The organism is Pseudoalteromonas sp. 19-MNA-CIBAN-0066 (assembly GCF_040308705.1).
GTDB lineage: Bacteria > Pseudomonadota > Gammaproteobacteria > Enterobacterales > Alteromonadaceae > Pseudoalteromonas > Pseudoalteromonas nigrifaciens.
Window position 1 is genome coordinate 114,765 of sequence record NZ_JBEONZ010000006.1, and the last position, 44,847, is coordinate 159,611.

At 40.5% G+C, this 44,847-nt stretch carries 46 protein-coding genes and 2 tRNA genes (1 of these 48 cut by a window edge); 30 read left to right on the top strand and 18 right to left on the bottom strand.

Annotated elements, in window-relative coordinates; translation table 11 throughout:
• Positions 1–140 carry the 5' portion of a DUF6515 family protein gene (locus AAEZ18_RS05960; protein WP_350594685.1) on the bottom strand. It extends 472 nt beyond the left edge of the window, so the window shows 140 of its 612 coding nt (coding positions 1–140); the start codon lies at positions 138–140; its stop codon lies beyond the left edge, outside the window.
• A gap of 242 nt (positions 141–382) precedes the next feature.
• Positions 383–1,732, bottom strand: coding sequence for an L-cystine transporter (locus tag AAEZ18_RS05965; RefSeq protein ID WP_089368713.1), 1,350 nt, complete (start codon positions 1,730–1,732; stop codon positions 383–385).
• A gap of 229 nt (positions 1,733–1,961) precedes the next feature.
• Here AAEZ18_RS05965 and AAEZ18_RS05970 point away from each other — a divergent pair, with 229 nt between their 5' ends.
• Positions 1,962–3,086 (top strand): glycosyltransferase family 4 protein, encoded by a 1,125-nt coding sequence (locus AAEZ18_RS05970; RefSeq protein WP_350594683.1) that lies wholly within the window; start codon positions 1,962–1,964, stop codon positions 3,084–3,086.
• Positions 3,087–3,189: 103 nt separating this feature from the next.
• Here the strand turns inward: AAEZ18_RS05970 and AAEZ18_RS05975 are convergent, their stop codons facing one another.
• Together AAEZ18_RS05975 and AAEZ18_RS05980 are read right to left on the bottom strand one after the other, a co-directional pair.
• Positions 3,190–3,552 (bottom strand): TehB family protein, encoded by a 363-nt coding sequence (locus tag AAEZ18_RS05975; RefSeq protein ID WP_089368711.1) that lies wholly within the window; start codon positions 3,550–3,552, stop codon positions 3,190–3,192.
• Between the two features lie 40 nt (positions 3,553–3,592).
• On the bottom strand, positions 3,593–3,979 hold the full coding sequence (locus tag AAEZ18_RS05980) for a lipoprotein (protein WP_011329099.1): 387 nt from the start codon (positions 3,977–3,979) through the stop codon (positions 3,593–3,595).
• 186 nt (positions 3,980–4,165) lie between these two features.
• On the opposite strand from AAEZ18_RS05980, the gene AAEZ18_RS05985 reads away from it, so the two are divergent.
• Entirely contained in the window at positions 4,166–4,639 is a 474-nt protein-coding gene (locus AAEZ18_RS05985; RefSeq protein ID WP_089368710.1) for a VOC family protein, read from the top strand.
• Positions 4,640–4,671: 32 nt separating this feature from the next.
• Here the strand turns inward: AAEZ18_RS05985 and AAEZ18_RS05990 are convergent, their stop codons facing one another.
• Both AAEZ18_RS05990 and AAEZ18_RS05995 read right to left on the bottom strand, forming a co-directional pair.
• On the bottom strand, positions 4,672–5,547 hold the full coding sequence (locus tag AAEZ18_RS05990; RefSeq protein ID WP_350549843.1) for an endo alpha-1,4 polygalactosaminidase: 876 nt from the start codon (positions 5,545–5,547) through the stop codon (positions 4,672–4,674).
• Between the two features lie 110 nt (positions 5,548–5,657).
• Complete coding sequence (locus AAEZ18_RS05995; RefSeq protein WP_350549840.1) at positions 5,658–6,800, bottom strand: alkene reductase; 1,143 nt, start codon at positions 6,798–6,800, stop codon at positions 5,658–5,660.
• 118 nt (positions 6,801–6,918) lie between these two features.
• Here AAEZ18_RS05995 and AAEZ18_RS06000 point away from each other — a divergent pair, with 118 nt between their 5' ends.
• Positions 6,919–7,836, top strand: a complete 918-nt coding sequence (locus tag AAEZ18_RS06000) for a LysR family transcriptional regulator (protein WP_350549837.1) — start codon at positions 6,919–6,921, stop codon at positions 7,834–7,836.
• 83 nt (positions 7,837–7,919) lie between these two features.
• Here the strand turns inward: AAEZ18_RS06000 and AAEZ18_RS06005 are convergent, their stop codons facing one another.
• Positions 7,920–9,191 carry a mechanosensitive ion channel family protein gene (locus AAEZ18_RS06005; protein WP_350546536.1) on the bottom strand — a complete coding sequence of 424 codons (1,272 nt, stop codon included), beginning with the start codon at positions 9,189–9,191 and terminating at the stop codon, positions 7,920–7,922.
• Positions 9,192–9,308: 117 nt separating this feature from the next.
• The gene (locus AAEZ18_RS06010; protein ID WP_350546539.1) at positions 9,309–11,192 is read right to left on the bottom strand and encodes a propionyl-CoA synthetase; all 1,884 of its coding nucleotides are present in this window, start codon (positions 11,190–11,192) and stop codon (positions 9,309–9,311) included.
• 363 nt (positions 11,193–11,555) lie between these two features.
• On the opposite strand from AAEZ18_RS06010, the gene rpsF reads away from it, so the two are divergent.
• The 9 genes from rpsF to alr all read left to right on the top strand — a co-directional run bounded on the left by rpsF (position 11,556) and on the right by alr (position 17,760).
• Entirely contained in the window at positions 11,556–11,897 is a 342-nt protein-coding gene (rpsF, locus tag AAEZ18_RS06015; protein WP_011329092.1) for a 30S ribosomal protein S6, read from the top strand.
• A 44-nt stretch (positions 11,898–11,941) separates the two neighbouring features.
• Complete coding sequence (gene priB / locus AAEZ18_RS06020; protein ID WP_350546542.1) at positions 11,942–12,259, top strand: primosomal replication protein N; 318 nt, start codon at positions 11,942–11,944, stop codon at positions 12,257–12,259.
• A gap of 12 nt (positions 12,260–12,271) precedes the next feature.
• Complete coding sequence (gene rpsR, locus AAEZ18_RS06025) at positions 12,272–12,499, top strand: 30S ribosomal protein S18 (RefSeq protein ID WP_002962753.1); 228 nt, start codon at positions 12,272–12,274, stop codon at positions 12,497–12,499.
• 36 nt (positions 12,500–12,535) lie between these two features.
• Positions 12,536–12,988 carry a 50S ribosomal protein L9 gene (gene rplI, locus AAEZ18_RS06030; RefSeq protein WP_011329089.1) on the top strand — a complete coding sequence of 151 codons (453 nt, stop codon included), beginning with the start codon at positions 12,536–12,538 and terminating at the stop codon, positions 12,986–12,988.
• Between the two features lie 230 nt (positions 12,989–13,218).
• Positions 13,219–13,767 (top strand): RNA polymerase sigma factor, encoded by a 549-nt coding sequence (locus AAEZ18_RS06035; RefSeq protein ID WP_011329088.1) that lies wholly within the window; start codon positions 13,219–13,221, stop codon positions 13,765–13,767.
• Entirely contained in the window at positions 13,754–14,239 is a 486-nt protein-coding gene (locus AAEZ18_RS06040) for a hypothetical protein (RefSeq protein ID WP_089368705.1), read from the top strand. Before AAEZ18_RS06035 ends, AAEZ18_RS06040 begins: the two co-directional genes overlap by 14 nt.
• Before the next feature lie 9 nt (positions 14,240–14,248).
• Positions 14,249–15,187 carry a DUF4097 family beta strand repeat-containing protein gene (locus tag AAEZ18_RS06045; RefSeq protein ID WP_350546552.1) on the top strand — a complete coding sequence of 313 codons (939 nt, stop codon included), beginning with the start codon at positions 14,249–14,251 and terminating at the stop codon, positions 15,185–15,187.
• A 114-nt stretch (positions 15,188–15,301) separates the two neighbouring features.
• Complete coding sequence (dnaB, locus tag AAEZ18_RS06050; protein ID WP_041454554.1) at positions 15,302–16,681, top strand: replicative DNA helicase; 1,380 nt, start codon at positions 15,302–15,304, stop codon at positions 16,679–16,681.
• Positions 16,681–17,760, top strand: coding sequence for an alanine racemase (alr, locus tag AAEZ18_RS06055; protein ID WP_041454553.1), 1,080 nt, complete (start codon positions 16,681–16,683; stop codon positions 17,758–17,760). The genes dnaB and alr overlap by 1 nt, the downstream gene beginning before the upstream one ends.
• Positions 17,761–17,773: 13 nt before the next feature.
• Here alr and AAEZ18_RS06060 read toward each other — a convergent pair whose 3' ends face one another.
• Complete coding sequence (locus tag AAEZ18_RS06060; protein WP_011329083.1) at positions 17,774–18,013, bottom strand: DUF2960 domain-containing protein; 240 nt, start codon at positions 18,011–18,013, stop codon at positions 17,774–17,776.
• Positions 18,014–18,108: 95 nt separating this feature from the next.
• Here AAEZ18_RS06060 and AAEZ18_RS06065 point away from each other — a divergent pair, with 95 nt between their 5' ends.
• From AAEZ18_RS06065 to AAEZ18_RS06090, 6 genes are all read left to right on the top strand, one after another.
• Positions 18,109–18,360 carry a hypothetical protein gene (locus AAEZ18_RS06065; RefSeq protein ID WP_011329082.1) on the top strand — a complete coding sequence of 84 codons (252 nt, stop codon included), beginning with the start codon at positions 18,109–18,111 and terminating at the stop codon, positions 18,358–18,360.
• Positions 18,361–18,401: 41 nt separating this feature from the next.
• Positions 18,402–19,025: a nicotinamide riboside transporter PnuC gene (gene pnuC, locus AAEZ18_RS06070; protein WP_041454551.1), complete on the top strand. Its 624-nt coding sequence runs from the start codon at positions 18,402–18,404 to the stop codon at positions 19,023–19,025.
• A 7-nt stretch (positions 19,026–19,032) separates the two neighbouring features.
• On the top strand, positions 19,033–19,839 hold the full coding sequence (locus AAEZ18_RS06075) for a phosphotransferase (protein ID WP_350546558.1): 807 nt from the start codon (positions 19,033–19,035) through the stop codon (positions 19,837–19,839).
• Between the two features lie 210 nt (positions 19,840–20,049).
• Positions 20,050–20,124: transfer RNA gene (locus AAEZ18_RS06080), tRNA-Arg, on the top strand.
• Positions 20,125–20,183: 59 nt separating this feature from the next.
• Positions 20,184–20,405: a Rho-binding antiterminator gene (locus tag AAEZ18_RS06085; protein WP_350594680.1), complete on the top strand. Its 222-nt coding sequence runs from the start codon at positions 20,184–20,186 to the stop codon at positions 20,403–20,405.
• Positions 20,406–20,508: 103 nt separating this feature from the next.
• A complete protein-coding gene (locus AAEZ18_RS06090) occupies positions 20,509–21,723 on the top strand; it encodes an HD-GYP domain-containing protein (protein WP_350594678.1) in 1,215 nt (404 codons plus the stop codon).
• Here AAEZ18_RS06090 and AAEZ18_RS06095 read toward each other — a convergent pair.
• Positions 21,683–22,006: a hypothetical protein gene (locus AAEZ18_RS06095; RefSeq protein ID WP_350594676.1), complete on the bottom strand. Its 324-nt coding sequence runs from the start codon at positions 22,004–22,006 to the stop codon at positions 21,683–21,685. The genes AAEZ18_RS06090 and AAEZ18_RS06095 overlap by 41 nt on opposite strands.
• Positions 22,007–22,289: 283 nt before the next feature.
• Between AAEZ18_RS06095 and AAEZ18_RS06100 the strand changes: the two genes are divergently transcribed.
• Positions 22,290–23,534, top strand: coding sequence for an outer membrane protein transport protein (locus tag AAEZ18_RS06100; RefSeq protein WP_011329076.1), 1,245 nt, complete (start codon positions 22,290–22,292; stop codon positions 23,532–23,534).
• Positions 23,535–23,666: 132 nt separating this feature from the next.
• On the opposite strand, the gene AAEZ18_RS06105 is transcribed toward AAEZ18_RS06100, so the two are convergent.
• The 3 genes from AAEZ18_RS06105 to pepA form a co-directional block, all read right to left on the bottom strand.
• Complete coding sequence (locus tag AAEZ18_RS06105) at positions 23,667–26,522, bottom strand: valine--tRNA ligase (protein ID WP_192531629.1); 2,856 nt, start codon at positions 26,520–26,522, stop codon at positions 23,667–23,669.
• A gap of 60 nt (positions 26,523–26,582) precedes the next feature.
• Positions 26,583–27,029, bottom strand: coding sequence for a DNA polymerase III subunit chi (locus tag AAEZ18_RS06110; protein WP_011329074.1), 447 nt, complete (start codon positions 27,027–27,029; stop codon positions 26,583–26,585).
• Between the two features lie 151 nt (positions 27,030–27,180).
• A complete protein-coding gene (pepA, locus tag AAEZ18_RS06115) occupies positions 27,181–28,692 on the bottom strand; it encodes a leucyl aminopeptidase (protein ID WP_058374053.1) in 1,512 nt (503 codons plus the stop codon).
• 304 nt (positions 28,693–28,996) lie between these two features.
• On the opposite strand from pepA, the gene lptF reads away from it, so the two are divergent.
• Both lptF and lptG read left to right on the top strand, forming a co-directional pair.
• A complete protein-coding gene (gene lptF / locus AAEZ18_RS06120; protein ID WP_350594674.1) occupies positions 28,997–30,109 on the top strand; it encodes an LPS export ABC transporter permease LptF in 1,113 nt (370 codons plus the stop codon).
• Positions 30,106–31,173, top strand: coding sequence for an LPS export ABC transporter permease LptG (gene lptG / locus AAEZ18_RS06125; protein WP_089368699.1), 1,068 nt, complete (start codon positions 30,106–30,108; stop codon positions 31,171–31,173). The genes lptF and lptG overlap by 4 nt, the downstream gene beginning before the upstream one ends.
• A 111-nt stretch (positions 31,174–31,284) precedes the next feature.
• Here lptG and AAEZ18_RS06130 read toward each other — a convergent pair whose 3' ends face one another.
• A complete protein-coding gene (locus tag AAEZ18_RS06130) occupies positions 31,285–31,779 on the bottom strand; it encodes an RDD family protein (protein ID WP_011329070.1) in 495 nt (164 codons plus the stop codon).
• Positions 31,780–32,051: 272 nt separating this feature from the next.
• Here AAEZ18_RS06130 and AAEZ18_RS06135 point away from each other — a divergent pair.
• A tRNA-Leu gene (locus AAEZ18_RS06135) sits at positions 32,052–32,136 on the top strand.
• Positions 32,137–32,266: 130 nt separating this feature from the next.
• Here AAEZ18_RS06135 and AAEZ18_RS06140 read toward each other — a convergent pair.
• Positions 32,267–33,601, bottom strand: coding sequence for an IS4 family transposase (locus AAEZ18_RS06140; protein ID WP_350594672.1), 1,335 nt, complete (start codon positions 33,599–33,601; stop codon positions 32,267–32,269).
• Between the two features lie 300 nt (positions 33,602–33,901).
• Here AAEZ18_RS06140 and AAEZ18_RS06145 point away from each other — a divergent pair, with 300 nt between their 5' ends.
• The 7 genes from AAEZ18_RS06145 (at position 33,902) to AAEZ18_RS06175 (ending at position 39,969) form a co-directional block, all read left to right on the top strand.
• Complete coding sequence (locus AAEZ18_RS06145; RefSeq protein WP_182678299.1) at positions 33,902–35,203, top strand: M20 family metallopeptidase; 1,302 nt, start codon at positions 33,902–33,904, stop codon at positions 35,201–35,203.
• A 195-nt stretch (positions 35,204–35,398) separates the two neighbouring features.
• Positions 35,399–36,400: a fatty acid desaturase gene (locus AAEZ18_RS06150; protein WP_011329065.1), complete on the top strand. Its 1,002-nt coding sequence runs from the start codon at positions 35,399–35,401 to the stop codon at positions 36,398–36,400.
• A 32-nt stretch (positions 36,401–36,432) separates the two neighbouring features.
• Complete coding sequence (locus AAEZ18_RS06155; protein WP_179807499.1) at positions 36,433–37,227, top strand: LuxR C-terminal-related transcriptional regulator; 795 nt, start codon at positions 36,433–36,435, stop codon at positions 37,225–37,227.
• A gap of 180 nt (positions 37,228–37,407) precedes the next feature.
• Positions 37,408–38,670 carry a tyrosine--tRNA ligase gene (gene tyrS, locus AAEZ18_RS06160; protein ID WP_179807500.1) on the top strand — a complete coding sequence of 421 codons (1,263 nt, stop codon included), beginning with the start codon at positions 37,408–37,410 and terminating at the stop codon, positions 38,668–38,670.
• A gap of 107 nt (positions 38,671–38,777) precedes the next feature.
• On the top strand, positions 38,778–38,978 hold the full coding sequence (locus tag AAEZ18_RS06165; protein ID WP_232503352.1) for a hypothetical protein: 201 nt from the start codon (positions 38,778–38,780) through the stop codon (positions 38,976–38,978).
• Positions 38,979–39,110: 132 nt separating this feature from the next.
• Positions 39,111–39,524 (top strand): GFA family protein, encoded by a 414-nt coding sequence (locus AAEZ18_RS06170; RefSeq protein ID WP_350551560.1) that lies wholly within the window; start codon positions 39,111–39,113, stop codon positions 39,522–39,524.
• A 7-nt stretch (positions 39,525–39,531) separates the two neighbouring features.
• Positions 39,532–39,969, top strand: coding sequence for a Rid family detoxifying hydrolase (locus AAEZ18_RS06175; protein ID WP_086993227.1), 438 nt, complete (start codon positions 39,532–39,534; stop codon positions 39,967–39,969).
• A gap of 80 nt (positions 39,970–40,049) precedes the next feature.
• Here AAEZ18_RS06175 and AAEZ18_RS06180 read toward each other — a convergent pair whose 3' ends face one another.
• On the bottom strand, positions 40,050–41,243 hold the full coding sequence (locus AAEZ18_RS06180; RefSeq protein WP_350551563.1) for an MFS transporter: 1,194 nt from the start codon (positions 41,241–41,243) through the stop codon (positions 40,050–40,052).
• A 114-nt stretch (positions 41,244–41,357) separates the two neighbouring features.
• On the opposite strand from AAEZ18_RS06180, the gene AAEZ18_RS06185 reads away from it, so the two are divergent.
• On the top strand, positions 41,358–42,152 hold the full coding sequence (locus AAEZ18_RS06185; RefSeq protein ID WP_011329058.1) for an AraC family transcriptional regulator: 795 nt from the start codon (positions 41,358–41,360) through the stop codon (positions 42,150–42,152).
• Here AAEZ18_RS06185 and AAEZ18_RS06190 read toward each other — a convergent pair.
• Complete coding sequence (locus AAEZ18_RS06190; RefSeq protein WP_179807504.1) at positions 42,140–44,206, bottom strand: TonB-dependent receptor; 2,067 nt, start codon at positions 44,204–44,206, stop codon at positions 42,140–42,142. The genes AAEZ18_RS06185 and AAEZ18_RS06190 overlap by 13 nt on opposite strands.
• A gap of 73 nt (positions 44,207–44,279) precedes the next feature.
• Positions 44,280–44,780 carry a YoaK family protein gene (locus tag AAEZ18_RS06195; protein ID WP_352255139.1) on the bottom strand — a complete coding sequence of 167 codons (501 nt, stop codon included), beginning with the start codon at positions 44,778–44,780 and terminating at the stop codon, positions 44,280–44,282.
• Positions 44,781–44,847: the final 67 nt, after the last annotated feature.

Consider the following 44,847-nt stretch of genomic DNA (forward strand, 5'->3'; position numbering starts at 1 on the left):
ACATTTTGCGAGTTTGCAAAGGCGTTACTTGAGAGCATAGTAAGTGCTAAAAATACCGCTAACAAAACAGTTAAGTTAATAGTGTTTAGCTTTGTAGTTACTAGTTTCACAGCTATAGGTTTCACAGTTATTTTTTTCATAGTGATGTCTCGCTTATGTTTCTTTATACATAACCGATATTAGAGCCTGAAACTGAATAGCAACTGATAGCGGCTGTAATTGCACAAAGCTTTACATATGTTTACATAGCTATAATGCTTGCGGATAGGGTTTTGAGCATGCTAAATGAGCAGGGAAGTGGTTGATTAAGGGCTGTTTTACGGGGTTATATATAACTGTAGCGCAGTATAAAAAGCCCAGCAAAGCTGGGCTTAATTATTAATTAGTCTTGCTGTGGCGTTTTCATTATTTTACTGGTGATCACACCAGAAGTAATAGAGCCCGACACATTGAGCGCGGTACGCGCCATATCAATTAATGGTTCTATTGATATAAGTAGCGCAACAATTTCTATGGGCAATCCCATTGTTGGTAATACCACTAGCGCTGCAAAAGTTGCGCCGCCGCCTACACCGGCAATACCAAAAGAGCTAATTACTACAATACCTATTAAGGGTAGAATAAACTCAAAAGTCATCGGGTCTATTCCCACACTAGGTGCAACCATCATTGCTAGCATTGCAGGGTAAATACCTGCACAGCCATTTTGTCCAATCGTAGCACCAAAAGAGGCTGATAAATTAGCAATAGCTGGGGGAACTTTAAGTTGGTTTACTTGTGTATCTATGTTCATTGGAATTGATGCCGCTGAACTGCGCGAACTAAAAGCAAAGGTCATTACTGGCCAAATCTTAGTAAAATAATGTTTTGGACTAACCCCAACTAGGCTTAACAGTATGCCGTGCACAACAAACATTAATAAAATAGCGACATAAGAGGCGATAATAAACGCCAATAAATTAAGAATGTCGTTACCACTTGAGTTTGCGACTACATTCGCCATTAATCCTGCAACACCGTAAGGCGTTAAAGCTATAACCATTTTAACTAAGCTCATTACAGTGGCTTGTAAAGCGTTTACACCAGTACGAATAGGCGCTGTAAGTTCGCTGCGCTCAAGCATTACTTTACGTGCTGCAATGCCTATTAACACGCCAAAAATAACGACGGCAATAATAGAGGTTGAACGTGTATTACTTAAATCGGCAAATGGGTTTTCTGGAATAAAGCTAAGCAACATTTGTGGCACATTTAAGTTAGCAACATTAGCCGCTTTACTCTCTAAAGTAGTCATTTGTGCCGCTTCACGAGTGCCGGCCACTAATCCTTCTACGCTTAAGTTAAAGCCATAAGTAACCGCAATACCAACCAATGCAGCAAGGGCTGTGGTAACCAGTAAAATAGAAATACTTACAAATGAAATCTTACCTAAAGAGCCTTGGTTTTCAAGTTTGACTACCGCGGCAATCATAAACACTAATACCAAAGGCATAATGACCATTTTTAATAGCCCAACATAGCCTTTACCAACGACGGCAACCCAACTTAAAACATGGTTAATAACTTGGGGTTGTTCGGCAAATAAAAACTGTAAAGCCAAACCAAAAGCACTGCCCAGTACTAGGCCAAATAAAACGGTGCGTGATAACGTTTTACTTTTTTGCGAAAAAAGATAAATCGCGAATAACAGACCAACAAACAATGCCAGCATTAATAGTACAGCAAGCGACATAATATCCTCTTCATTAGCTGTGATTTAGCGGCGCACTTTAACGCTTTAAACTTATTTAAGAAAATACACTTTCGCTATGACTTAGAAGAAATTGTTATGCATTGCTAATATTTGGTTATAAGGGATGGCAAGCGTTTGTAAATATCTTCAAAGATGTATGGCTAAATGTTATATTACCAAAAGAGTAATCGCTGTAATTGCAGCAAACTAAACAAGTTTGTCAGGATATATGATGCCTAATATTTATATTATTTACCGTGCTATGTTTGATCATAACGGCACTATGCATACCATTGGTGGCATTGAAAACTATATCTTAAGTTTGTGCGATGTTTTTACTCGCCAAGGTTGGCCATGTCATATAGTACAACCGGCTAAAAAAGCGTTTACCTTAACTACTCCCCAGTACACTATTCATAGCGTTACTACCGGTTTATATCGGGGTAACTTAAAAAAAATCGCCCTTGCAAACTGGGTCAGTGAAAATGCAGACAAAAATAACGATATTATTATTTTTGCTACCGACTCTTATTCAGTAAAAATGCCTGATTATAAAACGCTAGCGATTCAGCATGGTATATCTTGGGATAAACCTCGCGCAGCAAAATCAGCCATATCACAATATTGCTCCTCGCTATTAAGTCAGTACAAATATTTATCCTATATAAAATCAGATTGCAGTTTGGTGTGTGTAGATCATAACTTTGTTAACTGGTATCGCACTTGGTTTAATATTAAGCAGCAACATATGAAGGTTATTTATAACTTTTATAGTGAAAAAATTAGCGAAAGTGAATTTGCCAAAAAATGGTCAGATGATAACGCAACACTAAATATTATTATTGCTCGTCGTTTTGTTGATTACCGTGGTATTAAATTAATAGCACCTATTATTAAGCAGCTTTTACCGCAATATAATATTCAAGTAAGCTTTGCCGGAGATGGGCCATTAAAACCATATTTAACAGAACTATTTGCTAATGAAGTAAAAGTGAAATTAATGCAGTACGGACCAAATGAAAGCTTTAGCGTACATAAATGCCAACACATTGCCATTATTCCAACACTAGGTTCAGAAGGTACTTCGTTATCTATGATAGAGGCAATGGCCGCAGGTTGTATGGTTATAAGTAGTAACGTTGGAGGCTTATCTAATCTTATAATTAATGGTTTTAATGGTCGATTAGTGATGCCTAATACTGCCGAGTTTACCCAAGCGCTAACAACTAGCTTGAATGACTATCAGCAAAGTAAAACGTTGGCATATAACGGGTTAACATCAATAGCGAAAGTGTGCTCTAAAGAAAATTGGGCGCAAGATTGGATTGATATGATCAAACATAAACAAGGCTAATATGCAGTGCATTTGGCATTAATTGCACCGTTATTTATGAAAGCACTTAACTAAATGTTAGGTGCTTTTTTGTTTGTACGTAAATTAGTTATTTTAAGTGGTATTAATCTAAAATAGGTTTGCTATGAATACGTGAACTTTTAAACAGGGCTTTATTACCTGTATCGGCTTCGGCCCAAAAGTTGATATTAAATTGCGCGTCGTCGCTTAGCTCTACTTTATGCCAGTATTGTGGCGGGCTGGTAGCAAATTGCCCCGCGTTAATTACAATAGTTTGCTCAGGCTCTGTGGCGGCTTCATTTGCAAATCCGTAAAAGGTAACAGTGCCTTGCATAACGCAAATTTGGCCAAACACACCCTCGGCTGTGTTGTGGTGAGTAAGTAACGCTTTTGGAATGTTATCTTTAGTAAAAAAGTGAGTGGAGCGTTTTATTTTCCAGTGACTTGGTATAGTTAAGTGACTCATAACAATTCCTTTTTTGTATTAGTGAAACAAATATAAAAGTTTAAATCATTTCAGCATCAATATGGCGCATTAAATTAGTTACCCAATTAATATACTGACGATGTATTTTACTACCGTTGTAATTAAGGTTAGTCGAATCTTGGTAATTGATAGAATAGGCTGTTTTGTCATAATTAATATTAACGATTAATTGATGAGTACGAATATTAAGAATTCCCTTTATTTTACCTTCACTAACAGGAGCACACTGCCAACCTAGTTGAATGCAGGCTTTTAAAATACCTGTTTCAACATCTGCTGTGTTATTAATTATTTTAGATGTTTGTGGAATAAGGTTTTGTTCAAAGTTTTTAATTGGCACTGAAGTTGAACAACCCGCGAGTGCGAATAACGCAGTGGCTATAAAAAGTGTTGTTTGTTTTTTCATGTTAGTCCTTTTGTTTAAATATGCAGCGTATCAGTAAATATTATTAAGTGGTAGATACTAGCAAAATTTACTAATAATTTTGCAAATAAGTGCCACTAATATTGATAAATAAATACGTGTTTATTTTATATTGTTTGCCACTTTAGACTAACCTTTGTAAGGAGAGCATATAACGAGGAGCACAACATGGCGGTATCAGCTATTCCAAAAGGGTATCATTCAATAACCCCTTATTTAATTATAAACGGTGCGCAACAAGCAATTGATTTTTATTGTGCCGCTTTTGATGCGCAGCTAGTTATGCAAATGCCTATGCCTGAAGGCGGCATTGCTCATGCAGAAATTAAAATTGGTAATTCACATATTATGATCTCAGATATGTGCCCAGATGTTCATTTTAAAAGCCCTACAGAGCTAGGCGGTACACCCGTAAGCATAATGTTGTATGTTGATGATGTAGATACGGTATTTGCAAAAACCATTGCGTTAGGAGCGAAAGAAATACGCCCCGTTCATGATCAGTTTTATGGTGATAGAGCAGGTACGCTGCAAGATCCTTTTGGCCACGTATGGACCATTGGCACTCATAAAGAAGACATTAATGAGCAAGAGCTCAGAAAAAGAATGGTAGATTTTATGAGTAAAGATCAAGATGCTTAGCTTTATAAAATAAAGGTAAGTAAACAAGGCTTTTACAAGCAGCTAATCCTGAATTCGTCATCTAGGTTTATTGGCAAAACCAGTGTATTAAATTGCCTATTAATAGCATCATCACACATATTGTTAAGCTCAGCGCTACCATTACTATACTTACTATTATATTCAACATGAAAAACAGCTTTATTGTTATTTATAAAAGGGGTGAGTAATTCGCACTCTTGATACTCGTAGCATTGCTCGTTTACTGCAAAATCAAAATAACTATGCAGCTCATTTACCTGATGAAGATTGTTTTTTAAGCCAACCGCCAAGCCACGAGTATGCGCCTGATTTGCTATAAAGCGAGTAAATACAAGCTGATCGTTTGCAGTTAAATTAAAGCCCGAATTATTCATATAGCCGTCAACGTTATCGGGCTCTACGCCATCACATCCTTTTTGTACTGCTAAATCTAGACGACTAGCCATTATTGCTTGCACATTAGGTGAGCGAATATCTAACCAACGCTCTCCTTGCCAATTAGCTAAAGAGTTACCTAATTCGTTGATTAAAAATTGGCTTTTATCACTTCGCCACGATTCATAAGAACCCGCTGAAAAATAGCAAATAACCCGCTTACCTTGAGCTTGTAATGTTTGTATTAACTGTACTGGGGAATCGAATAGGTCTATGTCGTAAATATTAACATTGTAGTTAGTATTTATTGTGCCAGTTAGCTGCCATTGCCAGGTGCTCCCCAATGCGGGTTTATACCAGTTACCGGTAGTAATAGGGGCAATTGCAGGCTCGATTTGGCTAGAGGGAGTTGTTGGTGTATTGTCATTTTCACCGCAGCTACTAATACTGATTAGCAGTAAAAATATAACACAGTGGCCTGCGGTTTGTTTATTAAATAAAGGCAAAAACATAACATACTCAAACGGTATTAGTAGTTATTAATTTAGCTGAAAACTATTGATATTGCATTAAGGATGTCGATTTTTATATTGAGTATTAGGCCTTCCGTGGCCTGCTTAAATTAAATGTTTTTATAGTATGAATAATCACTATAACCAACCTCTGTGCCGCCATACATAGTGGCTGCATCAGCTTCATTTAAAGGCCATTGTTGTTTAATACGCTCAGGTAAATCGGGGTTCGCAATAAAAGGCCGACCAAAAGCAAACAAGTCACCGTAGCCATTATTTAAAATACGCAGTGCTTTATCTACCGTGTATTTTCCTGCATATATAATTCGACCAGAGAACTGCGCTCTAGCTGCTTTATAAAACTGCTCAGGTAAATCAGGTGCGTTATTCCAATCGGCTTCAGCAATCGATAAGTAAGCAATACCAGCTTGTTCAAGTAACTTAATCGCTTCTATGTAGGTGTTTTGTGGATCAGACTCGACCAAACCCAAATAAACGCGGGTTTCATCTGTGCTGCTAAATAGTGGTGCAAAGCGAACGCCTAAACGATCAGCGCCTACAACTGCGCTCACAGCAGTAACAATTTCTTTTAAAAAACGCAGACGATTAGTAAGTGAGCCGCCATATTGATCGTCACGCATATTAGTGTGCTCTGAAATAAACTGATTAACTAAATAACCATTAGCACAATGTAGTTCAACGCCGTCAAAGCCGGCTTCTAATGCATTTTTTGCAGCTTGCGCATACATATTAACTAACTCGCTCACTTCATCAGTACTTAAAGCGCGCGGTGTACTTGGTTCACTTAAAGCACCTTGGCCTGGGCCGGTTTCAATAAATACTTTAACGTTGTCGGCTGTAATTGCCGAAGGAGCTATTGGGCTGGCTTCATTAGGTTGTAAACTGGTATGCGATACGCGGCCAACATGCCACAGTTGAGCAAATATAATGCCGCCTTTAGCATGCACTGCTTGAGTTACTTTTTTCCAACCTTCAATTTGTGCTGCAGAATGTATACCCGGAGTCCATGCATAGCCTTGGCCTCTAGGCTCTATTTGCGTACCTTCGGTAACCATAAAGCCAGCGCTGGCACGCTGCGCATAATAGGTTGCCATTAAGTCGTTTGGAATATTACCTGGCTGCGTGCTACGAGAGCGTGTAAGTGGTGGCATTACAATACGGTTCTTAAGTGTATAAGGGCCAAGTTCTACAGGTGAAAATAACGAGCTGGTATCAGAAATAGATTGATTCATTAAAACTCTCTCTTAAAGCAAACTTAGTGGCTTATTACCTCGTAATTAACAAGGCAAAGTATGTTGATGCTTAGCTGTTTAAGCAATGTTGGTAAGCGTAGAGCTTTATGGGTACAATTTGAAACAACACTTTATTGTTTTAGATACAATTATGAATGGTATTAATAGGCTCGATATTAAACAGCTCAGGGTACTAAATGCCTTGCTTGATTTAAAAAGCTTGTCGCAGGTTGCACGTAAAATGGGCCTAACCCAGCAAGCAATTAGCGAGCAGCTGCGTAAACTACGTGACTTATTTGACGATCGTTTGTTTATTCGTCAAGGAAATAGCATGGTGCCAACGCCCAAAGCGTTATCTATGCAGCAACCTATTTGCCATATTTTAAAGCAACTTGAAATGCTGTTAGAGCCCGAAGTATTTACACCGCAAACATATAAAGGTGTATTTACTATTAGCGCGACAGACTACGCAACGCAAGCCTTGTTACCGCAGCTTTTTAATATAACGAGACGAGAAGCACCCGGGTTAAAACTAATCGTGCGCGACTTTGCCTCAGATAATGTTAACCAGCTAATTACGGCGGGCGAGCTTGATTTACTGATTAGCTTCCCTGAATTTATTCCAGATAACTTAGCTTATGTTACTTTGCTTGAAGAGCAGCATTTATGCGTTACAGGTTGTGGCAACAAGCTAGCAAATGAGCCGTTAACACTGGCACAAATTGCAGCTTATCCGCAGCTAGTGGTATCACCTTCGCGTGCCAATTTACGTGGCTCTCACGATCAGTGGTTTGCAGCTAAGGGCCTTAAACGCAATATTGTTATGTCGGTACCTAGCTTTTCGGCGGTACCAAACATTCTTCATACAACCGATATGATCGCATTTTATCCGTCGCGATTATTACCAAACAATAAAGTACAAGAGCTAACCGTTGAAGCATTACCACCGTCTTTTAAAGTAATAGCCGCATGGCACCCACGTACCAGTGAAAGCCCAATTCATCGCTGGATACTGGAACAATTAAAAGTAATTTGAAGTATAAATAAGTTTTAGCGAGCAACACTCGTTTATAGTGTTACTCGCTAATATAGGAGCTAACGATAAAGTAAGCCGTAATTTTAGTGCTTACCTATCGACAAAGAGCGGACATCGTTACCTGTTGGCGACTCATGCGCTTTAAGATAAAACACCGGTAAAATAGCCAATATATGGTCAAAAATATCTGCCTGAATGCCTTCGTATTCTGCCCACACTGTGGTGTTGGTAAAGGTGTAAATTTCGATAGGTAAACCTTTATTCGTTGGCTCTAATTGCCTTACCATTAGGGTCATATTTTGATGGATTTTAGGGTGTTGTTTTAACAGCTCTATTAAATAATGCCTAAAGGTTCCTACGTTAGTTAAGCGGCGGCCATTAAGTAGGCAGCTCATGTCTTTAGTGGCGTTTTCGGCGCTAATAGATGATATTGTGGTATCTATATATTTGGTGAGTAAATTTGCTTTTCTAAGCTCACTGAGCTCTTGTTCATTTAAAAAGCGCACGCTGTTCATTTCTAAATGAATGCTACGTTTTATTCTTCGACCGCCCGATTCTGACATACCGCGCCAGTTTTTGAATGAATCAGAAATAAGCGCGTACGTAGGGATTGTAGTGATGGTTTTATCCCAGTTTCTTACCTTTACCGTGGTAAGTGCAATGTCAATTACATCGCCATCAGCGCCATACTTGGGCATTTCTAGCCAATCACCTACCGCTAACATATTATTAGCAGAGAGCTGAATACCTGCCACTAAACCTAAAATAGCATCCTTAAACACCAACAGCATAACGGCTGATAACGCACCTAAACCACTTAATAAAATTAATGGTGATTTATTCATTAATAACGACACAGCTAAAATACCGGTTAATACACTGGCAATTAACTTAATGGTTTGTAATAACCCTCGTATCGGGAAGTGGGCTCTGACTGCGCGCCTATCAGAAATAACCTGAAAAATATCGAGTAACGAAAACAGTGACAGTAAAGAAAAGAGAATGATCCATTGGTCGGTAACCATTTCAATAATATGTAATAAGCCACTCCCTTCGGGTAACCAAAGCCTTGCTTGGATAACGACAACCGCACCTTGAATTACAAAAGAGATATGTTTTGCAAGTTTAAATGCTAACTCGGCAGGAGTTTTTGCATCAGGCTGAACAATTCTTTCGCTAAAGCGACCTTTAAGAAAGTGCTTAGCTGAGTTTCTGATAATTAAATGTAAAATTATGGCAAAAATGGCGAGCCAGCAAAGTACTAAAATGTCGTACCATAAAAGAGGGTTGGCGGGTAAATATTGGCCAAACCACCCCAGTAAATACTCACGTAGTTCAGCTCTTATATCTGTCATTTAATCTCCGTTTACATCATAAAGTTATTTATTTATTCCAAGGTTATTTAAGCAGAAGGCGTAGTTAAAGTCTATCTTCACTCGGTGCCGATAGACTTTAACTATAAACAGTTAGTTTTATTTTTCAGCAAGTTGTTCACTTAACTCGGCAAAAATACTGGGGTCGTCTATCGTTGATGGAATTTGCAGTTCTTCGCCATCAATAAGCTGGCGCAAGTTTTTGCGTAAAATTTTCCCTGAGCGTGTTTTAGGTAAGCGCTCAACACACATAATATTTTTTAAACACGCGATAGCACCAATTTGGTTACGTACAGATTGCACAAGCTGTTGTTGTACTTCTTGATGAGAGCCGGTAAAGCTGTCTTTCAGTACTATCATCGCCATTGGGTTTTGCCCTTTAAGCGCATCGTTTACACCAAATACAGCACATTCTGCAACCGCAGGGTGGGCGGCAACAATTTCTTCCATTTCGCCGGTAGATAGCCTGTGGCCTGCAACGTTAATTACATCATCGGTACGACCCATAATAAATAAGTAGCCGTCTTCGTCTATGTAGCCACCGTCTCCCGACAGGTAATAGCCTTCATATTCGCTCAGGTAACCTTGTTTATAGCGCTCGGTATTTTGCCAAATTGTTGATAAACAACCCGGTGGTAAAGGCAGCTTTATTACTACAGCGCCACTTTCGTTAGGGGCACATTCTTCGCCATCCATATTTAAAATACGTACGTCAAAGCCCGGTGTAGGCACGGTTGAACTACCTGCTTTGGTTTCTAAATGTTCAATGCCAATAGGGTTGCAGGCAATAGCCCAGCCGGTTTCTGTTTGCCACCAATGATCGAGCACAGGTAGGCCGGTTTTTTCTTTTAACCAACCGTAAGTAGCGGCATCAAGGCGCTCACCGGCTAAAAATAACCGTTTTAAGCTAGATGTATCATATTTTTTAAAACCCTCAGCTTTAGGGTCTTCTTTTTTAATTGCTCTAAATGCAGTAGGCGCGCTAAACAAGGCTGTTACTTTATGCTCCTCTACTACTCGCCAAAATGCACTGGCATCTGGGGTGCGCACTGGTTTGCCTTCGTAAAGTACAGTTGCACAACGATACATTAACGGCGCATATACTATGTATGAGTGACCCACCACCCAGCCAATATCAGACGCAGCCCAAAAAACTTCGCCAGGCTCCATACCATATACGTTTTTCATGCTGTAATTAAGGGCAACAGCATGGCCGCCATTTTCACGTACTACACCTTTAGGTAATCCTGTGGTGCCTGAGGTATATAAAATATATAGCGGATCACTACCACTTACAGGTACAGGGTCAACAGCTTGTGCTGTTTGCATAGCCTTTGCCCAATCAATATCTTGGCCGCTATTGAGTGTTGCGGTTGCTTGTTCGCGTTGATAAATTACGCAGTGATCAACTTTATGCGTGGCGCGCTTAATGGCATCATCTAATAAGGGTTTGTATTCAATAATATTACTTACTTCTACACCACAAGAAGCACTTAATACTAATTTAGGTTTAGCATCATCAATACGCACCGCTAACTCATGAGCTGCAAAGCCACCAAAAACCACAGAGTGCACTGCACCTAAACGAGCACAAGCTAGCATGCCAATCACTGCTTGTGGGATCATGGGCATGTAAATAACCACACGGTCGCCTTTTTGCACACCTAGCGATTGCATTACACCGGCAAACTTAGCCACTTCTTGTTGTAGCTGTGAATAATTATAAGTTTGTTTAGTATTGGTAACAGGAGAGTCGTAAATAAGCGCAGTTTGCTCGCCAAAGCCGGCTTCAACATGTTGGTCAAGTGCTAAGTAGCTAGTATTAAGCTGGCCATCATCAAACCAATGGTATAAGTCATCGCTGTCTTGTGTATAGGCATTTTGGGGTGTTTTATACCAAGGAATACACTTACTTTGTGCTAACCAAAATTCAGCTGGGTTTTGTTTGAAGGCGTTATAATGCTGTTTATATTGACCTGACATAAATGATCCTAAAACTAAAAAAGAGTGTGAGAGATATTAAAAACTAAGCGTTTTTGCTTAATTATTATATTAGACCTTGGTCGGCTAAAAGCTGAGCAAGGTGGTTGTTTTTTAGTTTGTTTTGCAGAGCCTAATTACGACTTAATACATAGCAAGCTAATTGAAATTGTTATGTTTTTATAAAAAACGTCAATTAAACTCTATTTGTACGGCTTTTTCTTTATTTTCGATAGAAAACTGGCTTGCTTAATTATCAAACTAAGCGTAAAATGCGCGCTCATTTCGGCTTTTAAACTATTAATTCCTTGCCTTAAACCGACCGGCCGAAACGGTAGAAGGCTCTATTAACCGTAAGGAATATCCATGCGTCATTACGAAATCGTATTCATGGTTCACCCTGATCAGAGTGAGCAAGTAACTGGTATGATCGAACGCTATACTGGTTCTATCACTGAAGCTGGTGGTGTTATCCACCGTCTTGAAGACTGGGGCCGTCGTCAACTGGCTTACCCAATCAACAAGCTTCATAAAGCTCATTATGTTCTTATGAACGTTGAAGCACCAACTGAAGTAATCAGCGAGCTAGAAACTACTTTCCGCTACAACGATGCAGTGCTTCGTAACTTAGTTATGCGTACTAAAAACGCGGTAACTGAAGCGTCTCCTCTTGTAAGAGAAGAGAAGAAAGAAGCACCAGCTGCTTAATTGTTTTGAGTCCTAGCATGGCGTTTAACTGGTGATGAATATAAATGGTTAGCCCTTTTATGAATCAACTGGTTTTATCTGGGGTAGTTTGTAAAACTCCCAAGTTAAGCCAAAGTCCTGCTGGTATACCGCATTGTATTTTTGTTATTGAACATAAATCAATACAAACAGAAGCAGATCTTAACCGTAATAGTTACGTTCGGCTTCAAGTGGTTGCCAGTGGAAAGCAAATGCAACAACAGACTCAACATTTGCACGTTGGGCAGGCATTGCAAGTGAGTGGTTTTTTAAATCGCCACGAAGGTCGTAACGGCCTTAGCCAATTGGTTTTGCATGCTCAGCATATCGAAAGAATTATTTGAGGAATTAATCTCATGGCACGTTATTTCAGACGTCGTAAGTTTTGCCGCTTTAAAGCGGAAGGCGTACAACAAATCGATTACAAAGATCTAGCTACTCTTAGAAACTATGTTACAGAAAGTGGCAAAATCGTACCTAGCCGTATCACAGGTACTAGCGCTAAATACCAGCGCCAGCTAGCAACTGCTATTAAGCGTGCTCGCTACTTAGCCCTTCTTCCATACACTGACTTACATAAGTAAGCAGCGGATTAACACGTTTTTAAAAGGTGTAGAAACATGCAAGTTATTCTACTAGATAAGATCGCTAACCTAGGTGGCCTAGGTGACCAGGTTGTTGTTAAATCTGGCTTCGCACGTAACTTCCTTTTCCCGCAAGGTAAGGCAGTTCCTGCAACTAAAGCAAACATTGAAACATTTGATGCTCGTCGCGCAGAACTTGAAGCGAAAATCGCTGATCAGTTAGTTGCTGCACAAGCACGCGCTGACAAACTTGAAGCATTAGCAGAAGTTACATTAGTATCTAAAGCTGGTGACGAAGGTAAATTATTTGGTTCAATCGGTACTCGTGACATCGCTGACGCTATCTCAGCTGTTGGTGTTGAAGTTGCTAAGTCTGAAGTTCGTCTACCTCTAGGTACTATCCGTGAGACTGGCGAATTTGACGTATCAATCGCAGTACATTCAGAAGTAACGGCTACTATTAAAGTAATCGTTATTGCTGAAGCTTAATTTTTAATTAAGCAAAAAAAAGCCGTGCTATTTAGCGCGGCTTTTTTGTGCCTAAAATTTAACTAGCTGTAGATCTAAAAACACGCTTAATAAAACCTCTTCTAAATCATCTTTCCTTTTTGCAATTATTTTTTCATTTCATTTAAACCTTTTCAAACTGTCATTACGTCTAACTTATCAATACACTTAAATGCTAACCCAGTAATTATAATTTAAAGGCGACATTACGGATGTTACACGTTAAACCCGAACAGTCGCAATTGTGCGAAGCAGCACTCATTAAGCGTGTTAAGTCGGGGGATCAAGCTGCATACACACTACTTTATGAACTACACATAAAACGAGTATACGGGTTATGTTTACGTTTATTAGCTGATCAGTCGCATGCAGAGGATGCGGCCCAAGAAGTGTTTGTACAGGTGTGGCACAAAGTAGCGCAGTTTGATGGGCGCTCGCAGTTCTCTACTTGGCTTTACAGCGTAGCGAGTAATGTTGCGATTAATTACTTACGCAAACAAAAAAATTGGCTGCAAAAAGTGGTGAGTATTGAGCACAGCGGTATGGATGAGCAATCAGTTAACGACTGTAAAGGTTTAAATGGCCTAGATAAATTAATAGTAAGGCTTCCAGAGCGAGCACGTATGGTATTTGTGCTGTTTGCCATTGAAGGCTACAGACACGAGGAAATAGCCGAGCAACTAGGTATGGCTGTTGGCTCAAGTAAGTCGCAATATCATCGTGCTAGGCTGTTATTACAAGAGTGGTATGAAAATGAGTAAAGAAAATTTTGATGACTACTTAAACGAGTCACTCAATACACTTGATAAAGACATAACGCCACGCAAAAATTTATGGCCAGGGATTGAGCGAGCGATTATTAATGCTGAACGCTCTACACAAAAACACACTACTATTTGGCCAAAGTTAACGGCAGTAGCTGCATGCAGTGTTGCGGTTTTAATTGCAGTAAACATCGTTTTTATAACGCCTGAGCCAAAGCCTGCCGTGGCGATAAGTGATTACTTTTTAGCGCAAAAAAACAGTTTGTTAGTTGCGTATAAAAATCAAGACGCACTTACCAGCAATTGGCAAGTGCAATTGCAAGAACTCGAAGAAGCAGAGTTAGCCATAAAGCAGGTTCTTGAAAACGAACCACAAAACCAAGCGCTATTAACTATGTTAGCGCAAATATATCAACAACAACTTGATTTGATTAATAAGGTGCACGCACCTCGTTGGCAGCATATTTAGGAGCATAACATGAAAGCGATTTTACTAGGGTTGAGCTTATTTCCACTGGCGGTATTAGCGGGTGAAAAAATAGATAAGCAAATAGAGGTAGCCAATGGCGGCACTATTTATATTGAAAACCAACGTGGTGATATAAACATAACGGGCTGGGATAAAAGCGAATTTAAAGTGTCGGGCGAACTTGATGACAAAGCCGATGGCTATGAGCTTAAAACCAGTGGTGATAGAACCCAGTTTATTGTAAACATGCCACGTAATACGGATTGGGGTAACAGTGGTGATGGTTCAAAGTTAACTATATTTATGCCCAGAAGTAGTGCGCTTGAGTTTGCTGGTGTGAATGTATCTGTCAGTGCAAAAGAGCTACAAAACAGTGCAGAAATAGATGTGGTTAATGGTGAGATAAGCGCAAGTAATTTAGCGGGTAATATTAAACTTACCAGTGTTAATGGCGATGTAAAGGCGCAGAACTTAAGTGGTAATATTGCATTTGAAACCGTAAATGGCGAAATTAACGATAAAAACTCAAGCGGGAAGTTGCGCTTTAGCGCCGTAAATGGCGATGTTAAATCAAACTCAACGGCAAGCGATGTTCGCCTTGAAAACGTAAATGGTGATATAGACTTTACTTTGTCGAGCATTAAAAACTTACGAATTAATACCGTTAATGGTGAGGCCGAAGTGCATATTAAAGAGCTGTTAAAGGGCGCAGATGTTCGTTTTGAATCGGTAAGTGGCGATGGTGAATTTTACTTTGCGGCAGATGTATCGGCTAAGTTTGAAATTGAAGCGCATGCGAATGGCAAAATAATTAATAAAGTGACTAGCGATAAAGTCAGTAAAGCTAAATATGGCCCAGCCAGTAGTTTAAAATTTAGTATTAATGGTGGTAATGCTAACGTTGAAATGAATACAATTAGCGGGCGACTCGAACTTCATACTAAATAACATTCGCTACTGGCTATGATTACAAAAAGCAGGAAAAGATTTCCTGCTTTTCTATTTGCACAGCCCCTGCAAGTAGATAGAATAGGCACCATTGTATTTTAGTACTGTGAAGTCATGGCCAAACGAGATAAGCAAGTCGATACCCTTAAAGTTCCTCCCCATTCAATAGAAGCAGAACAATCTGTTTTAGGTGGCTTAATGCTTGATAACCAAGCATTTGACCGCGTAGCAGAGCTTGTTGTATCACAGGATTTTTATACCCGCACGCATAAGCTTATTTTTGAAGCGATGACAACGCTTGCTGAAATTGGCGATCCGATCGATTTAATTACTATTTCAGAGAGCCTAGAAAAAAATAATAAATTAGCAGGAATTGGTGGTTTTGCTTATTTAGCTGAAATAGCCAAAAACACCCCAAGTGCTGCTAATATTGACGCTTACGCAAGTATTGTGCGCGAACGTGCTGTGGTACGTGAAATGATTGGTGTAGCAAATGAAATTGCCGAAGCAGGTTTTAATACCGAAGGGCGCACCAGCCACGATTTGCTCGACTTTGCTGAGAGCAAAGTATTTAAAATTGCTGAGCAACGCACAAAAAATAATGAAGGCCCGCAAAGCATTCATAGCATACTTGAAAAAACAGTTGATAAAATAGAAGAGCTTTATCAATCACCGCAAGACGGTGTAACAGGTGTGAGTACCGGCTATGCCGACCTTGATAAAATGACCACAGGTTTGCAACCATCTGACTTAATTATAGTTGCGGCACGTCCATCTATGGGTAAAACCACTTTTGCGATGAACCTTGCAGAACATGCTGCAATGACCCAAGACAAGCCGGTATTAATTTACTCATTAGAAATGCCTTCAGAACAAATTATGATGAGGATGTTGGCGTCTCTTGGGCGTATTAACCAAACTAAAGTGCGTACTGGTCAGTTAGATGATGACGATTGGGCACGACTTTCATCAACCATGGGTTTGTTGATGGAAAAAGGCAAAATGTACGTTGATGATGCCTCGGGCTTAACACCTACTGATGTACGCTCTCGTGCACGACGTATTGCCCGCGATCATGGTGGTATTAGTATGATCATGGTCGATTACTTGCAATTAATGCGAGTACCTAGCCTTGCTGATAACCGAACGCTTGAAATTGCCGAAATTTCACGTTCACTTAAAGCATTAGCAAAAGAGCTAAAATGTCCGGTTGTTGCGCTTTCGCAGCTTAACCGTACGCTTGAGCAACGTGCCGATAAACGTCCAATTAACTCAGATTTACGTGAGTCGGGCTCTATTGAGCAAGATGCCGATTTAATCATGTTTATTTATCGTGATGAAGTGTACAACGAAGACAGTACCGATAAAGGTATTGCCGAAATAATCATAGGTAAGCAACGTAACGGTCCTATTGGTAAAGTACGTTTAACCTTCCAAGGTCAATTTTCTCGCTTTGATAATTATGCGGGGCCAGCAGTAGATGACGATTATTAATGCGCCTAGCTATAGCCGAAATTAACTTAACAGCACTTGCGCATAATCTTGCGCAAGTTAAGAGCTTTGCGCCTAATAGCAAAGTAATGGCAGTGCTAAAAGCCAATGCCTACGGGCATGGCTTAGTAACCATAGCGCAGCACTTAAACGATGCCGATGCATTTGCTGTGGCACGTATAGATGAAGCGCTGGCACTGCGTGCTGGCGGTTTAACTAAGCCAATTGTATTGTTAGAAGGCTTTTTTGATGAAGCCGATTTACCCATTTTATTAGCTAATAATTTTCAAACCATTATTCATGACGAAAACCAATTAGCGGCACTGGAAAATGCGCAGCTTGAGGCTCCTATAAACTGCTGGTTAAAAATAAATACCGGCATGCATCGATTAGGTATTGCACCTGAGCAATTTGATGAGTTTTATAATCGCTTACAAAAAACAGCCAATGCGAATAATACGGTTAATTTAATGACCCATTTTTCGTGCGCGGATGATGTTGATAGCAGTAAAACAATGCAACAAATAGCATTATTTAATCGCTTGGCAGAAAACGTTGAGCAGGCACATTGTTTATCAAATTCTGCCGGTATTTTAGCTTGGCCAAGTGGCCACGGTGATTGGGTACGCCCAGGGTTAATGCTTTATGGTGTATCGCCTATGGCAAATACCACAGGTAAAACGTATCAATTAGAGCCGGTTATGCGCTTAACCACAAAAGTAATTGCAGTGCGTAATGTAGCTGCCCATGAAGCGGTGGGTTACAGCGGGCGTTGGCAAAGTGATAAGCCGACCCAGTTAGCGGTTGTTGCTATGGGGTATGGTGATGGTTATCCGCGCCATGCGAGGGCGGGCACTCCGGTAATAATAAATAAGCAGCGTTATGGTATTGTAGGTAGCGTAGCTATGGATATGATCACCTTAGATATAGGCAATAATACACATAATATTAAAGTAGGTGACGAGGTAACTATGTGGGGGCCTGAGCTACCAGTAGAAGAAATAGCCCAGTGCGCCGATACTATACCTTACGAGTTATTGTGTAATATTACACCAAGGGTAAGCTATCAGTATCAGCGTTAAACTGCTGGTACTATTACTCTTTTATAAAGTAAATATCGCTAAAGCCCATACGGGCAAACTCTTGGTCGCGAAAATTACGCACCGACGCTGAGCCTTTCGAAGTCATTTCGATTTGCTGTACCATAGATAAGTAATTAGTAAGATCGATACCTTCAGCGGCGGCAATTGCCTGATACATGTCGTGGTATTTATCTTTAGCGAAATTAATTTCGCGCGGTTGGTTTTTAAATGTATAGGTTATTCTGCGTGCCATATTAAGCTCATTTCGATTGCGAATTAGGGTGATTTTACACTGTATTGAATCACCATTGAATGATTTTTTTAAAATGAAATAATAAAGAGATAAAAATGAAATTAACAGTAGAGATCAGCAAATACCCACTTCATCAAGACTATATTCCGTTTATAAAAGGCTTTATAGATCGCTTAAACGAGTACGATAATTTAAAAGTAATTACTAATACCTTATCAACGCAAATTTTTGGTGATTACGATTTAGTAATGCAAGTGTTAAGTACCGAAATTAAACGCTCGTATGAAGAGTTTGGTAAAGCTATTTTTGTCTGTAAATTTCTATCTGGCGATTTGTCTCCACAATAACGGCTAATATGCATATTAGTAGTAACACGGAACCACACAATATGGATTTTTTAACACAAACCTTAAGCGGTTTTACAGCAATGTCGCATTGGGAGTATATTGCAGTGGGGCTGTCTATGGCTTATTTATTATTAGCAATAAAAGAGAGTTTATGGTGTTGGCCAGCCGCATTTTTTAGCACTCTTATTTATACTATTATGTATTGGAATGGCGCGTTATTAATGGAGTCGTTACTGCATTTTTATTATATGTATATGGCGGTGTTTGGTTGGCTAGTATGGCGTAAAGGCAAAACTAACAACGATAGTTTAAGTATTACCTCATGGTCAATGAATCGTCATATAATATTGATAATAGTGACCAGCATAGTTGCTCTTGCCATTGGTTACTTTATGAAAAATTACACCCATGCAGACTTTGCTTACCTTGATAGCTTTACAACCTGTTTTGCGGTAGTTACTACTTATTTAGTGGCAAAAAAAGTACTCGAAAATTGGCTGTATTGGATTGTAATAGATGCCGCGTCTATGTATTTATATTACGAAAAAGGCTACTACCCAACGCTCGCGCTCTTTATTTTTTACACCATAGTGGCTGCGTGGGGGTTTAAAACTTGGTACGAAGAGTACGAGCAAAAACAAGCTAAACCTATAGCGCAGTTATAAGACATTCATGCAGTCAATTAGCGATATTATCAACGGGTTTAATGCACAATTAACACTACTTAGTAGTGAGCGAATACATAGTGGTTTAAGCAATGACAACTTTTTAGTGCGCGCTGCGCTAAATAACCAACAGTATGCTTATTTATTAAAAAGTTACCGCGATCACTGGCCTACATTAGGCTTAGCTGCACAAGCTCGATTTGCACAGCTGCAATTGTGCCCTAAACCACTTTGGTTAGACAAAGCTAACAGGCTCGCTATTTTTGAATACATAGAAGGCGACACAGCCCAAAGCAATTATACCCCTGAGCTAATTAAAAAGTTGGTTAGTTTACATTGTCATAATGTGGTTAGCGAGGCGATGAATATAAAGCAAGAGCTGGATTTTTATCAACATACAGCGTTATATCAACAATATAGCCAAACTGTAAGTGTGGCGGTAGCAGAAATAGAAAAGCTACCACGTGATGAAGGCTTTTGTCATAATGACTTAGTAAAAGAAAACATCATAGAGAACCCGCAAGGCATGTTTTTAATCGATTTTGAGTACGCCAAAACCAACGACGTTTACTTTGATTTAGCCGCAATAGCTGTAAGTTTTGAACTAGACAGGGAAGGTAAGCAGCAGTTACTTAAAACCTATCAACAGCAGTTACCGCTTTCGCAACGTTTTTACTGCTCTATTAATAAGCTAGAGTATTATCAAGTAGTGTTTTTAGTACTGTGTGTTTGCTGGTATAGCGATCGCTCAATAAATGAAAAAGTGATGCCTCTGTGCGCGCAATTAGACGCATTAATAGCGCTGGAACATTAACTTATCTCTTTAGTGGCTAATTTTAGCTAGTGACCCACTTGGTTTTTAGCAACAAATAGCTGATTTACCAGCTACCACTAAGTCTTTTATTTAAAAGCGTTTAAATAATAAGCATATGAGCGAATGGCGCTAGCATTTACCTTTAGATGTCTTTATCATTACGCATGCCAAAGCATTGATATCGCGAGTTGATGTGGCGGCAACAAATGTGCTCTCGTGGTGAAATGGATATCACGTGGCCCTCCGGAGGCTGAGTTGTAGGTTCGATCCCTACCGAGAGCGCCATTTGCATTCCTCTAATACACTTGCTAACTTTTAGTATTATCCTTTAAAAAATATTCAACATGATTTATCTACCAATTAAATGTGGCGACTACGATCAGCTAGAGCTTTATTGCATGCGTGCAAATAAAGTGACTATCACATTAGATACCCAAACCTTAGTGGGTGTTGCTAAAACCTTAGAGAACATTAAAGGCGAAGGCGAGTTTTTGGTGCTGCAAGAGCCAACAAACAAAATAATAAAAATACGGCTAGATAAAATTAAAACGATTTCACTCGCTTAGTTTGTAGCTATTTATTACTAGTAAAAACTTTAAAAGTAGACATTTAAGGTTGAAAAGTGCTATTTAAGAGACACACCTTATAATTGTAGAACCTCCCGCACTTATGCTTATCACTTTACCTATATCTGAGCTTGTCCCTGGCATGTTTGTTGACAATGTTACCAAGCAGCATGAAAGCATTAGTAGTATAAAAATCAAAACCAGTGGACTAGTGCGTGATAAGTCAATAATTAAGCGTTTAGTAACAGAAGGGGTGCTAGAGCTACTCATTGATTTTACTAAGAGTGATGTTGAGATACCCGCCAAATACAAACCACAAAATAAAGCTAAAGTAGCTAGCAGCCAAGAAAAGCCAGCTAAAGCTGCTGTCGCTATATCGGTAGAGCAAGAGTTTGCAAAAGCGAGCGTAAGCTATGAGCAGCATAATCGCAAAATACAGGCTTTATATGGTGACTTAACAGCAGGGCTCACGCTTAATTTAAATGTATTAGATGAAATTGCCGGTGAAATAGTGGCATCGGTATTTAGAAACCCCAATGCAATGACCATTCTTACCCGCCTTAAAGACAAACACAGCTATAATTGGCGTCATATGATCAACTGCGCCATTTTTGCAGCAGTATTTGCTAAATACTTAGGCTATGAAGAGCCTACTGTGCAGCAGCTTGCAATGGGGGCATTGCTGCATGATTTAGGACAGGCAAAGGTGCCGCAGGGTATATTATCAAAGCAGACTAAAGTCACTAATAATGAGTTTGTAGCAATAAAAAAACATGTTGTACAAAGTTTAGGTTTAGTTAAAGGCGAAAAAGGGATCACACCGTTAATGCTTGATATGATAGTGAATCATCATGAGCGATTAGATGGTTCGGGTTATCCACGAGGCCTTAATGCAGAAAAATTAAGTCGTCCTGCACGTATAATGGCTATTGTAGATGTGTATGACGCGATAACAGCAGATAGGCCTCACCAAGTCGGTGACGAGCCAATAAACGCACTGCGTTATTTGCTCGCTAACAAACAACTGTTTGACGCTGAATTAGTACAACACTTTATTAAATGTTTGGGTGTGCATCCGGTAGGTACTATTGTAAAGCTGACCAATGAACGTTTAGCACTGGTACTTGAGGGCAATAACCTTAATCCCATTAAACCTAAAGTTAAACTATTTTATAATGCGAAGCATGGCCACCATGTTACGCCAAAAGATATTGATTTGAGCGACCTGAACCAAGAGCTTAAAATTATTGCCAGTGTTAAGCCCCTTGATTATCAGATTAACTTGTCTCGTTTATTAAAAGAGCACTTACTTTTATAGCGTTAGTACATTTGCGTTTTTGGCTTTGTTTAGCCGAAATAAACGCACCTAAAAAGCAACTTGCCATTAATATTAACCACAATAAAGTACCAAGCTCTACATGCAGTGCTAAACAGCAAAATGTTAGCGAGATTAATGCACAAGTAATAGCCCCCAGCCAAAAGTGATTAACAGGATTGTCACACTGCCCAGCACGCGTGCATGCACAATAGTTTGCTTTATAAAAACAAAATACACTTGCGCCACAAAAAATAAGCCCAGCCAAAATAAGTAAAATGCTCACCGTTTCCCCTCATTATAGTTTTATAGAGAGTGTAGATTGCAGCGCATTTCAAGTCAATTCAAATGAGAATCAATTACAATTAGAGCTTATGCTCTAATAGCACACTTCTAGTCCGATGAGTTTTAATAAGTTGTTAAATGGTCGTTAAAAAACGTGTTTTTTACTGTTTTTTGACGTGTTTGTAGAGTTTTTTATAAAAAATTAATGTAGTGTGATCAGGTTTGAAATCCTAATAACAACACACATAGCTACCCAAACAATAAGTTTGGTTAAGGAAACAACAATGAAATTTACTAAAACTCTAATCGCAGCGTCGCTGGTACTTGTTTCAGCAGATAGTTTTGCTGCAGCATTTCAGTTATCTGAGCAAAATGCCTCAGGACTCGGTCGTGCCTATGCAGGTGAAGCTTCAATCGCAGACGATGCGTCTGTAGTAGCTCGTAACCCAGCATTAATGTCACTATTTAAAGAAAAACAAATATCAGTGGCGGGTATTGCTGTACTTCCTGATGTAAGCTTAAAAGGCACTGATACAAATAACGGTTTAGATCCAAGCGTGCTAAATAATGACAGCATCGCTCCTAATGCAATTGTACCTGCGGGTTACTTTACCATGCCAGTTAACGATAAAGTGTCAGTTGGCTTTGGTGCATTTTCTAACTTTGGCTTAGCCACAGAATTTAATGGTGACTATGCTGCAGGCCAAATAGCTGGTGAAACAGAAATTGTAACAGTTAACTTCAATGCCAGCGTTGCTTATAAAGTAACAGAGCAATTTAGTTTTGGTATTGGCTTAAACTATATTTATGCAGATGCAACGATAATTCGAAAAGTGGGTGCGAACCCTAATATTCCAGCTTCAACTGATGCGGTTCACTTAGAAGGTGACGATACTGGTTTAGGTTTAAATTTAGGCTTAATGTATCAACTTGATGAAAACAGCCGCTTTGGTTTTAACTACCGCAGCGAAACCGATATTACTTTTGAGGGGACTTTCTCAAGCGCAGCTAAATTATTACCTGAAATGCCAGGTTCTGTTGAAATTACACTACCAGCTATTGCTGAATTTTCTGGCTCTCATCAGTTAGATGAAAAGCTTGGTTTACACTACAGTGTAATGTGGACAGGTTGGAGCAGCTTTGACAAGTTAGAAGCAAAAGTAAACGGACCAGCAGGTGAGTTTACAGGATTTGAGAAAGAAGAAAATTTCTCAGATTCTATGCGCTACGCAATAGGTTCTGATTACCAGTACAGTGAAAACCTATTATTACGTGCCGGTGTTGCGTTTGATGAGTCACCAGCGGATAAAAACCATATGTCGATTTCTATCCCAGATACAGACCGCTTTTGGTTCTCGTTTGGTGGTAACTACGCAATTGATCAACATTCAGACTTTGATTTAGGTGTGAGTGTACTACGTGGTAAAACACAAAACTTCACTGAAAAAGATAATTCACAGCAAGAATGGTCTTTTGAATCAAAAGGTCATGCATTGCTAGTTGGTGCTCAGTACAACTATAAGTTTTAATGCTTGCCTAGAGCCTAGAGCCTAGAGCCTAGAGCCTAGAGCCTAGAGTCAAAAAAAGCCGCGCTATGTAATTACATAGCGCGGCTTTTTAATGCCTATATAAATGTTCCGGGCTAATGCCCGGAAACTAAATTATAAGCTTTCTATTTTTGCTTTTTGCTCAAGTAGCTTAGTTTTAGCATCGCTAAACTCAGCTAGTTTGGCATTTTCTTTAGCAAGTACAGCTTCTGGTGCGTTGTTAACAAACTTTTCGTTAGCGAGTTTATTTTGCACTTGTGCTAGGCCTTTTTCGGCTTTTTCGAGTTGTTTATTAATACGTGAAAGCTCGGCTTCTACGTCAATTAAACCCGCCATTGGGATCATAATTTCAAGATTACCAACATAAGACGCTGCACACGCAGGCGCATCATCTTTATTTTCGAGCATGGTGAACTCTTCAATTTTTGCAAGTGATGCTAAAAATGAGTTGTTCTCCTCAATGCGGCGCACGTCGTCGCTCGAAGCATTTGCAAGTAATACGCTAAGCGGCTTACTTGGGCTAATGTCCATTTCACCACGAATGTTACGAATTGCTAAAATGAATTGTTTAACCCACTCTAAATCGCCCATTGCTTTGGCATCAACGCTAGCTGCATTATAAACAGGGAATGCTTGTACCATAATACTGGTGTTCTCTGTTTCAAGGCCTGCAAGTGGTGCTACACGTTGCCAAATAGTTTCGGTGATGTATGGCATCATTGGGTGCATTAAACGCAACAAGCTTTCAAGTACGGTAATTAGTGTATTACGTGTACCGCGTTGCTGTGCTTCACTGCCTTTAAATAATACCGGTTTAGTTAGTTCTAAGTACCAATCGCAAAATTGGTGCCAAGTAAACTCGTACAGGGTGTTAGCAGCTAAGTCAAAGCGGTAATTATCTAAATGCTCAGTATAACTTTTAACAGTTGACTCAAATTGACCTAAAATCCAGCGATCGGCTAACGACAACTCTTTTTGTGCATCGGTTGCAAAACCACAGTCTTGCTCTTCTGTGTTCATTAATACGTAACGACTCGCGTTCCATAGTTTGTTACAGAAGTTACGGTAGCCTTCAAGGCGGTTCATATCCCAGTTAATATCGCGACCGGTAGAAGCCATTGCTGCAAGCGTAAAGCGAAGGGCATCGGTGCCGTGTGCTTCAATGCCGCCAGCGAATACTTTGCGGGTATCTTTTTCGATTTTAGCCGCTAATTTTGGCTGCATCATGTTACCAGTACGCTTTTGTACTAACTCTTCAAGTTCAATGCCGTCAATCATGTCCAGTGGGTCAAGTACGTTACCTTTTGACTTAGACATTTTATCGCCGTTGTCGTCACGTATTAAACCAGTTACATACACGGTTTTAAACGGCACTTGTGGTTTGCCATTTTCGTCTTTTATAAAGTGCAACGTCATCATGATCATGCGTGCAACCCAGAAGAAAATAATATCAAAACCAGTTACCAGCACGTCAGACGGGTGGAATGTTTTTAAATCATCAGTGTTTGCAGGCCAACCTTGAGTTGAGAACGTCCAAAGCGCTGATGAGAACCAGGTATCTAGTACGTCTTCATCTTGGCTAAGTGTTACGCTGTCTGCAATGTTGTTTTCGCGGCGTACTTCAGCTTCATCGCGACCCACAAATACGTTGCCTTCGCTGTCGTACCAAGCTGGAATGCGGTGGCCCCACCAAAGCTGGCGTGAAATACACCAATCTTGTACGTCGTTCATCCACGAAAAGTACATGTTTTCGTATTGCTTAGGTACAAATTGAATGTCGCCGTTTTTAACCGCTTCTTTAGCCGGCTCTGCAAGAGGTGCAACACGTACATACCATTGGTCGGTAAGCAGTGGCTCAATTACCACACCCGAGCGGTCGCCGTAAGGAACGGTTAAACCATGATCTTCAATTTTTTCAAGTAAGCCTAGTTCTTCAAATTCAGCTACAATCGCTTTACGCGCAGCAAAACGGTCAAGCCCGTGTAGGCGCTCAGGAATTGGTGCATCAAACTCAAGTTCTTTGCCATCAAAGCTGTAGGTTTCGCCTTGAGTAAGAATAGCGGCGTCTTTATCGAAAATGTTGATCATCGGCATTTTGTGACGCTTGCCTACTTCATTATCGTTAAAGTCGTGCGCTGGGGTTATTTTTACACAACCCGTGCCTTTATCTTTATCGGCATGTTCATCGGCGACAATTTTAATACGGCGATTAACAATGGGTAATAAAATCTCTTTACCGATTAAATCTATGTAGCGTTCGTCATCAGGGTTTACTGCAACGCCCGAGTCGCCCAGCATGGTTTCTGGACGAGTTGTTGCTACTACTATGTAGTCTTTACCATCTTGCGTTTTAACACCGTCGGCTAGTGGGTAACGTAAGTTCCACATGTGGCCTTGCTTGTCTTTGTTTTCAACTTCAAGATCAGAAATAGCAGTGTGTAATTTAGGATCCCAGTTTACTAGGCGTTTGCCACGGTAAATTAGGTTTTCTTTATGCAGGCGTACAAACACTTCTTTAACGGCTTCAGATAGGCCATCGTCCATGGTAAAACGTTCACGATCCCAATCAACTGATGCGCCAAGACGACGAAGTTGTTTAGTGATTGTGCCGCCAGATTCTTTTTTCCATTCCCAGATTTTATTAATAAAATCTTCGCGACCTAAATCGTGGCGTGTTTTGCCTTCCTCAGCATGCAGCTTACGCTCAACCAACATTTGCGTTGCAATACCTGCGTGGTCAGTACCTACTTGCCATAATGTGTTGTTACCTTGCATACGCTTAAAGCGCGTTAAGGTATCCATTATGGTGTCTTGGAAAGCGTGGCCCATGTGTAAGCTACCAGTGACATTTGGCGGCGGGATCATAATTGAATACGGGACGCCTTGGCCAGATGGTTTAAAGTAGCCTTTTTCTTCCCAGCCTTGGTATAGAGACTGTTCAATATCTTGCGGATTGTAGGTTTTATCCATTACACAGAACCTTAAATAAGTACTTAAATTAGTTGGTTAGCTATTTTACTAAAAGTGTTTTTAGTTATTAATATCTTGCGTGGTGATGTTAGCACCGAGTTGGCGTAGCTTTTTAAAACGCTCGCGAGCTGCTTGTTTAGCAACGGCTTCTACGGGTACAAAATCAAAAACTTGGTTAAAGCGGCGAATAAAATCCGGTAAGTTATTAGCCAAGTTAATTAAAACTTTACGATTGCCAACAGGGGGCGTAGTACCAATTTCTACCGGTGCGCCGCCTTTTGGGCCTTCACCTTGTAGGTTATGAGGTACAAAACTGTCGGGATCAAATGCCCAAAGTGTTTCATCAATGGCAAAGGCGGTATTTTCGTTATCTACACAAATAAATACACGTTGGCCAAGCCGATACTGATCTGCGGCAATTTGAGCCGCCAAAGCCAAATGATCATCAGGCTTAGCCAGCGACTCATCTTGTTGCTTTAGAACGAAAAATTGGGCGTTCATGTTCATTGTATCGGGGTTTCCCATGACATTGAATGTGTAGCTAGTTAATACACATAAATTAAGAGGCTGATTTTGCCATATAACGGGTTTTGCTTCAATTAATACCCAAATAAATAAGGCGCCAAACGGCGCCTTAATAAGTAGCTAAGCGGTATGCTTAATCTTGAGCGGCTTCGCTTACGCCGGCTCTGTTTAATAAATACTGAGTAAGCATAGGAACAGGACGGCCTGTTGCGCCTTTTTTAGCGCCACTGCGCCATGCTGTGCCTGCAATATCTAAATGTGCCCAGTTGTACTTTTTAGTAAACTTAGATAAAAAACACGCTGCGGTAATAGTACCAGCTGCACGGCCCCCTAAGTTAGTAAAGTCGGCAAATGGGCTCTCTAGTTGATCTTGATAGTCGTCCCATAGCGGTAGTTGCCATGCACGGTCGCCACTTTGCTCCGATGCTTTTAACAACTCATGCGCAAGCGGATTATGGTTAGAGAGTAAACCGGTTGCATGTGCGCCTAGTGCTACAATACAAGCACCTGTTAGTGTGGCTACATCAATAACGGTTTCTGGCTCAAAACGCTCTACATAGGTTAGTGCATCACATAATACTAAGCGCCCTTCGGCATCAGTATTTAATACTTCAACGGTTTGCCCCGACATAGTGGTTAAAATGTCACCTGGGCGATATGCATTTGGCCCCGGCATATTTTCGCAGCCGGCTAAAATACCAATCACGTTAATAGGTAACTGCATTTGTGCCAGTGCACGCATTGCACCAATAACACCTGCAGCACCGCCCATGTCGTATTTCATTTCGTCCATGCCTTCGCCAGGTTTTAATGAAATACCGCCCGAATCGAAGGTTAAGCCTTTACCAACTAATACGATAGGAGCTTGATCATCTGCGCCGCCTTTGTAGTTAATTACCGACATAACCGATTCGTTCACACTGCCGCGACCAACAGCTAAGTAAGAGTTCATACCTAGCTCAGCCATTTGCTCTTCGCCGATTAGATCAACAGTAATGTTGTCAAAATTAGTTGCTAGCTGTTGTGCTTGCTCGCCTAAATACGCAGGGTTACAAATATTAGGTGGCATATTTGCTACGTCTTTACATAGCTTACTACCGGCAGCAATAGCTAAACCATGCTCAATAGCGCTTTCGCCTATAGTTAGCTCGCGACGCGTTGGAACATTAAACACCATTTTACGCAGTGGACGACGTGGGTCTACTGTTTTACTTTTTAGTTGATTAAAGGTGTATAAACAATCTTGAGTGGTTTCTACTGCTTGGCGCACTTTCCAGTAGGTATCGCGACCTTTAACGTGTTGCTCTGTTAAAAAGCATACCGCTTCCATAGAGCCGGTGTCGTTTAAGGTATTAATTGTTTTAGAAATAATTTGTTTATATTGCTTATCGTCAAGCTCGCGCTCTTTACCACACCCTACAAGCAATATGCGCTCGCTTAAGATGTTTGGTACATGATGCAATAATAAAACTTGGCCCGGCTTTCCTTCTAGGTCACCTCGGCGAAGTAAATTTGAGATATAACCATCACTGATTTTATCGAGTTGTTCACCAATGGGGGATAACCGACGAGGCTCGTATACACCAACTACAATACATGCGCTACGTTGTTTTTCTGGGCTACCACTTTTTACGTTAAATTCCATTGTCACTCCTGATTTTGAGTCATCTTTAGAAGCTAAGCAGAAACTAAAAATATTTTTAGTCTTATATACCTAAATTATTTAGGTGTAGCTCTAATCTTAGCTGATTTTGCCCGACTCTTACTGTGTAATTGAACTTTATCTGCTTAAGGGTCACTAATGCAACATTATATCGTGTTGTTAGGTAGGATAATTAATTTTCATGGCTTATAATATTAGATCTATACTCGGCAACGCTGAGTAAAATCATGACTAACTATAAACTTTCACTATTGCAGTGACACACCATGTTTAACAGGGGCGACTATTGCTTATTTTTCGTTATTTGACTGCTGAGGTTTTAAAATCGCAGGTCGCCGTATTTTTAACTTTGATGACCATTTTTTTGTCGCAAAAGTTAGTTAGTATTTTAGGCGATGCCTCTGAGGGTAGTATTCCTGCTAAATTAGTGCTATCGATGATCGCACTTAAATTGCCGCAGTTAGCCTCGTTAATTTTACCGTTGAGTATATTTTTAGGCATAATTTTGGCCTACAGCCGTATCTACGCCGATAGCGAAATGACAGTACTTAAAGCCTGTGGTGTAAGTGAATGGTATGTGGTTAGAGTGACGCTTATATCAAGTGTGGGGTTGGCTATTTTAGCCGCCGCGCTCACCATGCATGTTGCCCCTTGGGCAAGCGAGCAAGAGTACCAATTAAAAGAGCAAGCTAAAGCCGATACGGGATTATCTGCATTAAGGGCAGGTCGCTTTCAGCAAACCGGTAACGAAAAAGCCGTGGTGTTTATTCATAACATTGAAAACGGTGGAAAAGAGCTTAATAAAGTATTTGTAGCGCAACTCCCCGATAGCGAAAAAGACAACCTTGCACGCCTAGTTTATGCAGAGCAAGGAGTTGTAATTGAAGCGCAAAATGGCGAACAACAACTCGTTCTTAGCGACGGCAAACGCTATGAAACTGATGGCTTAACGCCGGCGCTCAATTTAACCGAGTTTGACGGGTATAGTGTACAAATACGTGAGCAAGAAATAGAGCACCAACGCCGTAAGTTAGAAGCAATTCCTACTAATCAATTGTTGGCACTTAATACTCCAGAGGCAACCGCGCAGTGGCAATGGCGTATTGCTATACCGCTTTCTATTCCACTGCTGACACTATTAGCAGTACCGTTAAGTGTGGTTAATCCACGCCAAGGTAAATTTGCTAAGTTAGTGCCGGCAATTAGCTTGTACTTAGGTTATTTTATTTTACTTAACGCTGCTAAATTTGCTGTTGAAGATGGCAAAATACCTCCCTCTATTGGCCTTTGGTGGATTCACTTAAGTGCCTTATTTATTGGCGGACTATTAATAATTAAAGGGCGACCACTTGGCGCTTGGCTTAAAGCGGTAATTACTAAGCGGGAGTTGGGCGCATGATGAAAACCCTTGATTGGTATTTAGGTCGCAGCATTTTACAAACCACCGGCTTTGCATTATTGGTACTGGTAGGCATTAGCACCTTAATTAAATTTATCGACCAGTTAAAGTCAGTTGGCCGTGGTAGTTACGATTTAATGACCGCGATGCTCTACACGCTTTACACAATACCGGGCGATTTAGTGGTGTTTTTTCCGATGGCCGCGCTCATTGGTGGCTTAACGGGGTTAGGAGCGCTTGCCTCAAACAGCGAGCTGGTGGTAATGCACGCTGCAGGTATGTCGCGCTTACAAATTATAAGCTCGGTAATGAAAACCGCCGTATTTATGGCGCTATGTATGATGGCATTAGGCGAGTGGGGAGTACCCGAGGCGCAATTACAAGCTAAAGAAATGCGTAACCAGGCAATTCATGGTGGCGATGTTTTTAATGCGCAAAAAGGCGTATGGGCAAAAGACGGCAATAACTTTATAAATATAGAAGATGTAGATCAAAATGGTAAATTAAATGGTGTGCATATGTACCACTTTGATCAGTCGCTATCGCTTACACAAATAACGAAGGCAAAAGATGCGCTAAGTCGCGAAAACGGCTGGTTACTGCGCGGCGTCAATAAAGTAAAAATAAGTGATGAGCTTATTACTACAGAGCAAGTGCCTGAGGAGTTTTACCCATCACAACTTACTGCTGAAAAGCTGGGTGTGGTGTCGGTTAAACCTGAGTCGCTGTCGTTTACTGGGTTATGGTCTTACTTAGACTATTTAGAGCAAAACGATCAAGATACCAGCACCTATGAACTCGCGCTTTGGCGCAAGCTTATGCAGCCAATATCTATAGCCGTAATGTTGCTAGTTGCACTGTCGTTTATATTTGGCCCGTTGCGTACCGTCACTATGGGTGCACGTATTATAATGGGCGTAGTTACGGGTATAGTGTTTCATCTAACCAACGAAATATTTGGTCCTGTGGTTATGGTATATCAAATACCTGCGTTTATTGGCGCTGTAGTGCCTAGCATTATATTCACCGGCTTTGCTGCTTACTTAATGAATAAACGCGCATAAAACTAGTTATAAAAAGGTAGTTACAAAAATACCTTGAAACAAAAAAGCGTGGCTACTTTATAAAAGTGCCACGCTTTTTTGTGCTTATAAATTACAGTGTATTACTTTTAATTAATCAAGCTCACGGTAAATACGCTTGTTTTCTTCTTTGGTGAGTGCAATAACTTCGGTTTTAGAAAGGTAATCTTGCAAAGCTTTTTTATTTTTAAAATCAACCAATACCACTAAATTACCTAAACCAAGTAATGCACTAACGCTGCGAATTATTGCTTGCGGCCAGCTAATAAGTTGCCCATCTAGAGTTTGTACTTTTAAGCGCCATGCGCGCATGCCAATGGTTTGCCCGCTTTTAGTCCAAAAATAAGCAAAAAAGAATACGTTTACTCCAACAAACAACGCACTTCTAATACCAGAGAGTAACGTGGAGTCTTGTATTAAAGCAGCAGGATCGTCAGTTTTAACTATCATATCTAAAGACGTTAGTAGCTGAATGACTGCAAAGTAGAGTATGGCAGTAAGCATAGATAAAGAAATTACGACCAAGGCATCATAAATTAACGACGCCAAACGACGCCAAAAGCCAGCTCGTGGAAATTCATTCAACATAAATATACCCTCACTATTAATATGCGCGCTAGTTTAGCAAATAGGCTGGTAAATACTACCTCTTCAGTAAGGCATTAAAGCGCTGCGCAGAGTTAAATGTTAATGGTTGCTTAATTGTTAAGCGGTTGATTGTACTTATGTCATAAAACGCTTGCCGCTACCTTTATTGATTGTATAATGCTTAGCATAGAGACGAAGGCAGTTTTATAAACCTAAGCTCTAAAGTGGTTTTTCTTTATCTTCTGGTATTTAGAAGGTTAAAGAAAAATTATGCCAGCGTGATGAAATTGGTATACATGGGGGATTCAAAATCCCCTGCCGAAAGGCGTGCCGGTTCGAGTCCGGCCGCTGGTACCACTTTTTATAGCCCCGATCAAATTGGTCGGGGTTTTTTTATGCCTACGAAAAGTGCAAACGGACACAACCCGCCGGACTCGAGCGGCACGCGGGAGTGCCGCTGTTATAAGTTAAAGTCCGGCCGCTGGTACTAATGCCAGTCAGTTAACACTGACTGGCATTTTTTATAGGGATATTTAGATGGTTTCTTTTTCACACATCGTGGAAAGCTGCGCTCATGACGCCTTGTTGGTAACTGAAATAGCGTCAGCGTTTCTAATAAATGCTCATAGTGTTTTGGTAAATTTCCCGGACTTGTCAGTGGGATAGTTAACAGAAATACATTGATATGTCTTGAACAATGAGAAAAACTCAGTTGATTTGGCCATACATCCAGTAACTCTGCTGCCTCACGCATGGCTATTCTTATAATATTGTAGGCAATTAGTACCCCCCACAATTCTTGCCTTATCATATCCGGCCTTTTTGAGCGTAGGATATAGTTTGAGTGCAACATTGTTTGTTTTATTTCTCGATATCCTATTTCTATTTCCCAGCGATGCATGTACAAATCAGCTATTTCTTTTGATGGGTAACGCATTACATCAAGCATTGATGTAAGAATCTGATACTGCTTATTATTATGCGTGTAAGTAAGCAGCCTAGCTTCTATAAACTCTGGCAAGTCAGTAAACTTTTTTCGCGCTTGGGGCGATGTTTTAAGACGCACTAACTGGTCATTTTTACTCATTTTCTTTATGGTATCAACCGTTAAGCCTTTTCTGACAGGTATCATCCAGTGTCTTTCAGTCCCTGCTTGATGCCAACGATGCAAAAGCCCTAAAGAATAATAACCGCGATCAAATAAGGTTAATGAATTATCCGGTGTGCCTTCAATGAGCTCTTCAGCGAGTGTCATTTCCCCTTGATGCTGCCCGTTAAAAGAACAATTAATGAGTTGATGACTCGTTAGCTCCATGTGGCATACCATTCGAATTTGCGGATAGGTATTTTCACCATACTGGGTTGAGCCACACCCAAATACGTCTTTATTCTCTGGCGTATCATGTGTACGAAAGACAACCCCATCAACAGCTAATAGATTTAAGCCACAAAATGTATCGAAGTGGGCATGATTATAATGCCGTGACGCCATCATCTTGAAGACCTGCTCGACAGCATCTTCACCTAAGCGTTGTCTCGCTTGAACCATGGCACTAGGGGCAACTAGTTTCCCTTTACCTGGTAAGGCGATGTCCATTTTAGAGGCTATATCCCAAACAGATTCATGACGAAATAAACTCATACCAATCACAGACCAAACGACAGCATCGAGTGGTAAGCGACGTTTACGAACGGTGGCGACACCCGATTTTTCAAAAGCTTGGTTAAGTAATTCGGGATCTAAGATGCCAGATAAGTTATCAAGCGTTGTAAATTCATCAGCAGATGAGAAGGTGGTTGAAAGAGCTGTTTGAATATCCATAAAAAACCGTAATTAGCGAAACTAATTACGGATTATTCACGATCATTTAGATCGGTCAACCGATCAATTAACCTTAACTGATCGGCATTAGGCTAAACAGCGTCATTTTTATTGGTGTTTTTACTCTAGTGAGTTTTAGTTACTATGTAGTTTATTAAATGTTTTGCATAATAACTCAAAATAGCTGGGTAATTATTTGCATTGCTCAGTGCATTGCGCATTATCTACTTACTCACGTCAAAATTTTCTATAACAGCACTGCACAGTGTTGCTAAAGGCAGATAATAAAAAGGAACACAGATGAAACGCTCATTAATCTCATTAGCTATTGGCTTAGCAAGCCTAGGGGCATTTAATGCCAGTGCCAATATTAATATCGATAAACAGATAAATCAGGTTGAAGATAAGGTGATTGAATGGCGTCGCGATTTTCATCAGCACCCTGAGTTAAGTAACCGCGAAACACGTACCGCTGCGATTGTAGCACGCCATTTAAAAGCCTTAGGGATGCAGGTTGAAACTGACATTGCTTACACAGGTGTAGTGGGGATTTTAAAAGGCGGTAAGCCGGGGCCAACAGTAATGCTGCGTGCCGATATGGATGCACTGCCAGTAACCGAAAAAGCCGATGTGCCTTTTAAATCACTGGCAACTACCAAGTATAATGGGGTTGATGTTGGGGTTATGCATGCCTGTGGGCACGACACGCATGTGGCTATGCTAATGGGTGCAGCTGAAGTATTAGCCGCTGTAAAAAATGAATTACACGGCGATATTATGTTTGTGTTTCAGCCAGCAGAAGAAGGCGCGCCACAAGGCGAAGAGGGCGGAGCTGAGTTAATGTTAAAAGAGGGGATATTTAAAAAGTATCAACCCGATGTGGCGTTTGGCATTCATGTTATGGCAGGATTAAACAGCGGCCAAATTGGCTATCGTAGTGGCCCAATTATGGCCAGTGCCGATCGCTTCGAGATAACGGTAAAAGGTAAGCAAACGCATGGTTCATCGCCTTGGGGTGGGGTCGATCCTATTTCAGTTGCTGCACAAATTGTCTCAGGGGTTAATCATATTGTTAGTCGTCAAATAGATATAACTAAAGAGCCTGCCATTATCTCGTTTGGTAAAATAGCTGGTGGCGTACGTAATAATATTATTCCCGATAGTGTAGAAATGGTAGGCACTATTCGTAATTTTGATATGGATAACCGCCAACAAATTTTTGAAAAATTAACCACTACAGCTACGCATATTGCTAAAGCGTCGGGAGCCGAAGCACAGGTAAATATTTTTAAAGGTTACCCAGTAACGGTGAATAACCCAGAGCTTACCGCGCAAATGTTGCCAACACTCAAAAATATAGTAGGTAAAGATAACCTGTTTGATGTGCCAAAAGTAACCGGCGCAGAAGACTTTGCTTTTTATGCGCAGCAAGTACCGGGTTTATTTTTGTTTTTAGGCGGTACGCCAACAGGGCAAGATGTAAAAACAGCACCAACCAACCATTCGCCGTATTTTTATGTTGACGAGTCAACGCTTAAAGTGGGCACTAAAGCAATGAGCCAGCTGGCGATTGACTATTTAGCTGCACAGCAAAAAAACTAACATAAACTTAGCTCACGCTAGGATTAAATAAATTACGGGCGCTAATAGAAGAGGCGTCCGTGTTGTTTTTTGCAGTAATTAGCGTGTAAAAGCATTAGCAACTAGTATCAAAGAGCATAAGAAAGTACTCTCAAAGGTGTTTTTTTTACCAGTTCGGGTATTATCCGCCCCAACATAATTGATCGGTTGTAATTTATGACTCATTTAAGTGCAAAAGAAAATATTCAAGCCATTGTTAAAGCTATTAAGGCTGAAGAGGCGAAGCTACGCGCTAAGCATCCATTATTAACGCATCAAAATACCTTGGGATTGGTTATTTTACTGTTATCTCTTGGGGCATTAGTTGGGGTTGGCTTTTTATATTATTTAGCCATTATTCCTGCGTGGTTATGTATTATTTTAGCTGCTATGGCTGCATCTATTTCGCATGAGTTAGAGCATGATTTAATTCATAAACAGTATTTTAGTAATCAGCCATTTATGCATAATTTTATGATGCTAACCGTGTGGTTAATGCGCCCTAATACTATCAGCCCTTGGTATCGTCGTAAGTTACATTTACACCATCATAAAACTTCAGGCACACAACAAGACCTAGAAGAGCGCTTAGTGGGTAACGGTATTAAAAATCCTTTGTTACGCGCGTTGGTTATTGTGGATGGCTTATTAGGCTTATTAATTAACGCCAAACGTTTTTCTAAAGAAATTAAAGGCTTTCACTTTTTTAAGATATTTAATGCCGGTTTTCCTATTACCACCGCTTACTTTATTGTTTTATACAGCGTAATTATATTTCATGGTGTTAATTTATTTACTGGGCTTGCACAAAGCTCGCCGGCTTGGTTATTAAGCACTATGTCGCTATTTGAGTTTTTAATGGTGGTGTTAATTGTACCTAATATTGTGCGCTCGAGCTCGCTAAATTTTGTTACCTCGTGCATGCATTACTATGGCGGTGTAACCAATATGCTGGAGCAAACCCATGTGTTAACCAGTCGGGTATTTATGCCGTTTCACTTGTTTTGTTTTAACTTTGGTAAAACCCATAGTATTCATCACTTTGTGCCAAATCAGCCATTTTATTTACGCCAAATGCTAAGTAAAAAAGTGCTAAATGTAATGCGCGAACATGGCGTGCGTTTTAATGATTTTGCCAGTATTAAACAGGCAAATTTTTATAATGCTAACGCCAATTAAACTTTTAATTTAACTAAAACACCGTGGCAGTAATGATTGCAAAACCCACTGAAAATGAGCTAATTGCGCAATGTGTTGAAGCAATCAATTCAACTGGTTTTGCACAAAAAATAGTTAATTACATTGCTCATTTAGTGCAATTTGACTGCGCGGTGATTTTAGGCTGTAGAGCCCATAAACACCCCATTTATTTATACGACTCGATAGATACTCGACGCGAGTTATTGTTTCAGCGCTATTTAACCAATTCGTTTATTAACGATCCCTTTTATATTGAACTGTCAAAAAGTGGCCATGAAGGTGTGTATCGGTTAGTCGATATCAGTGCAAATAAAGATTTAGCAGCTTATACCCAATACCAGCAACAGTTTTATAACGAAACCGGTTGGGTAGATGAACTAAGTATAAGTGTGCGCACAGATGAGAGCCGCTGGATTGTTATTTATTTAGGCTTTTTAGAAAGCAAACAGCGCTTTAGCGCCGCACAAAAAAGCACCTTAATAGCTCATTTTAGCCTTATAAAAGCATTATGCCGCCAACATTGGGGCAATAACTTATTATTGCTTGGGCCTTTAACTACCACAGCTACAGGGCGATTAATTGAGCGTGGCTTAGCTACCTTTGCCAACGAGCAACTTACCACCCGCGAGCGACAAATAGCTATGCTATTAGTGCAAGGCTGCGACTCTAACGATATTGCTAAGCAATTAAATATCACCTTAGGTACAGTTAAAAACCACCGTAAACGTATTTACGCACAATTAAAAGTGTCTTCGTTGAGTGAGTTTTTTCAGCTGTTTTTAAACCACTTAATCACTAGCGAGTAAGATTAGTTAGCATAAATATTTGCCTTGCCTTAATACTACTTTCGCACCGTTAAACAGCGCTTCTACTTAAATTGATTAATATAAAGTACTTTCTATCCCTTTAGGGATATATGGTTGTGTAGCAGCTTTAATTAGTATTTTTACCCTAACTAATTAACACATGTGTGTGGGATAAATACAATGACAACACAATTACTGGAAGATATTACACATCGCGGCCTGGTTTCTCAGGTTAGTGATTTAGCGCAGCTTGAGCAGTTATTAGCAACCTCGCAAGTTGTGTATTGTGGTTTTGATCCTACCGCGGGCAGTTTACATATTGGCCACTTAGTACCTTTGCTAATGTTAAAGCGTTTTAGTGATGCCGGCCATAAAGCGGTGACATTAATTGGTGGCGCAACCGGGTTAATTGGCGATCCAAGCTTTAAAGCCACCGAGCGCAGCTTAAACAGTAAAGAAACCGTACAAGGTTGGGTAGCAGATTTAAGCTCACAAGTAGAGAGCGTAATGAACCCGCATTTAAGCGAGCCAATTCAATTAAAAAATAATGCCGACTGGTTTAGCGGTATTGAAGTGTTGGATTTTTTTCGCGATGTAGGTAAGCACTTTTCAATTAATAATATGATCAACCGCGAGTCGGTAAAGCAACGTTTGCAACGCCCTGATCAAGGTTTATCGTTTACTGAATTTAGTTACACTTTATTGCAGTCGTACGACTTTGCTAAATTAAATAGCGAACTGGGTTGTAGTGTGCAAATTGGCGGCAACGATCAGTGGGGGAATATAGTAAGTGGGATTGATTTAACCCGCCGCTTAAATAAGCAAACTGTGTATGGATTAACTTTGCCACTTATTACTAAATCAGACGGTACTAAGTTTGGTAAAACGGAAGGCGGCGCAATTTGGCTTGATCCGAAAAAAACCTCACCGTATCGCTTTTACCAATTTTGGTTAAATTGTGACGATGCCGATGTATACAACTTTTTGCGTTTTTACACCTTTTTATCGGTAAAAGAAATTGAAGCCATTGAAGCGAATGACATTACCAGCCAACAAAAGCCTCAAGCGCAAGGTATTTTAGCCGAGCAATTAACCCGCTTTGTACATGGCGAACAAGGCTTAGCAAGCGCGCAGCGCATTACGCAATTATTGTTTAACGGCCAAGTACAAACACTCACCTTGGCAGAGCTTGAGCAATTAGAGCAAGATGGGCTCGCCGTACACGCTATTAGCGACGCGAAAATTAATATTGCTGAGTTACTGGTTAAAAGTGAACTGGCCAGCTCAAAGCGTACTGCACGTGAGTTAATAAACGCGAATGCGATTAAAATTAATGGCGAGGCCATTACAGATGAGCACGCACAGTTAGATTTTCCGCTGTTTGATCGTTTTTGGGTAATGCAGCGTGGTAAAAAGCAATTTAGGCTTATTAAGTTAGCTTAAAGTGTTACAGGCGTGTTGAATTGAACATCCTATGAAATAAAAAACGCACATAGCCTGTCTACTAATTAGGTTAATAGCCTTTTTGAGGTAGTACTATGTGTAGTTCAATGAAACGTAGCCGTGAGGTAAAAAAGTTACAGCTTAACTTTGAAGACGATCTTAGTAATGAGCAACGCTTGCGCTTTGCTGCTAAAGCAAATATAGCGCAAGCGCGCCGTGATGCGCTTAATAAAAACAGTGCTGATAAGCATATTGCTAAATCACGCTTTTTTAATTTATTTCGTTGGTTTAAACAGTATTTACCATAAATTTAGAGGCACTAAATAGTTGCTTTAGGCTGTGGTGTTTTATTGCTATGCAGGTACACTTTTAGTATAAAACTCGTGTAATACCGAAGCACCCTTAAGGGTGGAGCTCGTTAAAAATAATGGATATATAAAATGAACATAACTGGAAGCTGTTACTGCGGCGACATAAAATACCAAGCGAAAACACAAAGTAACACGCTATTAGTGTGCCACTGTAGTGATTGCCAATGCATGTCGAGTGGGCCATTTAGAGCGGTAATAATGAGTGAGCCTAACGGTGTTACTTTTACGCAAGGTAAGCCTAAAGAATATATAAAAACGGCGCAAAGTGGTAATAAACGTGCGCAAGGGTTTTGTGGTAATTGTGGCACCTCACTTTATGCTACCAACGAAGCGACAGAAAACCGTGTATATGGCCTTAGAATAGGGGCGGTTGATCAACGCGATGAGTTTACGCCAGTAGCGCAAATTTGGTGTCAGTCTAGCGTTAGTTGGTTGAACGATTTAGTGCAAGTGCCTGCATTTGCCACCACCCCAAAAAATTAGGTTTATGATGAAAAAAATAACATTAATTACCTTATTCACCAGTGTATTGAGCAGTGGTTTTGCTAATGCAAAAAACAGTGATATTGAGCACTTAAATGCGGCCTCAGCAAGTTTACCTTTTTCGCAAATTGTAAGGGTCGATAATACCTTGTATATGTCGGGTCAAATTGGGCTTACAAGCAGTGGTAAACTAGCACAAGGTGGTTTTGCAGCAGAGACTAAGCAAACGCTCGAAAATATAAAAAGTACTCTAGAGCAGCATAATTACAGTATGAAAAACATAGTAAAGTGTACGGTTATGCTAACCGACATAAATGACTTTAAAATGTTTAATAAAATATATGCTGAATACTTTACCCCGCCATATCCTGCGCGCAGTGCGTTTGCAGTAAAAGCGTTAGCACTAAATTCAGTTGTAGAGGTTGAATGTATTGGCGCTGTTTAAGCTAAATATATAAAAAGTACTAAACTATAATTAGTTATAAAAGTGGGCAAATGATTACACCGCCCACTTTTAATTAACGCTTACGCTTTGTTGCGCATAGTAATATTACGCCCGCCTAAATAACCAAACACCGCACATAGCGCGCTCGCACCTGCGCAAAACCATAAAGTAGATGCCCAGTTACCAAAATAACTGTGCAGCGCACCTGCAATAATAGGCCCAGTAGCGGCAAGTAAATAACCAATACACTGCGCCATACCAGAAAGTGCCGCAGCTTGATGTGAGTCGTGAGTGCGTAAACTAATAAACGACAAGCCCAATATAAAGCATGCACCCGAGCAAAACCCCATAGTGATTGACCACACAGACGCATAGTCTGGCATATACAACAGTCCAATCGACGACAGGCTTGCCAACACTCCTAAAACAAAGGTGAGTACGCGCTGATCTTTTAGTTTTGCTAATAAGGGAATTAAGATAATACCGGGTAAAGCCGAAGCTACCTGAAATGAGCCTTGCAGTGCACCCGCTTGTTGTGCGCTGTGGCCACTGTCTATTAAAATGCTTGGTAACCAGCCAATAATTATATAAGTAAATAACGAGTTACAGCCAAGTAGCAAGGTAATTTGCCACGCAAGGGCTTGGCGCCACACTTTAACGTCACCGGTGTTTTCAACCAGATCTTTAGTCGGTTTGGTGCGTAGCTTTAATTGCGGTAGCCAAATAAATAAACTTATTAAAGTAATTAACGCGTAACTGGCTAAAGCAATTTGCCAGCTCATTTGTTTATATTCGGCAAGGGGAATAATTAACGCTGAGTAACTACCGCCAAAAATACCCATAGCAAGCACATACGCCGAGGTCATTACAGCCACTTTGTGTGCAAAGTCGCGCTTAATTAAACTCGGTAACAGCACATTACCTATCGCAATGCCGACCCCAATGACGGCGGTGCCTAAATAAAGTACCGGCACAGAATCTATCATGCGCGATGCTAAGCCTAAGCCAATTAAAATAAGGGCAATAAAAAGCGACACTTCTAAGCCTTGCCTTTTAGCTAAACTAGTGGCTAATGGGCTTGCTAAAGCAAATGCAATTAACGGTAAGGTGGTAAGCATACCGGCTTGTGATGCGCTTAAATTAAAACTAAGAATTATTTGGTCCAGCACGGGGGCTAAACCAGTCACTGGCGCACGTAAGTTACTGGCAATAAGTAAAATTCCCAGTACTAATAATGCGTAAGATAAGCGAGATTGAGATTGTTGAGTTAACAAGGTAAACGTCCTAGCAGGTTGGTTATTTAGCAAGAAGCAATAGAGACTAGTATAAAGGCTAAGTCATCACTATAATTTAGTAAAAGAGACATTAAATAACTAAAAACAGACAAAATGCAGCTTCCCCAAGATTGGAATGAAATAAAAAACTTTGAAATCATGCCGCAGCCGGTTATTGCTAAAATAGAATATGCCCAGCTTAGCCGTGAAATTCCGCTGCATACTCATCCAAAAGGGCAGTTAATTTTAGCCCTGCACGGTTATGTTACCTGTGAAGTGGCAACAAAAATGTGGATGGTGCCTACTCATAGCGCCATTTGGATCCCGGCAAATGTAGAGCACAGTAATAGAGCATCTGATAATGCGCATTTATGCCACTTATTTATTGATGCAAACTTACAAGGTATGCCAAGTACAGCCTGTACATTAACCATTAGCCCATTAATAAAAGAGTTAATGCTTAGTTTGGCAAGTAATCAGCAAAACTATAGCTTAACGGGTAAAACCGCACGGCTTGCACAGGTATTATTTGATCAGCTGGTGGATATGCCAATTCAACCTTTAGACTTTGTACTATCAAAAAACAGTGTTATTAAAAACATGAGCAATCAACTTATTAGCCAGCCTTATAGCCGTAAAACATTGCCACAATGGGCACAGCAATTTGCTTTAACTGAACGTACTTTAGCGCGGTTAATAAAAAAAGAAACCGGTATGACCTTTGGTAAATGGCGCACTCAATTGCATATTATAATTGCACTGCAGGCGTTATCTAATCAGCAAAGTGTGCAGCAGGTATCGGAGCTATTAGGTTATGAGTCGGTGAGTGCGTTTATTACTATGTTTAAAAAAGTAATGAAAAAATCGCCCATGCGTTACATGAGCGATCTGGATGTTTACCAGCTATAAGTTGCTGAGATCATGGCGTTACGTGGCCGCCCTGGAAAGTAGCGGTCGCCGGTAAAGCTAGTGTAATCGGCGCGCTCGGCATAAGCGGTATCGGTTAAGTTAATAATACGCGCTGCAAGCGCTAAGTTATTTGTTATTTGCCACTGCGCTCGTAAACTTAAAATGTCATGCCCGTCATAACTGTGTAAGTTTTCAGGATCGGTATAGTAACGACCAACATGATGCCATTGCAGTGCCACATTGGCGTTATTAAACGCCTGCCAGGTTAAATCTAAATTGGCAATTTTACGCGGGGCGGTATCAACATCATTATCTTTAATATTGATATTATTGAGTATTTGCTCATTAGTATAACTATGCTTGGCATAACTGGCGGCAAAGTTAACTGACCAAGTTGAGGTGAGAGCATGCTCAAGTTTAAACTCAATCCCGCGGTGGCGCGAGCTGCCATTATTCACGGTAAAAAAGTCGCTGTCGCGGTAAATAGTATGGTGCTTACTCATAGCATAAACCGATAAATTATAACGACTATTTTGATAAACGCCTTTTAAGCCAAACTCAGCATTATTAGCTATTTCGGCACTTAAATTAGTGGTGTTTTGCTGGCGTTGTAACTGATATAACTCGGCGGCTTGTGGCGCTCGGTAGCCACGCGAAAAGTTAGCATAAAGCAGGTTATTAACAGTGTACTGATAGCTAACCCCAAGTTTTGGCGATAAGTTACTAAAATTATTTTTTGTACTTGCAGGGCGGCTATATCGGCAACCACCAAATCCGCACTCTGTACCGTCTTCTTTCGTGCGCCCCGCTAACATGTTGTTAGTGTAGTCGTATTGCATGTGCTCATAACGAGCGCCAAGAGTAACTAACCAATCGTTTAGTTGCAGATCAACACTGGCAAAAGGTGCATATAAAGTGGCATTTACGTCGTAATCGTAATGCTTACCTTGGGGTACTGTAGCAACTAAAAATGCCGAGCCTTGAGTTGACTTGTTTTGACTTTGTAAAAAGTCGGCGCGGGTGTATTCGCCATCTAGGCCAAAGTTAAGCTTAATATTATCCTCTAGCTGATGTTGATAAAGCGACTGCAGCCCCACACCGGTTTGACTGTTGTGCTCTAGTGGCGTACCAGGTAAAAAATGCTTAAAAAAGTCCATACTTTGGTTACGAAAATACACCGTTGTTGAGAGTGTATCGTCATTTATTTGCCAAGTGGCGTTACTCCATACTCGTAACGAACGTGCTTTTCTAAACGCATCCGGATCAAAGTTTTGTTGTGCTATGCTCTCGTCTTTATAGCTTTTAAGGCCAGTAATAAAGCCTGCGGTTTGTTGATCTAAATGGGTATAAGTAAGCCCAGAAGTAAGCGCTAAATCGCTATTATTATACCGGTGACGTAAGTTTACCTTTTGTTGTTTTACGCTTTCATCATCGCGATAGCCGCTGTCGTCAGTAATGCTGGCGTTAATACCTAACCCACTGCTGCCCATATCGTGGCCAGCACGTAATTTATAGCGGTTATAGCCAAACGAGCCATAATCTAGTCCGATTAAGCCGCCATCTTGCGTTGTATCTGGGGTGATCACGTTAATAACCCCATGCACCGCATTTGAGCCATACAGGGCAGAACCAGGGCCTTTAAGTACCTCTATACGCTGCGCCATTTCGCTATGTGCTTCAAACAACTCGTTTATATTACAAAACCCAGCTGCTCTTAGTGCAATACCATCCTCAAGTGTGAGTAAACCACCACAGGCACCTGCGCCGGATAAAACAGGTGAGCGCAGCGCGGGTAAATATTCTTGGCCATTACCACGTTGTATATTTGCGCCAGCGACTCTTTGCATGGCTTCTTCAATATGCGTAGGAGCAATGGCATTTAATTGTGCTTCATTGAGCACGCTAATAATTACGGGTAACTGTGTACTAAGCGCCTCAACACGCGACGCAGTGGTTGTTATGCGCTCAATTGGCTGAGCATCATTTTGCTTGGCAATGGCTATAAGTGGTAGCTGAGAGAGTAACAGCAAAGGGGGGAAGTAATGGCGTTTCATATATTCCTACACATTGATTATATGGCAATAGTGCTATGGTAAGCGTTAGGCAAACGTATTGAAATAACTTGCGTTAAACGGTATTGCGTAAACGATAAAGCCGATAAGTAATTGATAAAATAAAGCACATAACAGCCGGTACTACTAAAGTTGCTACAGAAAACAATTCAAATAGCATAAACCCAATTACACCACCGCATAAAAAACCTAGGGTGATCAGTAAAAACACCATGAATTTTCGGCCATCTACAGCATCGCCTTTTAATGCGCGGCCCATCATTAAACCAAGGTCGGTAAAAATACCGGTTAAATGTGTAGTACGTACTACTGCGCCACTGTAATTGGTTGCCAGCGCATTTTGTAAACCACAAGCGGCAGATGCCAGCACTATGCCATAAACAAAGGAGCTATAAAGTAAGTAGGCACTGGCTAGTAGTAATAACCCTTCAATAAACAATAAAGTATCGTAATGTCGGCCTAACTTTAACGAACCACCGTTGAGTAAAAACCCCGACAACGCAGAGCCAAGCATAAAGCTAATTATGATACTAAACGTAAGCGCGCATTTAAGCAGTGCGCTTAGCTATAATCGAAGTCTAGCTGCACATTCCACGGCATTAGGTCGGTAAAATCATCATCAC

Bases quoted from the DNA above. Each gene is read 5' to 3' on its own strand.
- pnuC (WP_041454551.1), top strand. From the start codon at position 18,402: ATGGATTTTTTAACACAAACCTTAAGCGGTTTTACAGCAATGTCGCAT.
- priB (WP_350546542.1), top strand. From the start codon at position 11,942: ATGGTTAGCCCTTTTATGAATCAACTGGTTTTATCTGGGGTAGTTTGT.
- AAEZ18_RS06185 (WP_011329058.1), top strand. From the start codon at position 41,358: ATGCAGCTTCCCCAAGATTGGAATGAAATAAAAAACTTTGAAATCATG.
- AAEZ18_RS06100 (WP_011329076.1), top strand. From the start codon at position 22,290: ATGAAATTTACTAAAACTCTAATCGCAGCGTCGCTGGTACTTGTTTCA.
- AAEZ18_RS06090 (WP_350594678.1), top strand. From the start codon at position 20,509: ATGCTTATCACTTTACCTATATCTGAGCTTGTCCCTGGCATGTTTGTT.
- AAEZ18_RS06075 (WP_350546558.1), top strand. From the start codon at position 19,033: ATGCAGTCAATTAGCGATATTATCAACGGGTTTAATGCACAATTAACA.
- AAEZ18_RS05985 (WP_089368710.1), top strand. From the start codon at position 4,166: ATGGCGGTATCAGCTATTCCAAAAGGGTATCATTCAATAACCCCTTAT.
- AAEZ18_RS06155 (WP_179807499.1), top strand. From the start codon at position 36,433: ATGATTGCAAAACCCACTGAAAATGAGCTAATTGCGCAATGTGTTGAA.
- pepA (WP_058374053.1), bottom strand. From the start codon at position 28,692: ATGGAATTTAACGTAAAAAGTGGTAGCCCAGAAAAACAACGTAGCGCA.
- rpsF (WP_011329092.1), top strand. From the start codon at position 11,556: ATGCGTCATTACGAAATCGTATTCATGGTTCACCCTGATCAGAGTGAG.
- AAEZ18_RS06045 (WP_350546552.1), top strand. From the start codon at position 14,249: ATGAAAGCGATTTTACTAGGGTTGAGCTTATTTCCACTGGCGGTATTA.
- lptG (WP_089368699.1), top strand. From the start codon at position 30,106: ATGATGAAAACCCTTGATTGGTATTTAGGTCGCAGCATTTTACAAACC.
- alr (WP_041454553.1), top strand. From the start codon at position 16,681: ATGCGCCTAGCTATAGCCGAAATTAACTTAACAGCACTTGCGCATAAT.
- AAEZ18_RS06060 (WP_011329083.1), bottom strand. From the start codon at position 18,013: ATGGCACGCAGAATAACCTATACATTTAAAAACCAACCGCGCGAAATT.
- AAEZ18_RS05995 (WP_350549840.1), bottom strand. From the start codon at position 6,800: ATGAATCAATCTATTTCTGATACCAGCTCGTTATTTTCACCTGTAGAA.
- AAEZ18_RS06145 (WP_182678299.1), top strand. From the start codon at position 33,902: ATGAAACGCTCATTAATCTCATTAGCTATTGGCTTAGCAAGCCTAGGG.
- tyrS (WP_179807500.1), top strand. From the start codon at position 37,408: ATGACAACACAATTACTGGAAGATATTACACATCGCGGCCTGGTTTCT.
- AAEZ18_RS05970 (WP_350594683.1), top strand. From the start codon at position 1,962: ATGATGCCTAATATTTATATTATTTACCGTGCTATGTTTGATCATAAC.
- AAEZ18_RS06005 (WP_350546536.1), bottom strand. From the start codon at position 9,191: ATGACAGATATAAGAGCTGAACTACGTGAGTATTTACTGGGGTGGTTT.
- AAEZ18_RS06110 (WP_011329074.1), bottom strand. From the start codon at position 27,029: ATGAACATGAACGCCCAATTTTTCGTTCTAAAGCAACAAGATGAGTCG.
- AAEZ18_RS05965 (WP_089368713.1), bottom strand. From the start codon at position 1,732: ATGTCGCTTGCTGTACTATTAATGCTGGCATTGTTTGTTGGTCTGTTA.
- AAEZ18_RS06105 (WP_192531629.1), bottom strand. From the start codon at position 26,522: ATGGATAAAACCTACAATCCGCAAGATATTGAACAGTCTCTATACCAA.
- AAEZ18_RS06150 (WP_011329065.1), top strand. From the start codon at position 35,399: ATGACTCATTTAAGTGCAAAAGAAAATATTCAAGCCATTGTTAAAGCT.
- AAEZ18_RS06175 (WP_086993227.1), top strand. From the start codon at position 39,532: ATGAAAAAAATAACATTAATTACCTTATTCACCAGTGTATTGAGCAGT.
- AAEZ18_RS06065 (WP_011329082.1), top strand. From the start codon at position 18,109: ATGAAATTAACAGTAGAGATCAGCAAATACCCACTTCATCAAGACTAT.
- rplI (WP_011329089.1), top strand. From the start codon at position 12,536: ATGCAAGTTATTCTACTAGATAAGATCGCTAACCTAGGTGGCCTAGGT.
- AAEZ18_RS06085 (WP_350594680.1), top strand. From the start codon at position 20,184: ATGATTTATCTACCAATTAAATGTGGCGACTACGATCAGCTAGAGCTT.
- AAEZ18_RS06010 (WP_350546539.1), bottom strand. From the start codon at position 11,192: ATGTCAGGTCAATATAAACAGCATTATAACGCCTTCAAACAAAACCCA.
- AAEZ18_RS06140 (WP_350594672.1), bottom strand. From the start codon at position 33,601: ATGGATATTCAAACAGCTCTTTCAACCACCTTCTCATCTGCTGATGAA.
- AAEZ18_RS06040 (WP_089368705.1), top strand. From the start codon at position 13,754: ATGAAAATGAGTAAAGAAAATTTTGATGACTACTTAAACGAGTCACTC.
- AAEZ18_RS05975 (WP_089368711.1), bottom strand. From the start codon at position 3,552: ATGAGTCACTTAACTATACCAAGTCACTGGAAAATAAAACGCTCCACT.
- AAEZ18_RS06165 (WP_232503352.1), top strand. From the start codon at position 38,778: ATGAAACGTAGCCGTGAGGTAAAAAAGTTACAGCTTAACTTTGAAGAC.
- AAEZ18_RS06130 (WP_011329070.1), bottom strand. From the start codon at position 31,779: ATGTTGAATGAATTTCCACGAGCTGGCTTTTGGCGTCGTTTGGCGTCG.
- AAEZ18_RS05990 (WP_350549843.1), bottom strand. From the start codon at position 5,547: ATGTTTTTGCCTTTATTTAATAAACAAACCGCAGGCCACTGTGTTATA.
- AAEZ18_RS06035 (WP_011329088.1), top strand. From the start codon at position 13,219: ATGTTACACGTTAAACCCGAACAGTCGCAATTGTGCGAAGCAGCACTC.
- AAEZ18_RS06190 (WP_179807504.1), bottom strand. From the start codon at position 44,206: ATGAAACGCCATTACTTCCCCCCTTTGCTGTTACTCTCTCAGCTACCA.
- AAEZ18_RS06170 (WP_350551560.1), top strand. From the start codon at position 39,111: ATGAACATAACTGGAAGCTGTTACTGCGGCGACATAAAATACCAAGCG.
- rpsR (WP_002962753.1), top strand. From the start codon at position 12,272: ATGGCACGTTATTTCAGACGTCGTAAGTTTTGCCGCTTTAAAGCGGAA.
- AAEZ18_RS05980 (WP_011329099.1), bottom strand. From the start codon at position 3,979: ATGAAAAAACAAACAACACTTTTTATAGCCACTGCGTTATTCGCACTC.
- dnaB (WP_041454554.1), top strand. From the start codon at position 15,302: ATGGCCAAACGAGATAAGCAAGTCGATACCCTTAAAGTTCCTCCCCAT.